Source organism: Xanthomonas prunicola (genome assembly GCF_025266575.1).
Classification (GTDB): Bacteria; Pseudomonadota; Gammaproteobacteria; order Xanthomonadales; family Xanthomonadaceae; genus Xanthomonas; species Xanthomonas prunicola.
Window position 1 is genome coordinate 5,116,394 of the sequence record NZ_CP096142.1, and the last position, 57,671, is coordinate 5,174,064.

36 protein-coding genes and 5 pseudogenes (2 of these 41 running past the window's edge) are annotated in these 57,671 nt (G+C 65.0%); 26 read left to right on the forward strand and 15 right to left on the reverse strand.

What is annotated here, in order from left to right:
- The 4 genes from M0D43_RS21785 to M0D43_RS21800 form a co-directional block, all read right to left on the reverse strand.
- On the reverse strand, positions 1-13 hold the start of the coding sequence (locus M0D43_RS21785) for a two-component system VirA-like sensor kinase (RefSeq protein WP_252163024.1). The gene continues 2,447 nt to the left of window position 1, outside the view; the window shows 13 of its 2,460 coding nt (coding positions 1-13); the start codon lies at positions 11-13; the stop codon falls past the left edge of the window.
- Positions 10-1,002: a cytochrome-c peroxidase gene (locus tag M0D43_RS21790; protein ID WP_252163025.1), complete on the reverse strand. Its 993-nt coding sequence runs from the start codon at positions 1,000-1,002 to the stop codon at positions 10-12. Before M0D43_RS21790 ends, M0D43_RS21785 begins: the two co-directional genes overlap by 4 nt.
- Positions 999-1,787, reverse strand: a complete 789-nt coding sequence (locus M0D43_RS21795) for a response regulator (protein WP_252163026.1) — start codon at positions 1,785-1,787, stop codon at positions 999-1,001. The genes M0D43_RS21790 and M0D43_RS21795 overlap by 4 nt, the downstream gene beginning before the upstream one ends.
- A 401-nt stretch (positions 1,788-2,188) precedes the next feature.
- A complete protein-coding gene (locus M0D43_RS21800; RefSeq protein WP_252163027.1) occupies positions 2,189-2,605 on the reverse strand; it encodes a hypothetical protein in 417 nt (138 codons plus the stop codon).
- 641 nt (positions 2,606-3,246) lie between these two features.
- Here M0D43_RS21800 and M0D43_RS21805 point away from each other — a divergent pair.
- Positions 3,247-4,299: a sensor histidine kinase gene (locus M0D43_RS21805; RefSeq protein ID WP_252163028.1), complete on the forward strand. Its 1,053-nt coding sequence runs from the start codon at positions 3,247-3,249 to the stop codon at positions 4,297-4,299.
- A gap of 54 nt (positions 4,300-4,353) precedes the next feature.
- Here the strand turns inward: M0D43_RS21805 and M0D43_RS21810 are convergent, their stop codons facing one another.
- Positions 4,354-4,932 (reverse strand): TetR/AcrR family transcriptional regulator, encoded by a 579-nt coding sequence (locus tag M0D43_RS21810; protein ID WP_252163029.1) that lies wholly within the window; start codon positions 4,930-4,932, stop codon positions 4,354-4,356.
- Positions 4,933-5,055: 123 nt separating this feature from the next.
- Between M0D43_RS21810 and M0D43_RS21815 the strand changes: the two genes are divergently transcribed.
- Both M0D43_RS21815 and M0D43_RS21820 read left to right on the forward strand, forming a co-directional pair.
- The gene (locus tag M0D43_RS21815) at positions 5,056-6,168 is read left to right on the forward strand and encodes an efflux RND transporter periplasmic adaptor subunit (protein WP_252163030.1); all 1,113 of its coding nucleotides are present in this window, start codon (positions 5,056-5,058) and stop codon (positions 6,166-6,168) included.
- 51 nt (positions 6,169-6,219) lie between these two features.
- Positions 6,220-9,345 carry a multidrug efflux RND transporter permease subunit gene (locus M0D43_RS21820; RefSeq protein WP_252163031.1) on the forward strand — a complete coding sequence of 1,042 codons (3,126 nt, stop codon included), beginning with the start codon at positions 6,220-6,222 and terminating at the stop codon, positions 9,343-9,345.
- Between the two features lie 152 nt (positions 9,346-9,497).
- On the opposite strand, the gene M0D43_RS21825 is transcribed toward M0D43_RS21820, so the two are convergent.
- Positions 9,498-10,139 (reverse strand): TetR/AcrR family transcriptional regulator, encoded by a 642-nt coding sequence (locus M0D43_RS21825; protein ID WP_252163032.1) that lies wholly within the window; start codon positions 10,137-10,139, stop codon positions 9,498-9,500.
- A 180-nt stretch (positions 10,140-10,319) separates the two neighbouring features.
- Between M0D43_RS21825 and M0D43_RS21830 the strand changes: the two genes are divergently transcribed.
- The 17 genes and pseudogenes from M0D43_RS21830 to M0D43_RS21910 all read left to right on the forward strand — a co-directional run bounded on the left by M0D43_RS21830 (position 10,320) and on the right by M0D43_RS21910 (position 21,975).
- Complete coding sequence (locus tag M0D43_RS21830) at positions 10,320-11,234, forward strand: NmrA family NAD(P)-binding protein (RefSeq protein ID WP_252163033.1); 915 nt, start codon at positions 10,320-10,322, stop codon at positions 11,232-11,234.
- A 1-nt stretch (position 11,235) separates the two neighbouring features.
- Complete coding sequence (locus tag M0D43_RS21835; protein ID WP_252163034.1) at positions 11,236-11,469, forward strand: hypothetical protein; 234 nt, start codon at positions 11,236-11,238, stop codon at positions 11,467-11,469.
- Positions 11,470-11,972: 503 nt separating this feature from the next.
- Positions 11,973-13,337 carry an alpha/beta hydrolase gene (locus tag M0D43_RS21840; protein ID WP_252163035.1) on the forward strand — a complete coding sequence of 455 codons (1,365 nt, stop codon included), beginning with the start codon at positions 11,973-11,975 and terminating at the stop codon, positions 13,335-13,337.
- A complete protein-coding gene (locus M0D43_RS21845; protein WP_260807625.1) occupies positions 13,334-14,860 on the forward strand; it encodes a GMC family oxidoreductase in 1,527 nt (508 codons plus the stop codon). Before M0D43_RS21840 ends, M0D43_RS21845 begins: the two co-directional genes overlap by 4 nt.
- A gap of 43 nt (positions 14,861-14,903) precedes the next feature.
- Entirely contained in the window at positions 14,904-15,707 is an 804-nt protein-coding gene (locus M0D43_RS21850) for an SDR family NAD(P)-dependent oxidoreductase (RefSeq protein WP_252163036.1), read from the forward strand.
- Between the two features lie 521 nt (positions 15,708-16,228).
- Positions 16,229-16,576: pseudogene (locus M0D43_RS22225) on the forward strand (helix-turn-helix domain-containing protein); the annotation flags it as partial.
- 247 nt (positions 16,577-16,823) lie between these two features.
- A complete protein-coding gene (locus M0D43_RS21860) occupies positions 16,824-17,147 on the forward strand; it encodes an SEC-C metal-binding domain-containing protein (RefSeq protein WP_252163038.1) in 324 nt (107 codons plus the stop codon).
- A 3-nt stretch (positions 17,148-17,150) separates the two neighbouring features.
- Positions 17,151-17,453, forward strand: coding sequence for a hypothetical protein (locus M0D43_RS21865; RefSeq protein WP_260807627.1), 303 nt, complete (start codon positions 17,151-17,153; stop codon positions 17,451-17,453).
- A gap of 274 nt (positions 17,454-17,727) precedes the next feature.
- Positions 17,728-18,084 (forward strand): annotated as a pseudogene (locus tag M0D43_RS22230) (helix-turn-helix domain-containing protein); the annotation flags it as partial.
- A 247-nt stretch (positions 18,085-18,331) separates the two neighbouring features.
- On the forward strand, positions 18,332-18,655 hold the full coding sequence (locus M0D43_RS21875; RefSeq protein WP_252163038.1) for an SEC-C metal-binding domain-containing protein: 324 nt from the start codon (positions 18,332-18,334) through the stop codon (positions 18,653-18,655).
- 3 nt (positions 18,656-18,658) lie between these two features.
- Positions 18,659-18,961: a hypothetical protein gene (locus tag M0D43_RS21880; RefSeq protein ID WP_260807627.1), complete on the forward strand. Its 303-nt coding sequence runs from the start codon at positions 18,659-18,661 to the stop codon at positions 18,959-18,961.
- 273 nt (positions 18,962-19,234) lie between these two features.
- Positions 19,235-19,591 (forward strand): annotated as a pseudogene (locus M0D43_RS22235) (helix-turn-helix domain-containing protein); the annotation flags it as partial.
- A gap of 247 nt (positions 19,592-19,838) precedes the next feature.
- Entirely contained in the window at positions 19,839-20,162 is a 324-nt protein-coding gene (locus tag M0D43_RS21890; protein ID WP_252163038.1) for an SEC-C metal-binding domain-containing protein, read from the forward strand.
- 3 nt (positions 20,163-20,165) lie between these two features.
- Positions 20,166-20,468 carry a hypothetical protein gene (locus M0D43_RS21895; RefSeq protein WP_260807627.1) on the forward strand — a complete coding sequence of 101 codons (303 nt, stop codon included), beginning with the start codon at positions 20,166-20,168 and terminating at the stop codon, positions 20,466-20,468.
- Positions 20,469-20,741: 273 nt separating this feature from the next.
- Positions 20,742-21,098 (forward strand): annotated as a pseudogene (locus M0D43_RS22240) (helix-turn-helix domain-containing protein); the annotation flags it as partial.
- 247 nt (positions 21,099-21,345) lie between these two features.
- Positions 21,346-21,669: an SEC-C metal-binding domain-containing protein gene (locus M0D43_RS21905; RefSeq protein WP_252163038.1), complete on the forward strand. Its 324-nt coding sequence runs from the start codon at positions 21,346-21,348 to the stop codon at positions 21,667-21,669.
- A gap of 3 nt (positions 21,670-21,672) precedes the next feature.
- A complete protein-coding gene (locus M0D43_RS21910; RefSeq protein WP_260807627.1) occupies positions 21,673-21,975 on the forward strand; it encodes a hypothetical protein in 303 nt (100 codons plus the stop codon).
- Positions 21,976-22,844: 869 nt separating this feature from the next.
- Here the strand turns inward: M0D43_RS21910 and M0D43_RS21915 are convergent.
- The gene (locus tag M0D43_RS21915) at positions 22,845-23,063 is read right to left on the reverse strand and encodes a hypothetical protein (protein WP_252163040.1); all 219 of its coding nucleotides are present in this window, start codon (positions 23,061-23,063) and stop codon (positions 22,845-22,847) included.
- Positions 23,064-23,336: 273 nt separating this feature from the next.
- Positions 23,337-24,290, reverse strand: coding sequence for a TauD/TfdA family dioxygenase (locus M0D43_RS21920; protein ID WP_252163041.1), 954 nt, complete (start codon positions 24,288-24,290; stop codon positions 23,337-23,339).
- A gap of 199 nt (positions 24,291-24,489) precedes the next feature.
- On the opposite strand from M0D43_RS21920, the gene M0D43_RS21925 reads away from it, so the two are divergent.
- From M0D43_RS21925 to M0D43_RS21935, 3 genes are read left to right on the forward strand one after another with little or no spacing between them, the layout of a single operon-like run.
- A complete protein-coding gene (locus tag M0D43_RS21925) occupies positions 24,490-26,073 on the forward strand; it encodes an MBL fold metallo-hydrolase (protein WP_252163042.1) in 1,584 nt (527 codons plus the stop codon).
- Between the two features lie 44 nt (positions 26,074-26,117).
- Positions 26,118-27,662, forward strand: a complete 1,545-nt coding sequence (locus tag M0D43_RS21930) for an MBL fold metallo-hydrolase (protein ID WP_252163043.1) — start codon at positions 26,118-26,120, stop codon at positions 27,660-27,662.
- The gene (locus M0D43_RS21935) at positions 27,640-28,134 is read left to right on the forward strand and encodes a hypothetical protein (RefSeq protein ID WP_252163044.1); all 495 of its coding nucleotides are present in this window, start codon (positions 27,640-27,642) and stop codon (positions 28,132-28,134) included. Before M0D43_RS21930 ends, M0D43_RS21935 begins: the two co-directional genes overlap by 23 nt.
- 103 nt (positions 28,135-28,237) lie before the next feature.
- On the opposite strand, the gene M0D43_RS21940 is transcribed toward M0D43_RS21935, so the two are convergent.
- From M0D43_RS21940 to dpgA, 7 genes are all read right to left on the reverse strand, one after another.
- A complete protein-coding gene (locus M0D43_RS21940) occupies positions 28,238-28,456 on the reverse strand; it encodes an MbtH family protein (RefSeq protein ID WP_003468470.1) in 219 nt (72 codons plus the stop codon).
- Between the two features lie 97 nt (positions 28,457-28,553).
- A complete protein-coding gene (locus M0D43_RS21945) occupies positions 28,554-30,260 on the reverse strand; it encodes a cyclic peptide export ABC transporter (protein ID WP_252163045.1) in 1,707 nt (568 codons plus the stop codon).
- Positions 30,261-30,336: 76 nt separating this feature from the next.
- Positions 30,337-31,134, reverse strand: a complete 798-nt coding sequence (gene dpgD, locus M0D43_RS21950; RefSeq protein WP_252163046.1) for an enoyl-CoA-hydratase DpgD — start codon at positions 31,132-31,134, stop codon at positions 30,337-30,339.
- Positions 31,131-32,477, reverse strand: a complete 1,347-nt coding sequence (locus tag M0D43_RS21955; protein WP_252163047.1) for an aminotransferase-like domain-containing protein — start codon at positions 32,475-32,477, stop codon at positions 31,131-31,133. Before M0D43_RS21955 ends, dpgD begins: the two co-directional genes overlap by 4 nt.
- Entirely contained in the window at positions 32,474-33,751 is a 1,278-nt protein-coding gene (gene dpgC / locus M0D43_RS21960) for a (3,5-dihydroxyphenyl)acetyl-CoA 1,2-dioxygenase DpgC (protein WP_252163048.1), read from the reverse strand. The genes M0D43_RS21955 and dpgC overlap by 4 nt, the downstream gene beginning before the upstream one ends.
- On the reverse strand, positions 33,748-34,491 hold the full coding sequence (gene dpgB / locus M0D43_RS21965) for an enoyl-CoA-hydratase DpgB (RefSeq protein ID WP_252163049.1): 744 nt from the start codon (positions 34,489-34,491) through the stop codon (positions 33,748-33,750). The genes dpgC and dpgB overlap by 4 nt, the downstream gene beginning before the upstream one ends.
- 39 nt (positions 34,492-34,530) lie before the next feature.
- Positions 34,531-35,625 carry a 3,5-dihydroxyphenylacetyl-CoA synthase DpgA gene (gene dpgA / locus M0D43_RS21970; RefSeq protein WP_252163050.1) on the reverse strand — a complete coding sequence of 365 codons (1,095 nt, stop codon included), beginning with the start codon at positions 35,623-35,625 and terminating at the stop codon, positions 34,531-34,533.
- Positions 35,626-36,071: 446 nt separating this feature from the next.
- Here dpgA and M0D43_RS21975 point away from each other — a divergent pair.
- The 3 genes and pseudogenes from M0D43_RS21975 to M0D43_RS21985 form a co-directional block, all read left to right on the forward strand.
- Positions 36,072-41,602 (forward strand): annotated as a pseudogene (locus M0D43_RS21975) (amino acid adenylation domain-containing protein); the annotation flags it as partial.
- A gap of 127 nt (positions 41,603-41,729) precedes the next feature.
- Positions 41,730-50,510 (forward strand): non-ribosomal peptide synthetase, encoded by an 8,781-nt coding sequence (locus M0D43_RS21980; RefSeq protein ID WP_260807629.1) that lies wholly within the window; start codon positions 41,730-41,732, stop codon positions 50,508-50,510.
- On the forward strand, positions 50,507-57,671 hold the 5' portion of the coding sequence (locus M0D43_RS21985; RefSeq protein WP_260807630.1) for a non-ribosomal peptide synthase/polyketide synthase. 15,212 nt of this gene lie beyond the right edge of the window; the window shows 7,165 of its 22,377 coding nt (coding positions 1-7,165); it begins with the start codon at positions 50,507-50,509; its stop codon lies off the right edge, out of view. Before M0D43_RS21980 ends, M0D43_RS21985 begins: the two co-directional genes overlap by 4 nt.

Sequence of the window (57,671 nt, forward strand, 5' to 3'; positions counted from 1 at the left end):
TCGCCCACCTCATGGCTGGGGCGCGGTCAGCTGCCGGCCCTGGTGCTTGCCGGTCAATGTCTGCAGAAACGCAGTGATATCGGCGACATCCGCAGGCCTCAGTGTGACGCCAAGTTGAGCGGTGCCCATGGCCTTGATCGCCTGAGGCAGGGTGCTCGCGCTGCCGTCGTGGAAGTAGGGGGCGGTGGTAGCAACGTTACGCAGGCTGGGAACCCGCAGGATCGGGGTGCCATCCCGTGCGACGGGAGCGAAGATGCCGCTGCGCTGGAACAGATTGCCACCCACGTTGACGCCTTGGTGGCAGGAGATGCAGCCGATCGACTTGAAGGTGCGATAGCCACGTAACTCTTGTGCGCTCAATGCAGTGTCGCTGCCTTGTAACCAGAGATCGAAGCGACTGCCTGGCGTGACCAGGGAGCGTTCGTAACTGGCGATGGCATCGAACAGCGCGGCGCGATCCGGTGGCCTGCCGTAGGCCGCGCGAAAGCGCTGATTGAGCACCGTGTCCTGTTGAAGTCGTCCGACCACCGTCGCGATATCGGCCTGCATGACGCTTGGGTTTTCGAGCAGTGAAGCCGTTTGCGCTTCCAGACTGCGGAAGTTGCCGCGCCAGCCCAGGCGAAAGTTTGCTGTGGCATTGAACACGGTGGGTGTGTTGAACGACGGCACCGCGCGCCCGGGCATCCGCGTCATCGCATCGGCAGCGGCACCGTTGCTGGCCAAGTGATGACAAGACGTGCAGGCAACGCGACTGTCGCCCGACAGCCGGCGATCGTTGAACAGCAGCGCGCCCAGCGCGACCTTGCGGCTATCCAGGCCGGTTGCTGGCTGGATGGCATGGATGGGTTCGCTAGGGCGCGCCGACGCGGCTGCAACACGAGCCGCCGGCACGAACGGCATCGCGAGCAACGCTGTAGAAGCGAGCGCGACCTGCAAGATTGCCGTTGGCGACCAACGCTGTTGGCGATGGTGTGGCCGACCCGGCGCTGGCGGCGGTGTCATCGAGCGTGCTCGACCGACGGCGTGAAGACGTAACCTGCGCCGCGTTGGGTCACGATCAGCGTCGGCTCGCGCGGGTCCTGTTCCAGCTTGCGACGCAGGCGCAGGATCTGCACGTCGATACTGCGGTCGAACACGTCCTCATGTAGACGCGTGGCACGCATCAGGTGCTCGCGGCTCAGCGGTCGTCCGGGTGCATCGACAAAGGCGCGCAGCAGCGCGTACTCGCCCTTGGTCAGCGCAATGGCGGGCGTACCCGCGCGCCCGACTGTACGGGCTTGCAGATCGAATTCCCAGGCATCGAAACGCACCCGTCCTTCGCCCGCATCACGCGCCACCGCCAATTTGGAGGCGATATGGCGACGCAATACGGCGCGGATCCGCGCGGTCAGTTCATGCAGCCCGAAGGGCTTGGGCAGGTAGTCGTCGGCGCCCAGCTCCAACCCCACGACGCGATCGATTTCGTCGCGGCGATGGCCGGTCATGATGATCACCGGGATATCGGATTCCTTGCGCAAGGCGCGCAACAAGTCCAGACCGTCTTCGTGTTTGAGCATCAGATCCAGCAACAAAATATCCGGCTCGCGCCGACGCAGCGCTTCGGCCAGTTCGCTGCTGTTGGTGGCGACAAACGCTTCCATGCCATGGGAACGGATGTGGCCCATGACCACTTGGGCCATGGCCTGGTCGTCATCCACCACCAGCACCTTGGCGACTGGTGCGGGGCGTGGAGCGGATGTGTCGGAGTAGGACGGCGGTGAGGGGGAACGGGAATGCAGCTTGATCATCTACTCTCAATTCCGGCATGACCGCCTTCGCGGACAGATCACCAGTGTCGACCGGTTGGAATGACCGAGGCGATCGTGTGGGGGAATTGCGTCCATGCGCGGGGTGCAACGGTGCGCCGTCGAGGGGACTGCAGCGGTGTGCAAGATGCTAGGAGGTTTTTGTGTCGGCTCGCCACGTCGACAAGCGTGTCGACACGATTTGCACGGTGGCGGACGAGAACTTTTTCTCGATCTTGTGACCAGCCGCTCGCTACGCGTACGCCAGCGAGGTGCCGACCTCCATCACTCACATCGCATCTGACAACGATGTCTTCGGACAATTTTATTGTCGAGCCTGCTTCCGCTGCGGGTAACCGTCACTGAGGGGCGGCGACGGTACCCTTTGGCGACTGCACGTGGCGTCAGCCTGCCTTCGTGCTGGTGTTGGACGTGGACTTGGCTTTCGTCGCAGCGGACCGCGCAGCGCGGTCGATCACGTCGGACACGGTTTGGGACTGCGTGATGAACAGCGCGTGGCTTCCTGGCATGGTGGTGATGTCAGCGCCGATGCGCTTGGCCATGTGCATCAACATGGCCTGATCGAAGGCTTTGGCTTCGGTGGCGATCACGGCCCAGCTCGGCTTGTTGGTTGGCTTTTCGTAGCTGGCTTCACCGGGGCGCTGGTGGTCGTCATTCTTGCCTATGTCGCTGCGCCTGCCGTCAAGCTGCAGACCGCGCTCTGCATGCTGATCCTTGGCGGTGGCATTGCCTGTTGGTTGCTGGAGCCTTCGTTCTATCCAGAAAGCTACCGCGATCGCGGTGCCTACACGCCGACGCATCTACTCCTGGTGGCGACGTATCTGGGCGGACTGCTTGGGCTGTGCGCTGTGCTTGTCGATCACCGGCGACGCCGTGCCGTTCCTCGAAAGCCAGACTGACCGGTGCCATCCGGTCGTCCCCAAGTCGACCGGAGCGAGGGGGGATGTGTGCCCATGGCAGCCCGCTGACTCCCCTAAGTTCTGGTCTGAAATACAGCGCATCGGACAACGCCTCGGCGACGCTGATGCGGTAACGACGACAGGCCAAGCGATGAACGACGCAGCTGGAACCGGTGGACCGTGACGGACCCATTGATTGCACAAGTAGCTCTTTCAATCTCGCAACGCGTTTGTGTCCGCTATCGACAGGCACGCTTTCGGCGATACCAGTAACCCAGCGGCATGAGCTACAGTCACGCAGCCCGTAACGCACCGAAGCGCTTTGGCCAACACCGCGATCGACGCGGAAGGCCAGAACTGCAGAACGCTCTCCGATTCGGAGTGGGCCTGATCTACCCACCCTGAGACAGAAGGAAATGGCGGCGTTGCGTCGTCTGACACCCTTATGGATGCGCCTCATCCTGCACTGCGGCATCGCTGGCGCAGTGTTGTTGTTTGCGGCAAATGCGCATGCGCTCGACCGCGAGCGCAGCCTCGCACAATTGCATCACACCGCCTGGACCGCACGCGACGGCGCGCCCAGCCAGGTGTGGGCGCTTGCTCAGACCAGCGATGGCTATCTGTGGATCGGTGGTGCAACCGGCTTATTCCGCTTCGATGGCGTGACGTTCGAACGCTACGCCACTGTTGGCGGAACTCAACTGCCCTCAACCAATGTCACCGCTCTGCTCGCGACGCCAGAGGGTGGTCTATGGATTGGCTTTCGCAGTGGCGCAGTCGCGCTGCTCAAAGATGAGACGTTGCAGGTTTATTCGCACGAAGATGAGCGGCTACCCGAAATCGTGCTCGGCTTCGCACAAGACCACGACGGGGACATCTGGATCGGCACCACGCGTGGCCTGGCTGTCCGCGAGGACGGCCGCTGGAAGCCGGTAGGTGCGGCGCAGGACTTTCCGGAAGGCGAACGCACGCGGATGCTCGGCGTCGATCGGACGGGCACGTTGTGGGCCTCCAGCGTCGAGAAGCTGCTGTTCCTGCCACGCGGCGAGCACGTCTTTCGCGACACCGGCCAGCGATTGAATGACGCAGTTCAGATCGCTCAGGATGTGGCGGGACGCCACTGGATCGTCGAGACAACACGCTCGGTACGGCCGCTCGCGGTGGCAAGGGGCGGCCGTGTCGGTGAAGACGAGGAAATCCAGATGCGTGTCGAAGGAACGCCGAGACCACTCGATCCGCTGGTCCACGATGAGATGTTCAGCATCGCCCGCGAAGCTCTCATCAATGCGTTCAACCATGCGCAGGCGAGCACGGTCACACTCGAACTTCACTACAGCGCCAAGGCGCTGCGGCTGTGCATCAGCGACGATGGCCGCAGTATCGCGTCCGAAGTGCTGGCCGCGGGGGTCTGGCGTGGTCACTGGGGATTGGCCGGCATGCGCGAACGCGCTGCACGCATCGGTGCCACGCTCGCGTTTCGGAATGGCGTTGCCACCGGTGCCGACGTTGAACTGCAGGTGCCGGCAAAAATTGCCTACCGGCCTGCGTTCACCGGCTGGCGACGTTGGTTCGCCCGCGTGGGCAGGCAGCGCTAGTTCCGCGGCAAAGCGCGATAAATCCCAGGGCGCCGTTGCTGGAAAGGGACCCGATTACGGTACCGATGGCTGCATCCTGGAGCCAGAACGTGCGCCTTCCAGAAACGAGGTCAGGACTGCGCGGACGACCGACGCCTGCGCCAGCCGTCCGGTGGCCACTGCCCAACCGGCTCCAAATAGGCACGAGAGGTAGAAGTCGCTCCACCAGGAAGCCGGCATTTCGATACCGAAGACGCCGTGCTGCTGACCGTGCAAGAAAAAAGCATCCAGACGCGCCTGGAACTGCTCCCATTCCGGTGCGGCGTAATAGGTGTTGCCGCGTTCAGCGCCTTCCATGCCCATCTCATTGACGATGTAGATGACCAGATCCAGATCTTCGACCAACGCGTGCGTCATGCGTCGCAGGCTTGCCATGGGATCGGGCGGGGCGTCTTCTTCGGGCAGAGCCGCTTGCAGGCGCCCCCACGCTTCTGCGGTCACCTTCTCCACGATTGCCGCTCGGGTCGGCGCAAACCGGTACAGCGTTGCGCGACTGATCCCCGCGCCAGCGGCCAGCTCGGTCAGGTTGCTGCGTGGGCGGCGGGTCAGCGTTGCGGCCAGCAGGCGGATCAGGCGTTGGTCGTCCTGGCTCATAAGCTTGAAAAACGGATGAAGCAGGGATGATACAGGTTTTATGAAGATGATCCTTATGAATCAAATTTGATTCATAAGGATCTTTGACGCATCATTCGCGTGTCATCCCTTGGACCTCGCGCCGTGACAGCCCATCGCGCTCATCGCTTCTTCCCGCTGTGCGTCTTCATACCGTTCGCGCTGGCCGCCTGCGGCAACGCGGCTCCGCCTGCGGATTCCTCGGTGGCGCCGGCGGTAGACATCGCCACTGCGCAGGCGCGCAAGGTGTTGCAGACCACGGATCTGCCCGGCCGGGTGGCGCCGATGCGCGTGGCGCAGGTTCGCGCGCGCGTGGCCGGCATCGTGCTGGCACGCCGCTTCGAAGAAGGCTCGGACGTCAAGGCAGGGCAGGTGCTGTTTCAGATCGACCCCGCACCGTTCGAGGCGGCCGTGGCGCGCGCACGTGGGGAGCTGACGCGCAGTGAAGCCGAGCTGGAAAATGCCGCCGCCCAGTTCGAACGCAGCCAGCAACTGGTGCAGCGGCAGGTGATCAGCCGGCAGGATTTCGACACCGCCCGCAGCAACTTCAAGAGCACCCAGGCAGCGGTTGCGTCGGCGCGTGCGGCGCTCAAAACCGCGCAACTGGATCTTGGCTTTGCCACGGTGCGTGCGCCGATCGACGGCCGCATCGGACGGGCGCTGGTCACGGAGGGCGCGCTGGTCGGGCAGGGGGGCGACGCGACGGAAATGGCGCTGGTACAGCAGCTTGATCCGATCTTCGCCGACTTCAATCGCCCGGTCGCCGAAGCGCTGAAGTTGCGCGGGCGTGCCCGCAAAGGCGATGCGCCGCTCAAGGTCGTCATCGACATTCCCGAGCTCGGCGAAACGCGCGAGGGCGACCTGCTGTTCGCAGACATGCAAGTGGACGAAACAACCGACACGGTGTCGCTGCGCGCGCAATTCGACAATCGCGACAACTTGCTGCTGCCGGGGATGTTCGTGCGCGTGCGCACGCCGAACGGCACCGCCAGCGACGCGGTCTATGTGCCGCAGCGAGCGATTCAGCGGCGTCCGGGCGGCAGTGCTGCGGTGATGGTCGTGGCGGCGGACGGCAAGGCCGAACTGCGCGAGGTCCGCACTGGCGCGATGGTCGGCACCGACTGGCAGATTCTCGAGGGCCTGAAGGCCGGCGAGCGCTACGTCGTCTCCGGTGCCGCGCGGATCCAGCCCGGTGCCGTGTTGAACGCCGCGCATTGAATCATCCCTCCATTTCGCTTGTGCGGGCGCGCGGCGCCCCGGTGACCGTCCATGTCCCGATTCTTTATCGATCGCCCCAACTTCGCCTGGGTCGTTGCGATTTTCATCTCGCTCGCCGGCTTGCTGGCCTTGCGCACCTTGCCGGTCGAAAAATATCCGGAAGTTGCGCCGCCGCAGATCAGTCTCCTGGCCACCTATCCCGGGGCATCGGCCCAGGTCGTCAACGACGCCGTGACCAGCGTCATCGAGCAGGAGCTCAACGGCGCGCGCGACATGCTGTATTACGACTCCAGCAGCTCCAACGGCAGTGCACAGATCACCATCACGTTCCAGCCCGGTACCGATCCCAATATCGCCCAGGTGGACGTGCAGAATCGCATTCGTCAATCCGAATCGCGCCTGCCGGCGGCGGTGACGCAACTTGGCCTGCAGGTGGAACAGACGACCGCCGGCTTCCTGATGCTGTATTCGCTGGTCTACAAGGATACGGCTGCCACGCAGGATGTCGTGCGCTTGAACGACTACGCCGCCAGGGTGGTCAACGATGAGATCCGGCGCGTTCCTGGCGTTGGCCGCGTGCAATTCTTCGGTGCCGAAGCGGCGATGCGCGTGTGGGTGGACACCCAGGCATTGCGCGGCTATGGGCTGAGCATCGTCGACGTCAATAACGCGATCCGTGCGCAGAACCTGCAAGTGGCAGCTGGCAGCCTGGGCGAACGGCCAGGCGCGCAAGATCAGGAACTGACCACCACGCTGGTGGTGCGCGGCTTGATGGAATCGCCGCAGGAATTCGGCCAGATCATCCTGCGTGCCCAGGCCAATGGCGCGGTGGTGCATCTGTCGGACGTGGCGAAGCTGGGACTTGGATTGGAGAACTACCAGTTCGACGTGCAGGAAAACGGTGGCCCGGCCGCGGGCGCGGCAGTGCAGCTGGCGCCGGGTGGCAATGCCGTCGCCACCGTGGCGGCGGTGCGCAAGCGCCTGCAAGAACTGTCGCAGAGTTTTCCGGCAGACATCACCTACTCGGTGCCGTTCGATAGTTCGACCTTCGTCAACGTGGCGATCAAGAAGGTGCTTTACACCTTGCTCGAAGCGATGGCGTTGGTGTTCTTGGTGATGTTCGTCTTCTTGCAGAACCTGCGTTACACCGTGATCCCTGCGATCGTGGTGCCTGTGTGTCTGCTGGGCACGTTCGCGATGATGAAGCTGCTGGGCTTCTCGGTGAATATGATGAGCATGTTTGCCATGGTGTTGGCGATCGGCATCCTGGTGGACGATGCGATTGTGGTGGTAGAGAACGTCGAGCGCCTGATGGCCGAGGAAGGCCTGTCGCCGCGCGATGCGTCGATCAAGGCGATGACGCAGGTGGGCGGCGCGATCGTCGGCATTACCCTGGTACTCACCGCGGTGTTTTTGCCACTGGCCTTCATGAGCGGCTCGGTCGGCGTGATCTACCGACAGTTCTCCGCGGTGCTCGCCGTCTCGATCCTGTTTTCCGGCTTCCTGGCGCTGACGATGACACCCGCGCTGTGCGCGACCTTCCTTGTGCCGCCCGACGGCCAGCATCAGAAGAAAGGCTTTTTCGGTTGGTTCGACCGCAACTTCAGCGCGCTGACGTCGCGCTTCGATCGTCTGAACCATCGCCTGCTGCGCCGTGCCGGGCGCTGCATGCTGGTGTACGCCGTGCTGCTCGGTGTCCTTGGGCTGGCATACGTGCGGCTGCCGGAGGCCTTCGTGCCGCAGGAGGACGAGGGCTACATGATCGTGGACATGCAGTTGCCACCCGGCGCCAGCTACAGCCGTACCCGAGCGGCCGGGCAACAGGTCAACGATTACCTCGCCGCGCGGCCGAGCATGCAGGACGTGACGTTGGTCTACGGTTTCAGCTTCTCGGGAAGCGGTGCCAATGCGGCCATGGCATTCCCGTCGTTGAAAGACTGGAGCGAGCGCAGCGACAGCGAATCGGCGGCCCACGAAGTCGCAGCCGCCAACGTCGCACTGGGACGCATCAGCGATGCGACCATCATGGCCGTAATGCCGCCACCGATCGAAGGCCTGGGCAATTCCGGCGGTTTCTCGCTGCGCGTGCAGGACCGCGGCAATCTTGGGCGCGATGCGCTGATGCAGGCGGTGAACCAGTTGCTGCGTGCGGCCAACCAGTCCCCCAAACTGGCGTACGCGATGGTGGAAGGTCTTGCCGATGCGCCGCAGCTACGCCTGGAGGTCGATCGCGGCAAGGCGGAGGCATTAGGTGTGAGCTTTCAGAGCGCGATGGAGGTGTTATCCAGCGCGTTCGGATCGACGATCGTCAACGATTTCGTTAACCGCGGCCGCCTGCAGCGGGTGGTGGTGCAGGGCGCTGCAGGCGATCGCGCCACGCCGCAATCGCTGGACACGCTGCATGTCACCAGCCGCACCGGCAAGCAGGTGCCGTTGACGGCGTTCACCACGCAGCGGTGGGAGCAAGGGCCGGTGCAGATTGCCCGCTACAACGGCTATGCCTCAGTCAATCTCACCGGCCAGGCTGCGTCCGGCATCAGCTCGGGCGACGCCCTGACGGAAATGGAACGCTTGGCAGCTGCGCTTCCCCAGGGCATCGGCTACGAATGGTCTGCGCTGTCCTATCAAGAAAAAGCCGCTGGCACACAGGCACCGATGCTGCTCGGCCTGGCCTTGCTGGTCGTGTTTCTGCTGTTGGTCGCTCTCTATGAAAGTTGGGCGATTCCGTTTTCGGTGATGCTGATCGTGCCGATCGGTGCGGTCGGAGCCACCGCCGCAGTGTGGGTGGCCGGTCTTTCCAACGACGTTTACTTCAAGGTTGGCCTGATTACCATCATTGGCCTGGCCGCCAAGAACGCGATCCTGATCGTGGAATTTGCCAAGGAACTGCATGCGCAAGGCGCACGCGTGCCCGATGCCGCGATGCACGCGGCCAGGCTGCGCTTCCGCCCGATCGTGATGACCTCGCTGGCCTTCATCCTCGGCGTGATTCCGCTGGTGATCGCACGGGGTGCGGGCGCAGCCAGCCAGAATGCGTTGGGCACCGGCGTGATCGGCGGTATGCTCGCGGCCAGCACGCTTGGCGTCGTGTTCACTCCGATCTTTTTCACCTGGGTGATGTCGTATGTCGCTGCGCGCAAGAACGCAGCAGCAAAACCGGCCGAGCCGCGTGCATGAGCATGCGGGGCGACGGTGTGCTGGCATGATCGATGGTGAGATGAGGGCGTCAGGTCAGCGCGAGAGCGTTCGCGTTGACCCGACGCCGCCCGCAACCGATCGGCAGACGCATCAACGAAGCGATGCGTTTTTCGCTAGGCTGAGCGTGTGTGTCAGCCAGGGCGTCTGGTTTTCAGCTGACCAGCCGCGCTGAGCAGTCCAAGCGCCCACTCCAGGCGATCTGCTGCGGAGTCGATCAGGCTGCCTGGGTGTTCTCCCAACAGCGCGCGAAGTTGATGCGGGGCAAACACCAGGTCGACGAAGTTGCTCGCCAACGCGGATGGATCGGCAGGTTGATCTGGGCCATCGAGGATCGCCATGCGCACGCGTTGCAGCCCGCCTTCCCAGCCAATGCGGTTGACCTCCGCAGCAAGCTCCGGCGCCCGGATGGAAGTGCCAACGACCAGGCGCATCATCGCCACGGTTTGCGGCTGCAACGCATGCGCAAGTATTCCTCGCCCTGCCTGCCTGAGCCGGTCTTCAAGATTCATCGGAGCGCCGGTAGCAGCGGGCAGGGGTTGCGTTTGGACATCGCGACGAACGACTGCCTCGAAGATGGCGTCTTTATTGGCATAGCGCGCGTAAAGGCTGGCCTTGCCTGCGCCTGCCAATCGCGCAATGTCATCACACGAGGTGTGCTCGAAGCCGCGCTCCAGGAAGAGCTGTAATGCTGCATCGAGGAGGCGCCGATCGACATCCCCGGCTTTCGTGAGTGGCGGCCTGCCGCCTTTGGATTTTTGCTTGCCTGCTTTCATCGGGGAAAGTTACACGCCACTTGTGTTTCCAACAACTGAACGATATCGTTCAGTTGTTCGCTGCATGATTTCCATCGCCAGCACGACGCCCAACAGCTGATGTGGCAGGACGCTGGTGCCTTCTGTTGCGTTGACCGCCCGCCGCTTTCGGCATACGAAGACTCAAGTGAGAAGCATGTGGTGACCACAGATGTGAGTTCGCAGATCGTTGTTGCAGGAGCCACCGGCGATCTGGGTTATCGGATCGCAGTTGCCCTGAAAGATCAGGACGCCTCAGTAATTGCGCTGGTGCGGCGCGGGGCAAACACGCGCCGTGTTGCGGCATTGGAAGAGCAGGGCATCCAGATTCAGCGTGTCGAGCTTGACGACGCCGAACGGCTGCGCGAAGCGATCAAGGGTGCGGCCTGTGTTGTTTCCGCGCTCAACGGCTTGGAAGACGTCATGCTGGGTCAACAGGGAAAGCTGTTGCATGCAGCAGTTGCTGCGGGTGTCCCTCGTTTCATCCCGTCCGATTTCTCGCTTGACTACACGACGACGCAGCCAGGCCACAATCGCAATCTGGACCTCCGGCGCCGGTTCAGAAACCAGCTGGATGCCACGCCAATCGCGGCCACATCGGTTCTGTGTGGGGGCTTTCTGGAACTGCTTGAGGGCAGTGCACGACTGGTCGTACCAGGCCGCCGCGTACTGCATTTTGGCGATGCGAATCAGAAGCTCGACTTCACTGCCAAAGATGATGTCGCCGGCTACACGGCCGCTGCGGCGCTGGATCCCGATTCCCCGCGTGATCTCCGGATTGCCGGCAACAGCATTTCGCCGAACGACATTGCGCACCTGCTTACCCAGGTCACCGGCGAGCGGTATCGCACGCTCAGGCCGGGCGGACTCAAGACGATGTCGGCGATCATCCGCATCGTGCGGGCACTGACGCCGGTCAGCGATGACCCATTCCCTCCCTGGCAGGGCATGCAATATCTGCGCGACATGATGAGTGGGCGCGGCACGTTGATCCAACTGGATAACGATCGTTACGGTGCGCGCGCGTGGCAGACCGCCCGCCAGACGTTGGCGAAAACCTATGCACCGGAGGTGTGAGATGACTGAGGTTATTGCACCGTTTCAGGTCCACGTCGCGCAGGCCGAACTGGATGACCTGGCCAATCGCCACCACGCGGAATTTTCTGGCTTTATGCCGCTTCAAAGCACCAAGCCACGATCTGTGGGCTTCTCACAACGCGACGGCGAGCGGGAAAAAGTGAGCGCGATACGGGAAGAAGGTAGCGATCTAGCGCCATGCTGCCCGGTCTGTTTGGAAGGCGTGGGCACATAGTCGATGGCATGAGGAGTCCGGCTCTTACGAGACGCAAGCGCAGGTCGTACCAAGGCCGATCGATGACATCTTGAATTGAATGTTGATGGCCTTGCAACACTGCAGGCCTGTGCCGACGTCTTCCAGATGATAGGGCAGGCCACGTCGTCGAGCAGTCGATGGTTTGTATCAACACGTTTACACCGCTGCTTTAAAAACGGTTGAGTCCGGTTTCGCCATCTAAACAAACATCGCGCTGTCTTCACTGTGTGCCTGTCTCGCTGGTGGCGTAGCCAGGGCGCATCATCTTTGAAGATGATGTCGGCGCCAATGCCGCACGTTTCTGATGCGCTAGCGGATGTCCTTCAACCGACGCGTGTTTGCTGCGTTCTGCATAGCTGCCATTGAACGACGGCATCCCATGAAACACCATTTACCACCACGTGACCGGCTATCGACCTGATCTGCACGAGGCGTGGACGAAGCGTGCGCCACCATGCCTCGCTGACAGCCCAAGGTATGACATGGCCAAGCCAACGTTGTTTTTCCTGCATGCCCTCGGGGGCAGCCGGCATGAGTGGAGCCATGTGATCGCGCAGTTCGGTGAACGCTTCGACTGTGTTGCGCTGGACATCCCAGGATTCGGCGATGCGTCTGCGCTGGAGCAGTGCGACACGCATGCGCTCGTTGACTGGTTCAGCGCTGAAGTCATCCAGCGGCAACCGGCCTGCTGGTTCGCGGTGGGGCACAGCATGGGAGGAAAGATCGCCACGCTGACCGCAGCGCGGGCGCGCGATGGTGTGGCAGGCCTTGCCGGTCTGGCGGGGGTGGTGCTCGTTGCCGCATCGCCCCCGGCTGTTGAACCCATGGACGAATCGCGACGGCGCACGATGCTTGCCTGGTTCGAAACAGGGCGGCCGACGCGCGCCGAGGCAGGCCAATTCGTGGATGCCAACTGCGCTTCCAGGTTGCCGGACCAACTCAGGGATGCGGCGATCAACGACGTCCTGCGCACCGCGCCCAGTGCATGGATTGCATGGCTCACACGGGGCAGTTGCGAAGACTGTACCGCGCAGGCCGGATGCATCGGCGTGCCGGCATTGATCGTCGCCGGTGGCCAGGATGGCGATCTGGGTGAGGCCGCGCAGCGGCGCTTGAATGCGCCGCACTATGCACATGCGCAGCTTGCCATCGTGGCCGACGCTGCGCATCTGATTCCCTATGAGCAGCCGCGGGCGCTGGCACAGTTGATCGCCGCGCATGTGGACCGCTGCATGGAGCACTGCCTGCCCGGGGACTTCATTGCCTTGCTGAACTCCGAGCGCGTGGCGCCGCGCATGCGGATGACGTTACTCGCGCGGCACATGGATCCGCCTGCCACGGGCAAGTGCGTGTTGAACCTTCGCCAGCTGGACGTGCTCGCAGCGGTGACCGCACGCGTTCTGGATGGTGCGGGCGATGCGCGGCAGATTGCGCGGCGGATCGACATGCAGCTTGCAGAAGGCGCGGGAGATGGCTGGCGGCACGCAGACTTGCCAGAAGATCGCCTGGCACTACCGCTGGGGCTGGACACGCTCGACGCGCTGGCCGGCGGCTTTGTCGAACACTCGACGCAGAGCCAGGACCGTTGGCTGCAGGATGTTGCGCACGCGTCGGTACGCGACACGTCGGGTCATGGCCTGGATGCCACACAGCTGGCGCATTGGTTCGAGGATGTCCGCGCCGACGTGGTGCGCACCTGGACCAGCCTTCCTGCCACCATGGCCGCGTTGGGCTATGACGGTTTTGCAGTCGGCAACGACACCGGCAACGGTCGGCTAGGCTATGCAGAAACGGCAGCAGATCGGCATGAACGCTGGCAGCTGCATGCCCCCGGAGCTGCGCGATGAGCGCAGCCGGCAACCAGGACAGCGTCGATGTGGTGGTGGTCGGCAGCGGAGCGGGCGGCGGCCCACTGGCGGCACGGCTTGCGCAGGCCGGCGTCTCGGTGGTCGTGCTGGAAGCCGGCGCGGCAGTGATGCCGGAATCCCACATCCCCGATGAGCTGACCACCGGCATCTACTGGATGGACGAACGTCTGAGCGGTGGGCAGACGCCCACTGCGTTCGGACCGAACAATTCGGGTTCCGGACTTGGCGGTTCCACCCTGCATTGGGGTGCCTTCTGCCCGCGGCCGGACAAGCGCGATCTGAGCCTTCTGACCCAGACCGGCCATGGCGCCGATTGGCCCATCCCGCACGAGGAGGTGCTGTCTTATATTCGTCGTGTGGAGACCTTTATCGGCGTCTGCGGCCCCGCGCATTATCCATGGGACACCGAGCGCAGCTATGCGTATCCGCCACCGCAACGCAATGCGTCGGCCGCAGCCATGGAGCGCGGTTGCGGCGCCCTCGGCATTCGCACAGCCGATGCCCCCGCTGCGTTGGTCACCAGGCCTCACCAGCAGCCGCATTGGGGTCAGCGTGCGGCATGCAACAACTGTGGTGCCTGTCACCAGGGGTGCAGTAACGCCGCCAAGGTGAGCGTGGATACTACATGGCTTCCGCTGGCCAGGGCGCATGGTGCGCAGCTGCGTCCCGACAGCCGGGTGATCGATCTCGAGCGCGATGCCAGCGGCAAGGTCATCGCCGTCATCTACCACCAGCATGGGCAGGAGTATCGCCAGCGTTGCAGCACTGTCTTCCTGTGCGCGGGCGGGGTGGAGACGCCGCGCTTGTTGCTCAATCTGGGGCTGGCCAACTCCAGCGGCCAAGTGGGCCGCAATTTCATGGCGCATGTGGCGACCCAGGTGTGGGGGGAGTTCGACGCGGACATGCGCATGAACCGCGGCTACCCATCCTCGCTCATTACCGAGGACATGCTACGTCCGGCCGATGCCGACTTCGTCGGCGGCTATCTGGTGCAAAGCCTGGGCGTGCAGCCGATTACGCTGGCCAACACGCTGGCGCGCGGTGCCGGCCTGTGGGGCAGGGAACTGGTCGACACCATGCTGCGCTACAACCGTTTGGCCGGTATCGGCATCAATGGCGAATGCCTGCCGCACGACGCCAATCGTCTGGTCTTGTCGGACGAACGGGATGCCTTCGGGCAGCGCAAGGCGCGCATCGATTTCAGCTACGGGCCGAACGAGCAGGCCATCGATGCCCATGCGCGCGCACGGCTTCAGGCGATCTGGCAAGCCGCTGGCGCCCGCAACATCTTTGCGGCTGCACGTTCGGCGCACACGCTCGGCACCTGCCGAATGGGTACCGATCCCCCACAGGCCGTGGTCGATCCCGATGGCCGCGCCTTCGATGTGCCGAATCTCTACATCTGCGACAACTCGGTATTCCCCAGTGCATTGGCGGCCAATCCGGCGCTGACCCAAATGGCCCTCGCGCTGCGCACCGCAGAACGTTTTCTCGCGCGCTAGCGGTACCTGCGCTGCCACGTTATTCAACGACCAGGAGCTCAACATGGATCTCGGAATCAAACAACGTATTGCCCTCATCAGCGGCGGCGACTCAGGCATGGGCAAGGAGACCGCACGCCAGCTGCTCGAAGCAGGCGTCCGTGTGGCGATCACCGATCTTCCCAACGGCACGCTCGATCAGGCGTTGGCCGAGTTGTCTGGCTTGGGAGAGATCATCGCCATCGAAGGCGATGTGACGCAGGAACAAGACGTCACTCACATCTGGAGCCAGGTGCGTGCGCAGCTGGGTGAACCGGATATCTATATCAATGCCGCTGGCGTTACCGGCGCCACCGGCGATTTCCTGGAGGTCAGCGATGCCGGCTGGCTCGAAACCTTGGATATCAACCTGATGGGCGCGGTGCGCATGTGCCGCCAGGCCATTCCCGCCATGCGTCGCAAGCAGTGGGGGCGGATTGTGTTGTTCGCGTCCGAAGATGCAGTACAGCCGTACGTGGATGAGTTGGCCTATTGCGCGTCCAAGGCAGGCATCCTGAGCCTGGCCAAGGGGCTGTCCAAGGCCTATGGCGCCGACAATGTATTGGTCAACACGGTGTCGCCTGCGTTCATTGCAACGCCGATGACCGACAAGATGATGCAAAAACGCGCACAGGAGAACGGAACCAGTGTCGAAGAAGCGATCTCCTCGTTCCTGGACGAAGAGCGCCCCGGCATGGTGCTCAAACGGCGCGGACGGCCAGAAGAAGTGGCCTCGGTCGTCGCGTTCCTGTGCTCGGAGCGCGCCAGCTTCATCAACGGAGCCGGCGTGCGCGTGGATTCGGGCTCGGTGTTTACGATCGCTGGCTGAGGCGGGCGGCGCTGGATTGCAGCAAGCGTGCGTATCGCCTGAGGGTGTCGCCGCGCGCCTGATCCCAGCAAAAACCCCGGGTATTCGGAGGCATTAGCGGGGGCAGGTCGATGAGGTTATGCAGCGCCTTGATAGATAAGATCGAGCCAGGAGTCAGATACCAGCGCCGCCGATTGGGGAGTGTGACCGTGCGCAACGCATATCCGCGTCCGAACCAGGATCAGGAATTGTCAGGACTTTCGTTGTTGCTGCGAGGTCCAAATGGTGAGCCTGAGCTTAGAGACTTCATTGGAAGCTAGCCAAGGCTGTAGCTCTAAGCGTTCAGCAAGCGCGGCCGATAGGAACACCTGGATAGCGAGGCGATATGCCTTTGTCGAGCTGTTGCAAGTTCCAGAAAGCAACTTGGCCTGGAAAGTGCTCAATGAAGGCACGCACGACGAAGAGGTCGAATACCCGGAGATAGTAGCCGTCCAGTTGATCGTATAGGCAGTCGACAACTCAGCGGGGTTTGTCGCTAACATTTGCGCGTATCTGGACATAATATACAGAGCGCAGCAAAGGCTTCCCGCAAAGGGTCGTTATACAAATCTGCGCATCGTTCCATAATCAGCAACACACAGTTCCGCGACGCTCGGGTCTTCAGTGGATTCACTCGCGAAGAGGCTGCGCGCTTCCTCAGCGTCAGCCTGCGCACCATCGGCCATTGGGAGACGGGTAGGGCCAGGCCCAGCTACGCCGCCTTCAAGCTCCTCCGGGTGTACCGCCATGGCGATCTGATTCACCCGGATTGGCGAAGCTGCTTCATCAACCATCGTGGCCACTTGGTGACCGCTGAAGGGCGTGAGATTAAAGCCACGGATCTTGACTGGCTGTCTCTGTTGTTCCGCCGCGCCGAGATGATGGGGCCGTTGCTTCGCCAGCGCGATCAGTTGCAACGCCAGCTGCAGGACATCGAACAGGCATCGACGGCGAAGCCGGCGATGCCTTGGGCTTGTCCTTTATTAAACAAAGCATACGCGCCTTCTGAAATTCAGCCTCAGAATCAGTCGTATCAAGGGTTTTCGCTGGTGTCTGCACTTTCTTGCGATGGGGCCATAATGGGGCCACAATGGGGCCATGAACGATGCCATCCACAAGCTCAATCTCAGGTTGCCGATGCACGTAGTCGAAGAAGCCAAGGCTCACGCGCAGCTTCTGGGCGTCAGCCTGAACGCGTACATCCTGTTTTGCATTTCGGAACAGGTGAAGCGCACACGCAGGGAGCTGTCGGCTCCATTCAACGCAGCGCCTCCAAAACAAGGGTCCAGGTCACCGGCTCGATCAGCGGCAAATCCCGTGGTGACTCCGGTGAAGCGTCCTCAGGCCAAGGTTGGGCGGAACGAGGATTGCCCATGTGGCAGTGGTCGCAAGGCCAAGCACTGCCATCCGGAGTGGACCTAAATCGTGACGCGTCACGAAATGCCGGGGTGTGCTGTGAAACGCCAATCGGATCCGGAATACCTGCGGTCGGCGTTGGCTCGGGCTTATGAGATGCGCGACGTTATTGAGCAAATGCGCTCCGAACGTCCTACAACTGTTGAGGAAAAGGTCCATTTCGCCTCAATGCTTGAGACCGCTGACACCTTCATCGCTTACTACCGGCGTGAGCTATCGCTGATCGCGCGGCGTGGCGGTCACGGTCATCGTGTACAGGGCGCGGCGCTTGGGCATGCGGGTGCGCGCCTGCGGCGCGCAGAGCAAGCCTGAGCGCGGCGCCCGTGTCTGTTGATCAGTTCCGAATTGCAGCGGCCTCGGCGATAGTCGCGGTGTGGCTGCTTGTGGGGTGCAGGGGCTGCGCCCCTGCGGGTATGGCGCATGGATGCGCCGCTCTGCACTTAGCGGCTGGAGCCGCGCAAGAGTGCGGGTCAGGGCCGGGCGGTAACCCGACTGCTGACCCGTTTTTTACTGCCTATCAGGGCAATTCTTGCCGGTGGCAGCAACCACCGGCAACACTCAGGGCCGCGTTGGAGGCGGCACGCGTATGAAGCCACAGAACCGAGTTGGACATAATATACAGAGCGCAGCAAAGGCTTCCCGCAAAGGGTCGTTATACAAATCTGCGCATCGTTCCATAATCAGCAACACACAGTTCCGCGACGCTCGGGTCTTCAGTGGATTCACTCGCGAAGAGGCTGCGCGCTTCCTCAGCGTCAGCCTGCGCACCATCGGCCATTGGGAGACGGGTAGGGCCAGGCCCAGCTACGCCGCCTTCAAGCTCCTCCGGGTGTACCGCCATGGCGATCTGATTCACCCGGATTGGCGAAGCTGCTTCATCAACCATCGTGGCCACTTGGTGACCGCTGAAGGGCGTGAGATTAAAGCCACGGATCTTGACTGGCTGTCTCTGTTGTTCCGCCGCGCCGAGATGATGGGGCCGTTGCTTCGCCAGCGCGATCAGTTGCAACGCCAGCTGCAGGACATCGAACAGGCATCGACGGCGAAGCCGGCGATGCCTTGGGCTTGTCCTTTATTAAACAAAGCATACGCGCCTTCTGAAATTCAGCCTCAGAATCAGTCGTATCAAGGGTTTTCGCTGGTGTCTGCACTTTCTTGCGATGGGGCCATAATGGGGCCACAATGGGGCCATGAACGATGCCATCCACAAGCTCAATCTCAGGTTGCCGATGCACGTAGTCGAAGAAGCCAAGGCTCACGCGCAGCTTCTGGGCGTCAGCCTGAACGCGTACATCCTGTTTTGCATTTCGGAACAGGTGAAGCGCACACGCAGGGAGCTGTCGGCTCCATTCAACGCAGCGCCTCCAAAACAAGGGTCCAGGTCACCGGCTCGATCAGCGGCAAATCCCGTGGTGACTCCGGTGAAGCGTCCTCAGGCCAAGGTTGGGCGGAACGAGGATTGCCCATGTGGCAGTGGTCGCAAGGCCAAGCACTGCCATCCGGAGTGGACCTAAATCGTGACGCGTCACGAAATGCCGGGGTGTGCTGTGAAACGCCAATCGGATCCGGAATACCTGCGGTCGGCGTTGGCTCGGGCTTATGAGATGCGCGACGTTATTGAGCAAATGCGCTCCGAACGTCCTACAACTGTTGAGGAAAAGGTCCATTTCGCCTCAATGCTTGAGACCGCTGACACCTTCATCGCTTACTACCGGCGTGAGCTATCGCTGATCGCGCGGCGTGGCGGTCACGGTCATCGTGTACAGGGCGCGGCGCTTGGGCATGCGGGTGCGCGCCTGCGGCGCGCAGAGCAAGCCTGAGCGCGGCGCCCGTGTCTGTTGATCAGTTCCGAATTGCAGCGGCCTCGGCGATAGTCGCGGTGTGGCTGCTTAGGGGTGCAGGGGCTGCGCCCCTGCGGGTATGGCGCATGGATGCGCCGCTCTGCACTTAGCGGCTGGAGCCGCGCAAGAGTGCGGGTCAGGGCCGGGCGGTAACCCGACTGCTGACCCGTTTTTTACTGCCTATCAGGGCAATTCTTGCCGGTGGCAGCAACCACCGGCAACACTCAGGGCCGCGTTGGAGGCGGCACGCGTATGAAGCCACAGAACCGAGTTGGACATAATATACAGAGCGCAGCAAAGGCTTCCCGCAAAGGGTCGTTATACAAATCTGCGCATCGTTCCATAATCAGCAACACACAGTTCCGCGACGCTCGGGTCTTCAGTGGATTCACTCGCGAAGAGGCTGCGCGCTTCCTCAGCGTCAGCCTGCGCACCATCGGCCATTGGGAGACGGGTAGGGCCAGGCCCAGCTACGCCGCCTTCAAGCTCCTCCGGGTGTACCGCCATGGCGATCTGATTCACCCGGATTGGCGAAGCTGCTTCATCAACCATCGTGGCCACTTGGTGACCGCTGAAGGGCGTGAGATTAAAGCCACGGATCTTGACTGGCTGTCTCTGTTGTTCCGCCGCGCCGAGATGATGGGGCCGTTGCTTCGCCAGCGCGATCAGTTGCAACGCCAGCTGCAGGACATCGAACAGGCATCGACGGCGAAGCCGGCGATGCCTTGGGCTTGTCCTTTATTAAACAAAGCATACGCGCCTTCTGAAATTCAGCCTCAGAATCAGTCGTATCAAGGGTTTTCGCTGGTGTCTGCACTTTCTTGCGATGGGGCCATAATGGGGCCACAATGGGGCCATGAACGATGCCATCCACAAGCTCAATCTCAGGTTGCCGATGCACGTAGTCGAAGAAGCCAAGGCTCACGCGCAGCTTCTGGGCGTCAGCCTGAACGCGTACATCCTGTTTTGCATTTCGGAACAGGTGAAGCGCACACGCAGGGAGCTGTCGGCTCCATTCAACGCAGCGCCTCCAAAACAAGGGTCCAGGTCACCGGCTCGATCAGCGGCAAATCCCGTGGTGACTCCGGTGAAGCGTCCTCAGGCCAAGGTTGGGCGGAACGAGGATTGCCCATGTGGCAGTGGTCGCAAGGCCAAGCACTGCCATCCGGAGTGGACCTAAATCGTGACGCGTCACGAAATGCCGGGGTGTGCTGTGAAACGCCAATCGGATCCGGAATACCTGCGGTCGGCGTTGGCTCGGGCTTATGAGATGCGCGACGTTATTGAGCAAATGCGCTCCGAACGTCCTACAACTGTTGAGGAAAAGGTCCATTTCGCCTCAATGCTTGAGACCGCTGACACCTTCATCGCTTACTACCGGCGTGAGCTATCGCTGATCGCGCGGCGTGGCGGTCACGGTCATCGTGTACAGGGCGCGGCGCTTGGGCATGCGGGTGCGCGCCTGCGGCGCGCAGAGCAAGCCTGAGCGCGGCGCCCGTGTCTGTTGATCAGTTCCGAATTGCAGCGGCCTCGGCGATAGTCGCGGTGTGGCTGCTTAGGGGTGCAGGGGCTGCGCCCCTGCGGGTATGGCGCATGGATGCGCCGCTCTGCACTTAGCGGCTGGAGCCGCGCAAGAGTGCGGGTCAGGGCCGGGCGGTAACCCGACTGCTGACCCGTTTTTTACTGCCTATCAGGGCAATTCTTGCCGGTGGCAGCAACCACCGGCAACACTCAGGGCCGCGTTGGAGGCGGCACGCGTATGAAGCCACAGAACCGAGTTGGACATAATATACAGAGCGCAGCAAAGGCTTCCCGCAAAGGGTCGTTATACAAATCTGCGCATCGTTCCATAATCAGCAACACACAGTTCCGCGACGCTCGGGTCTTCAGTGGATTCACTCGCGAAGAGGCTGCGCGCTTCCTCAGCGTCAGCCTGCGCACCATCGGCCATTGGGAGACGGGTAGGGCCAGGCCCAGCTACGCCGCCTTCAAGCTCCTCCGGGTGTACCGCCATGGCGATCTGATTCACCCGGATTGGCGAAGCTGCTTCATCAACCATCGTGGCCACTTGGTGACCGCTGAAGGGCGTGAGATTAAAGCCACGGATCTTGACTGGCTGTCTCTGTTGTTCCGCCGCGCCGAGATGATGGGGCCGTTGCTTCGCCAGCGCGATCAGTTGCAACGCCAGCTGCAGGACATCGAACAGGCATCGACGGCGAAGCCGGCGATGCCTTGGGCTTGTCCTTTATTAAACAAAGCATACGCGCCTTCTGAAATTCAGCCTCAGAATCAGTCGTATCAAGGGTTTTCGCTGGTGTCTGCACTTTCTTGCGATGGGGCCATAATGGGGCCACAATGGGGCCATGAACGATGCCATCCACAAGCTCAATCTCAGGTTGCCGATGCACGTAGTCGAAGAAGCCAAGGCTCACGCGCAGCTTCTGGGCGTCAGCCTGAACGCGTACATCCTGTTTTGCATTTCGGAACAGGTGAAGCGCACACGCAGGGAGCTGTCGGCTCCATTCAACGCAGCGCCTCCAAAACAAGGGTCCAGGTCACCGGCTCGATCAGCGGCAAATCCCGTGGTGACTCCGGTGAAGCGTCCTCAGGCCAAGGTTGGGCGGAACGAGGATTGCCCATGTGGCAGTGGTCGCAAGGCCAAGCACTGCCATCCGGAGTGGACCTAAATCGTGACGCGTCACGAAATGCCGGGGTGTGCTGTGAAACGCCAATCGGATCCGGAATACCTGCGGTCGGCGTTGGCTCGGGCTTATGAGATGCGCGACGTTATTGAGCAAATGCGCTCCGAACGTCCTACAACTGTTGAGGAAAAGGTCCATTTCGCCTCAATGCTTGAGACCGCTGACACCTTCATCGCTTACTACCGGCGTGAGCTATCGCTGATCGCGCGGCGTGGCGGTCACGGTCATCGTGTACAGGGCGCGGCGCTTGGGCATGCGGGTGCGCGCCTGCGGCGCGCAGAGCAAGCCTGAGCGCGGCGCCCGTGTCTGTTGATCAGTTCCGAATTGCAGCGGCCTCGGCGATAGTCGCGGTGTGGCTGCTTGTGGGGTGCAGGGGCTGCGCCCCTGCGGGTATGGCGCATGGATGCGCCGCTCTGCACTTAGCGGCTGGAGCCGCGCAAGAGTGCGGGTCAGGGCCGGGCGGTAACCCGACTGCTGACCCGTTTTTTACTGCCTATCAGGGCAATTCTTGCCGGTGGCAGCAACCACCGGCAACACTCAGGGCCGCGTTGGAGGCGGCACGCGTATGAAGCCACAGAACCGAGTTGGACATAATATACATTATGCGAAATAAGATCTTGGGGAGGCACGGGCGCGGCTCCGCTGGATCTGGCTCTGGATCAGATCTTGCCTGCCCAACCGTTCCCCTCGCGAAACGGAACTCGCCGCATGACTGATACCTACGACATTGACCGCCGCCCACCATGCTGGCCCGTTGGCGAGCAACGCCCAAACAGCTGCGCGGCAGATATGCATCGGCGCGTCGTCACCAACCATGTGGAACTCACGGGGCCGTGGGCTGGCTGGCGCTCGGATTGGTGTTGCATGCCAATGCCAGCGACATCCGGGATTCGGTCCGCAAGCGGAACGCCAAACGAAAGGCGGTTCAGCAGTCGATGGTCAGCGCCAGACTTTCGGGAATATGACCCCCAACGGCCATTAAGCGACGGCGAGCGTTGCTTACAAGGTCGCCGCTTCAAGCGCGTGTCAAATGCTGGGTGCAGCTGCCGCACGATCCCTGCTGATGCTCTACAGATCAGCGGTGGTCGACGGAACGCTAGTAGCAGTAGCGTAAGGTTTCGACTCGGGGAAGCTGCCTGCTTCACGTGTGCCTCTAGCAATCACAGATCCAGCTGGAGCGGCTGATTCTGATGGGCCACCTGCCCGTTTTGCACCTGCTGCTGTTGCTGCTGGCGCACGTCCTTGTAAGGGTTGTAAGGAGCGCCATTGCGCGCAAGCGTGCGGCACATAGGCTGCGGCAGATCGTAGCGCGTGCCCTGCTCTGTCATGCAAGTGCAAGAAGCCTCGCGCGGATCTGAGGCGGTCGGCGTGCTGGACATCTCAAACCACGCTTCCGGAACCGCCCAAACACCACCTTCGATGCAATCTGTCGGCAGGGGCAGTGGCTCGCTCGTCGCAGGGGGAGGGCTGTGTATGCGAGTTGGTAGTCTGCCGACCCTGCCCAGCTGCGAACATCGGCTTGGAAGCAGCCCTGCCCTTGCACTTCCTCAATCCATCGTTGGCATAGACATGGATACAAACGCACCACTTTTCCGCTGCAACCAGCACGCGAGGCGACAGCGTGGCACGCACCCGTGCGTAGGTCAGTGGATTCAGCGACTAGGCTCCATCAGCGCTGCGAACACGGCGCGCGATCCCTTGTATGGTTTGCGGCCGTGCGCGAATGTCATGTTGTCGAGCAGCAGGACATCGCCTGGTTGCCAATGAAACACGAGCGCCTCGCTGGAGAACGCCTGTTGGATTCTCTGCAGATCATGCTCGGAGATTTCCGTGCCGTCGCCGAAGCGTGCATGCCTTGGTAGCTTGTCGGCGCCGAACATGTTCATCATGGCTTGGGCCTGCGCGCGCCCCAGGCTGGAAACATGGAACAGGTGCGCCTGGTTGAAGAATATTTTCTCTGACGTGACCGGATGCAACGCAGTGCCCTGCGCTCGGTTCGCGGTGCGAAGCAAACCGTCGGCGCCCCAGTGGGAAGCGATGCCACTGCTAGCGCAGTACTCGTCGACCTGCGATCGATCTTCGGTCTGGAATACGGTTTGCCAGGGAAGGTCGATATTCGGGTGGTAATGACGGATGTATTCAACCCCCTTTTCTTCCAGTCGCTCAAGCAGGCCGGGGCCAATATTGCGGGTGATCTCGCGCATGGGGGCGATCGGTGTCTGCCCTCCTTCGGCGGGTGCTTCGATGCAGCAGAACGCCACCAACAGTGGCCAGGTCGTGTGGTATGCGCTCTCGTTGTGCATCGGAATTTCAAGGCGCGCCGGATAGTTCGTTGCCGTCGATACCCGGTTGGTGATCTCGGTCCGCGGCGTGGATCGATAGACGTATCGATACTGCTGTTGCGATACACCTTCGACAAATGCATCGAAGTGCTTGACTTCCGAGACATCGAAACCACGTAACAGGATGGCGCCACGTTCGTTGAGTTCCTGCCGGTAATGCGGCATCTCCGGGACGATGACATCGAGCAGGGAGTGCCGTCCGCTCGCTGGCGAGATGATCGTCGGACCCTTCCTGTTTTCAAATAACGGGGAATATTTGAGCATATGTCCTCATTGATCATGAAACGTGGGGTTGCCGTAGCCGCTGCGATTGCCATTGTCCGGGACGTGTTTCGCCTTGAATAGAGAGCCGCGGTGCATTGGCGCGCTGCGGCAAGTGCCTGCCACGATGAAGCAAGCAGCAGCGCCAGCTGAAAAACAGACTGCGACGCATCATGGCTATGCTCTGCGCGGTTGCTACCGTATGACATCCCCCCGTTTGCGACTCTCCGAACACGTCCGTCTGCTTCCGCGTATCAATGGTTGGTTCGCGCATCCGTATCTCATTTCGCCACTGACCTTCGGGCTGTACACCGAACATTCGCATCTGGCGATGATGGAGTCGTTTCTGGAGGATCCGGAACAGCACCGCGCAGCCCTGCGTGAGCCTGACATGCGTGGCGGTCCCTTTATCGACCATGCCGGCGATGTTGCCGATATCCGCAAGCTGCGCGATCACACCCTGCAACGTTGTGCGCCCCAACTGCGCTACGCCGAGGCGATAGCCGCGCTGTATGAGCTGCTGCACAACGAAGCCAAGGGTGCCGGCCTGGCCGGTCTGTACACCAAGATCGATCCGCTGATCCGTGCCAAGCTGGAGATCTTCTACGATGTCAGCAAGCAGCCTGGCGTGCGTTTCATGGAGCGCCAGTTCTATGCCAGCGACGCCTACGACACCGGCCTGCAGACGGCGGTGCTGGAACCTGTCAGCGAACAGGAACGCGCGTTCGCGTTGAGCACCCCGCAGCTACCGTCGGCGGCCGGTTCGCTGGAGTTGAGCGTGCCTTTTGCCGATCCGTTCTGGGACCAGTTGTGCGGCGGGATGTCCGATGCAGATGCCCTGCTCGATCTGATCCTGCGCCATGCGCCTGCCGGCACCACGCGCGCGCAGGCACTGGCGCTGCTGACCGATGCACCGCTGCCCGAACACCCCGCACCTGAAGGCGTGCGCGTGCGTTACTTCGGCCATGCATGCGTGCTGATCGAAGGCGCGGGGGTCAGCATCCTGATCGATCCGCTGATCAGTTATTCGGGCGAATGCGCCATCGACCATTTCACCTTTGACGATCTGCCCGCCAAGATCGACTACCTGCTGATCACCCATCCGCATCAGGATCATGTGGTGATGGAAGCACTGCTACGCATCCGTCACCGCGTCGGTACCGTGGTGGTCGGGCGTGCCGGCGGCGGTGATTTGCAGGATATTTCGTTGAAGCTGTGCCTGGAGCACTGCGGCTTTACCAATGTGGTGGAACTGGCCGACTACGAGGAACTGCGCTTTCCGCAGGGAAGAATTGTCGGCGCGCCGTTCTACGGCGAGCATGCCGATCTGGATATCCGCGCCAAGCTGGTCCATGCAGTCGAGCTGGACGGCAAGGTGTGCGTGCTGTTCGCCGATTCGCGTCCGCCGCTGGTGGAGTGCTACGCGCAACTCAAGGCACTGTTCCCGAAGATCGATTGCATGTTCCTTGGCATGGAATGCGTCGGTGCGCCGGCGACGTGGCTGTACGGCCCGCTGCTGCAGAAGATGCTGACCCGGGGCGAAGACCAATCGCGCCGCCTGGACGGCTGCGACTGCGCGCTGGCCAGCGCACTGCAGGACTTCTTCCTGCCCGAACGGCTGTATGTCTACGCCATGGGTGCCGAACCCTGGGTCACGCACATCACCAGCATTCTGTACTCCGAAGACTTGCCGCAGTTCCGCGAGGCGCGCGCGTTGGAAGCGAGTGCGCGTGCGAAAGGACGCCATGCCGAGCTGTTGTTCGGCCGCTGCGAGATCGTGCTCTAAGAGATATCGCTCTAACCGATATCGCTTTAACCCAGGCATCCCCCATGTCCGATACACAAGGTTACCTGCGCGTCAATGCGGTGGCGCGCCCGCTGCTGAACCACTGGATCTTGTGGGACATGTTGATCCCTCCGGTGCAGTCCGCGCTGGTAGTAGCAAAGCAGCAGCTGCCGATCCTGGAATCCTACCTGCGCGCGCCCGAACAGCATGCACAGGCGGCACGTGACCCGGCCTTGATGGGCGGCCCGTGGATCAATTATCCGTCGCCAAAGACTGCCGAGATCGCGCAGTTGCTCGAGCGCACCCGCGTCGCGCAAGGCGATGCACTGGCACTGGCGGCCGCGTTGCAGGCGCTGGAGGATCTGTTGCGCCAGCAGGCGAGCGGACAGTCGCTGGAATCGCTGTATGCGCAGATTCCTGGCGAATTGGCCGGCCTGGTCGAGCTGGTCTACGACCTCAACGATCATCCCGGCCTGCGCTTGCTCGAAGGCCTGCTGTATCGCAGCCGTTTCTATCGACGCGACCTGCAACAGTTCGCCTTCGGCCTGGTCGAACGCGACTGGCTGCCGTACGAACGCAGTACGCCGGTACTGGAGTCGCCGCAAACTCCGGTACTCGCCCTACCCTGGAACGATGCGCGGCTGGATACGTTGTTCCGCGCGGAGCGCGCGCAGGTGGTGATCGACGAAGTGGCCGAACGGCTCGGCGTCGCCGCGTCGCAGCGGGCGGGATTTGCGGCGTTGTTCGACGCTGCGCCGCCACCGCAGCGCCACCGCCCGCCTGCCGCAGGGGTGCGCATCCGCTATTTGGGCCATGCTTGCCTGCTGGTCGAATCGGATCAGGTCAGCATCCTCACCGATCCGTTCGTGGCCTACGACTATCCGACGGATCTGCCCCGCTACACCCTGGCCGATCTGCCCGAGCGAATCGACTACGTGCTGATTACCCACGGCCACAGCGATCACATCCGACCGGAAACCTTGCTGCGGCTACGCCACCGCATCGGGACCGTGGTGGTGCCGCATAGTGCCGGCCGTCGCCTGCAGGACCCTTCGTTGAAGCTCATGCTGCAGGCGCTCGGATTCGAGCGGGTGATCGAGCTGCACGAGTTCGAACGTCTTGCGTTGCCCGATGGGGCGATTACCGCATTGCCCTTCCTTGGCGAGCATAGCGATCTGGATATCCAGGGCAAGGCTGGCTATCACGTGCGCCTCAAGGGCTGCAGTGCAGCATGCCTGGCCGATTCCTGCAATCTGGATCCCAGCCTGTACCGGCATATTGCCGCGGAACTGGGTGCTGTCGATGCCTTGTTTTTGGGCATGGAATGCGAAGGGTCGCCGCTGAGCTGGGGCTATGGGCATCTGTTGACTCGACGCATCGATCCCAAGCTGGATCGCAGCCGGCGCGACCGCGGCTCGCATGCGGACGAGGCCATCGCGCTGATCGAACGCTGGCCGGCGCGCCGTGCCTATGTGTACGCGATGGGCCAGGAGCCCTGGTTGAATCATGTCCTGGCGATCAACCAGTCCGGCGAACACCTGGGCCTGCGCGAGGCCGATCGCTTCATTGCCCTTCCTTGGCGAGCATAGCGATCTGGATATCCAGGGCAAGGCTGGCTATCACGTGCGCCTCAAGGGCTGCAGTGCAGCATGCCTGGCCGATTCCTGCAATCTGGATCCCAGCCTGTACCGGCATATTGCCGCGGAACTGGGTGCTGTCGATGCCTTGTTTTTGGGCATGGAATGCGAAGGGTCGCCGCTGAGCTGGGGCTATGGGCATCTGTTGACTCGACGCATCGATCCCAAGCTGGATCGCAGCCGGCGCGACCGCGGCTCGCATGCGGACGAGGCCATCGCGCTGATCGAACGCTGGCCGGCGCGCCGTGCCTATGTGTACGCGATGGGCCAGGAGCCCTGGTTGAATCATGTCCTGGCGATCAACCAGTCCGGCGAACACCTGGGCCTGCGCGAGGCCGATCGCTTCCTTGCCCATTGCCGCGCGCGCGGCATCGACGGCGAGCGTCTGTTCGCGATGAAGGAACTGAATCTGCCTGCCGTCTGAGCTTCGACACGCGTTTGCGTGTCCTTGTCGTGTGGGTTGCTTAGGTTCCCAGCCGCCCTGCCCTCCCGACGACGTAGCGTCAGGAGGGAGGACGAGGCGACACTCAATGTCCCGCCGCTGCCATCGCGTCGCGCAGGCTCTTCGGACGCATGTCGGTCCAGTGTTCGTTGACGTAGTCCAGGCAGGCCTGCTTTGGGTTCGGGCCAAACACCACCGACCAGCCATTCGGTACGTCGGCGTAGTCCGGCCACAATGCATATTGTTCTTCGTGGTTGATGACCACCACATAGATCTGGTCTTGCTCGTCGTCTTGGATCGACATCTGTACGTCTCCGGTGGGAATGAATCGCGGCGTGTTGCACGCATCGGGCGATGCGCCGGGCGCCGGCCGCAGGTTCGACGCGCCCGTGTTCTCTCGCTCAGGCTCCCGACGACATGCCGGGCACCTGCAGTTTTTCCAGCGCCAGCCCGCGCTCATCCGCAGGCAACGGCGCGTTACGCGCGGGCGCTGGTTCGACCACGTGACCATAGTCCAGCGACAGCACGCGGTCGGCCAGATGCCGGTAACCCGCATCGTGGGTCACCAACACCAGCGTCTTGCCGCGTGCGCGCAACTCGGGCAACAGCACGGTGTAGAAACGTTCCCGGAACGCCTGGTCCTGATCGGCGGTGAATTCGTCGAAGAGCATGATCTGGCGATCGTCCAGGCAGGCCTGCACCAAGGCCAGGCGTTTGCGCTGCCCCTGCGACAGATTCACGCTGGCGAACACGCCGTCGGCCTGGTCGAACGCGACCTTCGCGGCAAGGTCGACGCGCTCCAGCCAGTCCTGCACCTGCGCCGGATCGGCAGGCGCAGCGTCAGAGCCGATCACATGCGAAAACAGCATGAAGTCGAAGAACACCGCACTGAACATCGCCCGGTAGCTGGCCAGCGTCAGGCTGGTTTCCAGCGCCTGGCCGTCGAGGAGGATGCGTCCTTCGCTGGGGCGCAGCAGACCGCTGAGCAGCAGCAGCAAGGTCGATTTGCCGCTGCCGTTGCCGCCGGTGACGAACACCGTTTCGCCGCGCCGCAGAGTGAAGTCCACCGGGCCGAACTGAAAGTGATCGCCGTTGTCGCCGGCATAGCGATAGATCACCTGTTCCAGGCGCAGCGTCGTCCACGCCGGCATCTCGTCGGTGGCCGCCGCTGCCGAGGACGGCGCCGATGGCGCATCGTCGAGTCCCATCTCGCGCAGGTGGCGCACGCTCGCCGATGCACTGCCGACCTGGGCACCGAGATCGAACAGCGCGTTGAGCGGGCCGCTGATAAACAGCCCGGTGATGACGAATTGCAGGATCGTGGCCGACGGCAGGTCGAACAGATAGCGGCCGGCCAGGATCGCGGCCAGCACCCAGCCATAACCGATCAACTCGGCGCAGGCATCGCTGATGCCCCAGTGCATGCTGGTGTCGAATTGCGTACTGCGGGCGCGCTCGATCGCTGGGCACAGCTCGGCCCTTGCGAAGTGATTGGCACGGGTCGGCGACAGGGTCAGTTCCTTCTTGCCCTCCACCAGCGTGCGCAGCAGGCCGTTGAGGGTTTCCTCGGCCTTGCGCATGCGGTCGTAGGCGGGGCCGGTGAAGCGCCGGGTCACGTAGAACAGTGCACCGGACAAACCGATGAAAGGCACTACCACTGCGAACAGCGGCAGCGACACCCAGGCCAGGTACAGCAGCCCGCCCAGCGACAACAGGCTGTTGGTCAACAGCACCGGGCCCATCTGGATCATCTGCGCCAGGCGTCCGACATCGCCGATCAGCGCGCCGAACACCGCATGCTTGCGGTGCATCAGCCGTTCCAGCGGCAACTCCAGAAAGCGCGCCGACAACTCCGTACGCAAATCGGCCATTAATCCGCTGCTGACGCGCGCGGCCAGACGTGCCGACAACAGGCGCACGACAAGTGCGGCAACCAGCAGCAGCGCACCACGGAGCAGCGCCTCGCGCGTATCGATCTGTAGCGCATCGGTGGCGGTGCTGTTGAGATAATCCAGCAGCAACATCGAGGTGCCGGCGCTGGCTGCCGACAGCAACGACATGCCGGCCAGGATGCGCGCATGACGGCGCAGATAGCGCTGGATCAGCATGGCCGCGCTCCAGTGGTCGTGAGGGGGCGTCTTGCATCAACCAACACGCGGCCAAGCGACTGCAGCAGCCCCGCGCTCATTGGCCACACCAGTGCGGCGCACGTTTCTCCACGAATGCCAGCGGCCCTTCGCGGCTGTCCTGGCTGTGGCGCCGACGTTCTTCCCAGGGATAGCGGGCCGCAAAGGCATCGGCCAACGGCAGGCTCGCCGACATGGCTGCCGCTTGTTTGATCGCGCGCAGCGAGAGCGGCGCACAGGCCAGCAGATCGGCCAGCCAACCGTCCACGCACGTATCCAGCTGCGCGGCCGGCACGACCTCGTTGACCAGGCCCAATGCCAGCGCCCGCGCCGCGCCGATGCGTCGGCCGCTGAGCAGATAGCCCATGGCGCTGCGGTACGGCAATTGCCGGGTCAGACGGAACACGCCGCCGGCGCCGGGGATCAGGCCAAGCCGCGCTTCGGGCAATGCGAATTCGGCGGTATCGCAGGCAACGATGATGTCGCAGGCCAGCGCCAGTTCGAAGCCGCCGCCCAGGGCCAGACCATTGACCCTGGCGATCACCGGTTTGCACAGGTCGAACCGCTCGGTCAGGCGCGGCCAACCGGCCGAACCCTGGCTGCCGAACGACGACGACGGTACGCCATCAGCCAGCCGTGCGGCGAGTTCCTTCAAATCCTGACCGGCCGAGAACGCGCGCTCCCCGCTGCCGCTGAGCACGGCGACCCACAACGTATCGTCGGCCTCGAAGGCGTCCCAGATCTCAGCGAGCGCGGCATGGGTGGCAAGATCGAGCGCATTGAGCACCGCCGGGCGGTTCAAGGTGATGCGGGCGACATGGCCGTCGCGTTCGAACAGCACCGGCGCGTTGTTCATCCGAGCACCCGTGGGTCGCACAGGAAGCGGCGCAGGCGTTTGACCCCGTCGTCGATCTGCGCGTCGGTGAGATAGCTGCACGACAGGCGCAGGCTGTGCTGGCCGCCGTCGTCCAGGTAGAACATGCGCATCGGTGTCCACAGCACGCCATGGTCGCGCGCGGACAATTCCAGCAAGTCCGCATCGACCTGCACACCGAGCTGCAGACAGACGAAAAAGCCGCCCGTTGGACGATTCCAGCGCACGCCCGGATGTGCGGCAGCCAGATCGCCCAGTTCGCGCTGCAAGGCAGCCAGCAGGCGGGCGAGCTTGCCTTGGTAGAAGGCCGCTCGCTCCGAGCCCAGGGCCGCGAGCGAGCCACCGCTGCTCAACAGCATGCCGGCAGCGATCGCTTGGCAGACCGGCGAAGTATTGACCGTCAGCATGCTCTTCAGCGTGGCCAGCGCATCGGCCAGCAGGCGTGGCGGTCGACCGTCCACGCACTGATCGGCGATCACAAAACCGACGCGGATGCCCGGCAAGGCGATCTTGGCGAAGGTGCCCATGTGGATCACCCGGCCCGTGCGGTCCATTGCCTTCAGCGATGGCAGGCTCTGCGCCTGGGGGACAGTGAAACCGTAGGTACTGTCTTCAAGCAGCCAGAAGTCGTGCGCGTCGGCCGCATCGAGCAAGGCCTGGCGCTGTTGGCGATCGAGCAGACTCCCGGAGGGATTGGAGGCATCCGGAGCCACGTACAGCGCACGCACGCGGCGGCCCTGCGCGCGCAGCGCGGCACAGGCGCGATGCAACTGCTCCACATCGACGCGGCCATCGTGCTCGTCGATGCCCAGCAGCGGGATATCGAGCACGCGCGCCGCGCCCATTGCGCCGACGAAACACGGCTGCACTACCGCCAGGACATCGCCGGGTGCGGCGAACAACGCCCGCAGCACCAGAAACATCGCTTCCTGAAAACCCACCGTGACCACGATGCTCGACGGCGCGATGTCCAGGCCCTGATCCTGGCGCCACGCCTGCGCCAGCAGCGCATTGATGATGCCGCGGCTGGGGCCGTACTGGAACAGACGGCGGCGTACCTGCAACGCACTCAGGCCCTCGGTCTGTGCCAGGTGGGCGAGATAGGTGTGCAGATGCGCGCTTAGATCCAGCGGTTCCAGCAAGGTCGGCGCCGGTGCACCCGGCGCGAACGAAATGGCATCCGGGTAGCGGTCGATCGCCTCGTTGAGAAAATCGATCGCCCCCATGACCGGCTCACCCAGACAGGGATGCAATTGCGTCGGGTCCAGCATCGCCATCGCTGACGGCTGCAGATCGGCCGATACGGCGTTGGCGTGGGCGCTCATGCCGCCCACCGCTGGCGCAGGCGCGCAAGCACGTCATCGGCATAGATGCGGCTGGACTGTACCAGGGCGAATTCGGCCATGTAGCGGCGGAAATCCTCGTGCGATTCTTGCGCGATGCACAGCATGCGCCGATTCGGCGCCACCGCTTCGCTGCGCATCTGCTCGACCGCCCGGGCGATTGCCGCATCCATGTCGCCGGCGTCGACAACGTCGTCGACCAAGCCTGCGGCATCTGGCTCCTCGGCGCGGATGATGCGACCGCGCAGGATCATGTCACGGCTGACCCGCTGCCCGGCTCGCAGACCCAGACGCAGATTGGCCGAGCCCGGGACGATGCCCTCCTTGGCGGCAGGCAAGACGAAATACGCGTCGCGCTCGGCCACCACATGGTCGAATACCAGCAACAACTGCAGGCCCCCGCCGATGGCGAAGGTGTCCACCGCAGCCACCCAGGGTTTTTCGATGCTGTGCTCGAGCGCATCGGCGCCCGGCCAGCACAGGCCGCGTCGAAGTTTGTTGAGATAGGTGAACTCGCGACGCAGCAGGAAGTCGACGAAGGAAATCTTGCCTTGGTGCAGATGCTGCAGGTTGATGCCGGAACAGAACACCCGTCGCCCGCTGTATTTGGGGTGTTGCATCGGGCCGCCACGGACCACGCCGACCGTGACCTGGTCATCTAACAAGGCCAGATCCACCGCCACTTCCATCGCCTCGACCAAGGCGTTGTCCTCGGCGTTGAGGCCGGTCTGGTTGGCGACGGTCAACCAGGCAACGCCATCGCGGCGCTGCAGATGGATCGGGCCGATCTGCAAGTGGCCCTGACTGCGGAATTCTGGTAGCAGATCGAGCGCGCGCGCAGTCGGCCGCAGAAGGCTCTCGATCAGATGGTGCCCGCACTCCGGCTGGCGCAGCACGCCCCATAACACGATGCCCTGTTCGATCTCCCAGCCTTCCTTTTCCGACTGGATGCACGCGCCGTCCTGCGCCCATTGCGCCTGGCTCGGCAACAGCCCGGGCACGAGCTTGGCGGCAGCGTGCAAGACCTCGTCCAGGCGTAGCGCCAGAGTCCGGTGCTGGGTCAGCGTCCCGTACAGCCAGTCGCCATGACGGCGCATGAAATCCATCCGTGCGGACCGGCATCGCGCGTGGATCGCTGCTGCCCGCTGTGCCTGCAGCGCATCGCGCTGCACACGCGGCGGCAAAGCGGCAAGCGCCTGCTCGGACCAGTCCGCCAGTGCATGCAACTGCGCCATGTCATCGGCCAGCGGATTCATGCGGAAACCGCCTGCGCAAGAACATCCTGTGCCCCGTCGGCAGGTGCAGGATGCAGGGCGCGCAGCCGCCGACGTCGCAGTTCCACATCGCAGGCGGCCAGATGCTGTCCCAGGGCTTGTTCGTAGGAATGGGCGGCGCCTTCGAGCAGCAGCAAACGTCGACTCGGCAACACCTGCACATCGACGCCGGCCAGCGTCGCCAGCCATGTGGCGATTGCGCCCTGCGCATCGTCGCTGAGCTGATCGACCACACCCAGCTGCGCCATACGCGCGCTACAGAGCTGCGTTTCGAACAGGAACACCGAACGCGCCGCGCCCATCCCCAGGCGCGTGCTCATGCGCCGCATCGCCATGCCTGGCCATGCGGCTTCGCCGCTGTGCAGGCAGACGCTGGCCGTGGGCGTGGCGATACGCTGATCCGTCGCCAGCAGCAGATCCAGCATGCCGGCCGAGCAGGTGTTCTCGATCCAGGCCAGCGACAGCCCTTGCAGGCGTTCGAAGCGGCGCATCGCCTTTTCCCAGCGGCTCACCAAGTCCAGACTCACCGCGCCCGGCCAGCACGCCGCCGCAGACGGTGCGGTGGTGCCGTGCAAGTGCAGGATCAGAATCGCTGGTGAGCTGGCGTCTTCGACCGCATCGCAGGCGCGGGTGAGCCGTTGGATCTGGTCGTCGCTCAGCGCGCTGGCGGCGTCGATCTTCAAGTGGACGAGATGCAACACAGGATTTGCGGGATCGCTCATGAAAATTCCACTGGAACGAAGATGGGAATCAGGCGTGGTTTACCAGCACAGCAGCGCGGTCTCGATCGACGAACCCGGCCCCATCGTCATCATCACGCCCCAGTCGCCGGGACGAACGTGCCCTTCGTCGAGCAGGCGTGCATAAGAGAACAGGAACGAACCGCTGGACATGTTGCCGTGTTCGCGCAGCACCTCGATGGTGTGGCGCATATCGTGGCTGGTGAGCATGAGGTTGGCCGAAATCGCGTCGATGACCTTGCGCCCGCCCGAGTGCACCAGCCAGTGCGCGATGTCGCGGCGGCGCAGACCGGTTCCCTCGAGCAGACGGTCGATCACGGTCGGCGCATTGGCGCCGACCACGTATGGCACGTCCTTGTGCAGACGGAAATGGAACTTGCCATGCGTCTCATCCCAGACGAAGCGCATCGCATCCAGCGCCTCGGGAATGACCTGACTGGCGAACTTGCATACGCGTGGCCCGTTGTGGGTATCGGCGTTGTCGGCGATCACTGCCAGTGCTGCGGCGCCGTCGCCGAACAAACTGTTGACCACCGCCGTCTCGATGCCCTCATCGTCGACGTAAGCCGCCGAGCACACCTCGATGCACAGCAGGATCGCGAGCTTCCCTGCATTGGCATTGGCCCAGTTGACTGCTGCGTTGAAGCCATTCAAGCCGGCGTTGCACCCCATCCCGACCACATCCAGCCGCAGGCAGTCCTGACGCAATCCCAGGCGTTGAATCAACAACGAACTGAAGCCGGGCGTGAGCAGTCCGGTGGTGGTGACGCAGCAAAGATACTGCACATCATTGAGCTGCGCACCGATCGAGTGTAGACAGCGCAGGAGTGCACGTTCGCCGATTTCCAGGCCGATCTCGCGGTGCTTGTCGAGCAACTGCGCTTGCGTTTCACTCGGTGCCGTCGCTGTCTCTTCGCGCCGTGGCAGGACCAGGCTGCGGGAGTCAATGCCGTTGCGCAGAAATACCAGGCGCCGGCGCTGATCTTCGATGCCGAAACGCCTCAGCACATCGGGCTGCGAGTAGCGGCTATCAGGCGTGGCGGTACCGACGCCACGAATGCGCGGCGACGTAGATGGCAGCGCGTCCGTCGATGCAATAGCCGCATTGAAATTCATGCGCGTCTCAGATTCCAGCGTAGCCCAGGATGGATCGCCAAACGATGAGGGCGACAGCGATGCAGGGCATGGTCGTCCAGGCCCTTCCGGGGTACTTGCTCATGTGCGCCGATGAGTTGCCTGTCAGCGTCACCCGACATGATGCGCACGCAACACCCTGTATCGGTGCATCGGGTGGCCAATACCAGTCTGGCGGCAAGACGCAGCCATTGTACTTTTACTGCAGACACGACCGCCAAAGACAATCTGCAGTCACTGCCAGTCAAGCGCGCACTTGCCAGAAGAACTAAAAAACCGCTCTACGCCGCAAGGTCGAGTCAGGTACGTGCAACGCCCGATGTCGATGATCCTGCTCCGACGCGATCGCCCAGCGCCGCGTCTTCCGCCATGTACTGCCAGGCCAACGTTCCGGTGCCGGTCACGCCTGCTCGAGGATCACACCCATCATGGATAAGTCTGCAAAGACCCTTCCTGCCTCATTCGTGCAAAAACGCATGTGGCTGCTCGCCAGGCTGGATCCGCAAGCGTCCATCACCTATCACATCGCCAACGGCGTACGCTTGATCGGCGAGCTGGACATCGACGCTTTGCAAGCTGCGCTGGATCGCATCGTGGCGCGGCACGAAATACTGCGCACCAGTCTGGTCGAAGTGAACGGCCAGCTCCGCCAGCGCATCCATACGGCAACGGGCTTTCCGCTTGTGCATGAGGATGCGAGCGCTTGCGATACGGCTGCGATCGCACGCCTCGCACAGCAGGAGGCCGCGCTTGCCTTCGACTTCGAGCTCGGCGCTCCGGTGCGAGGACGCCTGCTGCGCCTTGGGGCGCAGGAACACGTGCTGCTGCTGACCTTTCATCACATCGCCTGCGATGGCTGGTCGATCGGGATTCTCTTGCGCGAGATGGAAGCCTTGTACGCGGCCTGCGCCCGGCGCCTGCCCGATCCGCTGCCGCCATTACCGATCCAGTACGCGGACTATGCGATCTGGCAGAGCGAGCAGTTGCGAGGCGACACTCTTGCTGCGCAACTGAATTTTTGGACAGAGCAACTGGCCGGCGCCCCGCCGCTACTTCCGTTGCCGACCGACCGCGCTCGCCCAGCCGTCCAGGACTATCGCGGCGCGGCGGTCGAACTGCTGCTGCCGCCGGAACTGGGGCAACGGTTGAATGCGCTGGCACGCCGCCATGGTTGCTCGCTGTTCGTCACCGTGCTTGCCAGCTGGGCCCTGCTGCTGGCACGGATCGGCGCGACCGATGACGTCGTGATCGGCACGCCGGTCGCCGGACGGACGCATCCGGATCTGGAAGGGCTGATCGGTTGCTTCATCAACACGCTGGCGCTGCGTCTCAAGGTGTCCGGCGCACCCACGGTGGCGCAGTGGCTGGCGCATGTGCGCAATGTGGTTCTGAACGCGCAGGATCACCAGGAGCTGCCGTTCGAGCGCGTCGTCGAAGCACTGCAACCGAGTCGCAACCTGAGCCATACGCCCGTGTTCCAGACATTGTTCAGTCTGGATGGCTTTCGCGGCAGCCCGTCGCAGCACACCCACGGCCTGCGACTGGAATCGTTGCCCGATAGGTCTGACAGGTGCGCGTTCGACCTGATATTGACGATGAAGGAGTCCGAGGCTGGGCTGGATGGCTTCATCAGATATCCAACATCCCTGTTCGATCACGCCACCATCCAAGCATATGCTGCGCAGTTCCTGCACCTGCTGCAGGCCATCACCGAAAACGACGGCGCCCTCGTAGAGCAACTTCCCTGGATACCAGAGGCGCAACGCGATCAGGTGCTGTATGGCTTCAACGCCACGACGGTTGTCCCGCCCGCCCTCACGACGCTCGTGGAAGCCCTGCACGCTCATGTCCGGCGCAGTCCAGACGCGACAGCGATAATCGACGGCACGCGCACGCTTAGCTATTGCGAACTGTGGAGCCGCGCTGCCGGCCTTGCCGAAAGACTTCGGCGCAACGGCGTACAACCGGGCCAGCCCGTAGCGTTGCTGTTGCCGCGCTCGGCGCTGTTGATCGTGGCCGAACTGGCGGTGCTGATGTGCGGCGCTGCGTATGTCGTCCTGGACCAGGCGCAGCCGGAAGCGCGCCTGCGCGTACTGCTGCACGATTGCGCCGCCGCCGCACTGCTGTGTCTGCCGGATTGCCCGCTCGATGTCCCGGCCGTTCCCCGCCTGGAACTGGAGTTTGCGACGCTCGCTACGGAAACCAGTGCGCCGCAGGTCGGCGTCGTGCCCAGCAGCATCGCCTATGTCGTCTACACCTCCGGCTCCACCGGCACTCCGAAAGGCGTGGCGGTGTCGCATGCGGCCGTGCTGGCCTTCGCGCTCAACCAGCAACATGCGCCGTTGCAGCCGCAGGACCGCGTTGCCTTCCTCGCCAATCCCGCCTTCGATGCCAGCACCTTCGAAGTGTGGGCCACGCTGCTGCACGGCGCGGCCATCGTCATCGTCGACCAGCAGACCCTGCTCGACCCGACCGCACTGGCGCAGCACCTGAGCGCCACCGAGGTCAGCATCCTGCATCTGACCGCCGGGCTGTTGCCCGGCTACTGGCATGCCCTGCGCGATCTCCTGCCGACGCTGCGCTGCCTGCTCACCGGCGGCGACAGTGTCGATGCCGGCAGCGTCGCCGCGCTGCTGGCCCAGGCCGCGCCGCAACGGCTACTGCATTGCTATGGCCCGACCGAGACCACCACCTTCAGTGTGGTTCACCCTGTCGCGACAGTGGCCGCGGCCGCGGCGCGGATTCCGCTCGGCCGGCCGTTGCCGGGCAGCCGTGCCTATGTGCTCGACCGCTATGGCCATCCGCTTCCGATCGGCGTGGCCGGTGAGCTGCACATCGCCGGTGCGCAGCTCGCGCAGGGCTATCTGCACCGGCCCGGCCTGACCGCCGAACGCTTCGTGCCCGATCCGTTCGCCGAACAAGCCGGCGAGCGCATGTACAGAACCGGAGATCTGGCGCGCTGGCTGGCCGATGGCGGCCTGGATTTCCTCGGCCGCAACGACGATCAGATCAAGCTGCGTGGCTTCCGCATCGAGCCGGGCGAGATCGAGGCGGCCTTACGCGGCTGCGACGGTGTGCGCGAGGCGGTTGTCGTGGCGTGCAACGACACCGGCGACAAGCGCCTGGTCGCCTACCTCGTTGGCGACATGTCGTCGGTGGACCCGGCCACACTGCGCGCCGACCTTGCCGCGCGTCTGCCCGACCATATGCTGCCGGCCGCTTATGTGCGTTTGGACGCCCTTCCGCTGACCCCCAACGGCAAGCTCGATCGCGCCGCCTTGCCGGCGCCCGATGCTCAGGCACTCGATCTGCACGCCTATGTCGCCCCGCTCGGCGAGCTCGAACAGGTCCTGGCGGCGCTGTGGAGCGAGCTGCTCGGCGTCGAGCAGGTCGGCCGCCACGACGACTTCTTCGCCCTCGGCGGCCACTCGCTGCTGGCGGTCCGATTGATCTCGCGCCTGCGCGAACGGCTTGGGGTGGCGCCGGCGCTGACCGACGTCTTCGCCCATCCTCGGCTGGCGGCGCTGGCGACCGTACTCGCCCATGCCACGCCGCACACGCTGCGACCGATCGTCCCGGTCCCGCACACCGCTCCGCTACCGCTGTCCTTCGCCCAGCAACGGCTGTGGTTCCTGGCCCAGCTCGATCCCCGCGCCGATCTCGCCTACCTGATGACCAACGGGCTGCGCCTGCACGGCCGGCTGGATCGCCAGGCCCTGCGCCATGCACTGGATCGCCTTGTCGCCCGCCATGCCACCTTGCGCACCCGCATCGCCCTGCACCAGGGCGAACCGGTGCAGCTCATCGATGATGACAGCGTCGGCTTCCGGCTTGACGAACACGATCTCAGTACCGCAGCCGATCCCGAACGCCAGGCGCAACACCATGCCGAACGGGAAACCCAGACCCCCTTCGATCTGGCCCACGACACCCTGGCACGCGGGCGACTGCTGCGCCTGGGCGAGGACGACCATGTCCTGCTCGTCACCCTGCACCATCTGATCTGCGATGGTTGGTCGATGGGTCTGCTGGTCCGCGAACTGAGCACCCTGTACACCGCCTTCGCCCACGGCCAGTCCGATCCCTTGCCGCCGCTGCCGCTGCAGTACGCCGACATCGCCATGTGGCAACGCCGCTGGATCAGCGGCGAGATCCTGCAACGCCAGCGCGAGTTCTGGATTGAGCAGCTGCACGATGCCCCGCCGCTGCTGGAACTGCCGACCGACCGCCCCCGTCCTGCGCTGCAGGACTACCGTGGCGACACGGTCGCCATCGCCGTGGATGCCGATCTCACCGCTGCGCTGCGCGGCTTGAGCCAGCGCCACGGCACCACGTTGTTCATGACCCTGCTCGCCGGCTGGGCGGTGCTGTTGTCGCGGTTGTCCGGTCAGGACCAGGTGGTGATCGGCACCCCGATCGCTGGACGCGATCGCGCCGAACTGGAGCCGGTGATCGGCCTGTTCGTCAATTCGCTTGCCTTGCAGATCGACCTGCGCCAGGCACCGGATACCGCCCGTTTGCTGAGCCAGGTGCGCGCGAGCACGCTCGCGGCGCAGGCGCACCAGCACCTGCCGTTCGAACAGATCGTCGAGGCGCTCAAGCCGGTGCGCAGTACCGCGCATAGCCCGCTGTTCCAGGTCATGTTCGCCTGGCAGAACGCACCGGAAGGCCACCTGGCACTGCCCGGCCTGACCCTGCGGCCAGTGGCGCTGCCGATGCAGACCGTGCAGTTCGACCTGGAAATCGCCATGGCCGAGCACGACGCTGTGCTGGTCGGCAGCATTGGCTACGCCACGGCGCTGTTCGAGCGCGGCAGCATCGAACGCCATGTCGCCCTGTTCATCGCCACGCTGCGGGCGATGGTGGCCGACGCGCACGCACCGGTCGCGCGCCTGCCGTTGCTGAGCGCGGCGGACCATGCGCAGTTGCGCGAGTGCAACGACACCGCTGGCGTCGTCGACGCGATGCCCGTGCACCGCCTGCTGGAACGACAGGCCGTCCAGCGGCCCGATGCGCTCGCCGTGCAGGACGGAATGCACCACCTCAGCTACGCCGAGCTGAACCTGCGCGCCAACCGCCTGGCCCACCATCTGATCGCGCTCGGGGTGGCAGCAGACGTGCGCGTGGCGCTGTGCATGGAACGTAGCGTGGACGCCATCGTCGCGATCCTGGCGGTGCTCAAGGCCGGCGGCGCCTACGTGCCGCTGGACCCGGCCTATCCGCGCGAGCGTCTGCAGTGCATGCTCGCCGACAGCGCCCCGCGCGTGCTGATCGCCGACGCGGCGTGCCTGGCCCGCCTGCCCGACCCCCTCGACGCGGTGCTGCTACGCATCGATGCCGACGCCGCTGCGTGGTCCGCGGCACCGGCGGACACCCCGTTCGTGCAGGGGCTGCAGGACGAGCGCCTGGCCTATGTGATCTACACCTCCGGCTCCAGCGGCCGGCCCAAGGGGTGATGGTCTCGCACCGGGGCCTGGCCACGCGCCTGCAGGCCTTGATCGACACCTATGGGCTGAGTGCGCAGGACCGCGTGCTGCAATTCGCCACGCTGGCCTTCGATGCCTCGGTCGAGGAAATCTTCGGCGCCCTGTGCAGCGGCGCCACCCTGGTGCTGCGCGACGATACCTGGCTCGATACCGACAGGTTCTGGCAACACTGCGCGCAGGCCGGCATCACGGTCGTCGATCTGCCGACCCGCTTCTGGGCACAGCTCTGCGCGCAGTCGCTGCAGATCCCCGCCTGCGTGCGCCTGGTCATCGTCGGTGGTGAAGCGCTCACGCCAGCCATGCGGCAACGCTGGCTGCAGGGCACCCGCACGCCGCTGCTGGACACCTACGGCCCGACCGAAGCCATCGTGGTGGCCACCACCCAGGCCATCGCCGCCGACACGCCGACCGGTATCGGCCGTCCGCTCGCCGATACCCGGGCGCATGTGCTGGATCGCCACGCGCAACCGCTGCCGATCGGCGCGCGCGGCGAGCTGTATCTGGCCGGCGCGGCGCTGGCGCGCGGCTATCTGGGCCGTCCCGACCTGACCGCCGAACGCTTCGTCCCCGACCCGTTCGCCCACACCCCCCGGCCAGCGCATGTACAGGACCGGCGATCTGGCCTGCTGGCGCGCCGACGGCACCCTGGACTTCCTCGGCCGCACCGACCGCCAACTCAAACTGCGCGGCTTCCGCATCGAACTGGGCGAGATCGAAGCGGCGTTGCTGGCCTGCGCCGGCATCGACGATGCGCTGGTGCTGGCACGCGAGGATCAGCCGGGCGAACCGCGTCTGGTGGCCTACGTCGTGGCCGAACGGATCGACACCGAGGCAGTGCGCGAACAACTGCGTGCGCGCTTACCGGACTACATGCTGCCAGCGGCCTACGTGCAGCTCGAGGCCCTGCCGTTGACCGTCAACGGCAAGCTCGACCGTCGTGCCTTGCCGATGCCGGCGCTCTCCATCGCCGATGCGGTCGGTGACGCAGAGCGCCCGCAGGGCGCGATCGAACAGGCCTTGGCCACGGTGTGGGGCGACCTGCTCGGCCTGCCGTCGCTGCGGCGCCACGACGACTTCTTCGCTCTGGGCGGCCACTCGTTGCTGGCCGTGCAACTGATCTCGCGGGTACGCACCGCTCTAGGTGTGGAACTTCAGATCGGGGACGTGTTCAACCATCCGCAACTGCATGCCCTGGCCCGCTGCGTGGCCAGCGCCGCGGCCAGCACGCTGCCGGCCATCGTGCCGGCCGACCGTAGCGCACCGCTGCCGCTGTCCTTCGCCCAGCAGCGCCTGTGGTTCCTGGCCCGGCTCGATACCCAGGCCGCGCTGGCCTACCTGATGCCCAACGGCCTGCGCCTGCGCGGTCGGCTGAATCGCGACGCCCTGCGCCAGGCACTGGACCGCATCGTCGCCCGCCACGAGACCTTGCGTACCCGCATCGGCCTGCACAACGACGAACCGGTACAGCGCATCGATGCCGACAGCATTGGTTTCCCGCTGTCCGAACACGATCTCAGCGCCTGCTCCGATCCGGACGCCCAGGCCCGGTCGCTGGCCGACCAGGAAGCCGACACCCCCTTCGATCTGGACCACGACACCCTGGTCCGCGGGCAACTGCTGCGCCTGGGCGACGACGACCATGTCCTGCTCGTCACCCTGCATCACCTGATCTGCGATGGCTGGTCGATGGGCCTGCTGGTGCGCGAGCTGAGCACGCTCTATGCCGCCTTCGCGCAAGGCCTGCCCGATCCCTTGCCGCCGCTGCAATTGCAGTACGCCGACGTCGCCGTGTGGCAGCGCCGCTGGATCGAGGGCGAGGTGCTGCAACGTCAGCGCGAGGTCTGGGTCGAACACCTGCACGACGCCCCGGCCCTGCTGGAGCTGCCGACCGATCGGCCCCGGCCGCCACAGCAGGACCATCGCGGCGATGCAGTGGGGTTCACCTTCGATGCCGCGCTGACGGCGGCGCTGAAGTCCCTGAGCCAGCGTCACGGCACCACCGTGTTCATGACCTTGCTCGCCGCCTGGGGCGTGCTGCTGGCGCGCCTGTCCGGGCAGGATCGGGTGGTCATCGGCACCCCGGTCGCCAACCGCACCCGCAGCGAACTGGAGCCGCTGATCGGCCTGTTCGTCAACACCCAGGCGCTGTGCATCGATCTGCGTGCCGATCCTTCCGTCGCCGGGTTGCTCGCCCAGGTGCGCGCCACCGCATTGGCGGCCCAGCAGCATCAGGACCTGCCCTTCGAGCAGCTGATCGCCGCGCTCAACCCCGCACGCAACCTGGCCCATCACCCGGTGTTCCAGGCCATGTTCACCTGGCAGAACGCCACCGCCGGCGAGAACGCCCTCGATCTGCCCGGCCTGCAGTTGCAGGCGCTGCCGCAGACGCTGGCCATGCGCAAGTTCGATCTGGACCTGACCCTGGAAGAGCGCGATGCCTGCATCGTCGGCACGCTGGGCTATGCCACGGCGCTGTTCGATGCGACGACGATCCAACGCTGGTGCCGCGGCTTCGAGCAGTTGCTGCATGCGCTGAACCGCGACGACGCTAGCCGCGTCTCGCAGCTGCCCTGGCTCGATGCGCCACAGCGGCAGCAACTGCTGGCCGACTTCGGCACCGGCGCGAGCGCCGCGCTACCCGGGCACGCGTTGCATCAGCTGGTCCAGGCGCAGGCACGGCGCACCCCGGATGCCATGGCGGTGGTGTCGGACCAACGCTGCCTGAGTTACGCCGCCCTCGATGCGCAGGCCAACCGGCTGGCGCAGCGCTTGCTCGGCATGGGCCTGCGCGCTGGCGAGCACGTGGCCATCGCCCTGCCGCGCTCGACCGACCTGATCGTCGCGCAACTGGCCGTGCTCAAGTGTGGGGCGGCCTATGTGCCGCTGGACGAGGCGCACCCCATCGAACGCCTGCTTGCGCTGATCGCCGAGGCACAGGCGGCGGTGTTGATCCACGCTGCCGACAGCGCCCTGGCGCCTGCGCAGGTGGCGTGCCTGACGATCGACGGCCTCGACGACACGGCAGGCATCGCGACCGCACCGACGATCAGCGTGCCCGCCACGACCACGGCCTACGTGATCTACACCTCCGGTTCCACCGGCATGCCCAAGGGCGTGGTGGTGTCGCATGCCGCGGTGCGCAACCTCGTCCTGCAGGACGGACCGGCGCGCTTGCAGGCCGACGACCGCGTCGCCTTCGCCTCCAACCCCGCCTTCGACTCGGCCACGCTGGAGGTCTGGGGCAGTCTGCTCAATGGCGCCACCGTGGTCGTGGTGCCTGCGCCGGTCATGCGCGATCCGCAGGCGCTGGGCGCGTTGCTGGCACGCGAACGCCTGTCGGTGCTGATCCTGGTCGCCGGCGTGTTGCGCGCCTACGCGCCAATGATCGCGCCACAGTTGGCCGCACTGCGGCTGCTGCTCACCGGCGGCGATGTCGCCGATCCGCATGCCCTGGCCCAGGTGTTGGACGCCGACGGACACGCCACCGTGCTGCAGACCTATGGCCCGACCGAGAGCACCCAGTTCGTCACCGCGCTGGCGTTGCAGCATGCGCCCGATCCAACGCAGCGCGTACCGATCGGCCGGCCGCTGGCCAATACCCGGCTCTGTGTGCTCGACCGCCACGGCCAGCCGACGCCGATCGGCGTGGCCGGCGAACTGCACATCGCCGGTGCGCAACTGGCGCAGGGCTATCTGCACCGGCCCGACCTGACCGCCGAACGCTTCGTGCCCGATCCGTTCGCCGAACAAGCCGGCGAGCGCATGTACCGCACCGGCGACCTGGCGCGCTGGCGCGACGACGGGCTGCTGGACTTCCTCGGCCGCAACGACGCGCAGGTCAAGATCCGTGGCTTCCGCATCGAGCCGGGCGAGATCGAGGCGGCTTTGCGCAACTGCGCGGGCGTGCAAGAAGCGCTGGTCCTCGCGCGCGAAGACACCGGCGACAAACGCCTGGTTGCCTATCTCGTCGGCGACAGCTCGGCGCTGGAGCCGGCCGCACTGCGCGCCCAGCTCGCCGCGCGTCTGCCCGACCATATGCTGCCGGCCGCCTACGTGCAGTTGGACGCCCTGCCGCTGACCGCCAACGGCAAACTGGATCGCGCCGCCCTGCCGGCACCCGACGCGCAGGCGCTGGATCTGCCGGCCTATTTCGCGCCTCAGGGCGACCTCGAGCACGTCCTGGCCACGCTGTGGAGCGAGCTGCTCGGCGTCGAGCAGGTCGGACGCACCGACGACTTCTTCGCCCTCGGCGGCCACTCACTGCTGGCGGTGAAACTGATCGAACGCCTGCGCCGGCTAGGCTGGCAGATCGATGTACGGGCGCTATTTGCCCAGCCCACGCTTGCTGGACTGGCAGCCAATCTGCAGACCGCGTCCACCCTCGTGGTGCCGCCCAACCGCATCGGCGCGGACTGCACCCACATCACCCCGGACCTGCTGCCGCTGGTCGCGCTGACCCAGCCGGAGATCGATGCGGTCGTCGCCAGCGTCGACGGCGGTGCGGCCAATGTGCAGGACCTCTATCCGCTGGCGCCGTTGCAGGAAGGCCTGCTGTTCCACCACCTGGCCGATCCGCTCGCCGATCCGTATCTGCATTCGTCCGTGCTCGGCTTCCCGTCGCGCGAGTCGCTCGATGGCTTCCTCGACGCGCTCGACCAGGTCATCGCCCGCCACGACAGCTTGCGCACCGGCTTCGTCTGGCAAGGCCTGAACGCGCCGCTGCAAGTCGTCTGGCGCAAGGCCACGCTCGCCCGCCGTGTGCATCGCTTCGACGGAGCCGATCCGGCCGCCGACTTGCAGGCCTGGATGCACACGCCCACCGCCGCACCTAGCCCGCAGCGGGCGCCGCTGATCCACGCCCATCTGGCCCACGACCCGGATGCCGGACGCTGGCTGCTCGGCCTACAACACCATCACCTGGTGATGGACCACACCACGCTGGAGCTGGTCATCGAGGAGGTACAGGCGCATCTGAGCGGACAGCAGCGGCAGCTGCCAGCGCCCCTTCCGTTCCGCGACTTTATCGCCCATGCCCACGGCGGAATTTCCGAGCAGGACCACCAGGCCTTCTTCACCGAAATGCTCGCCGGCATCGACATGCCCACCACTGCGTTCGGGGTCTTCGCTCCGGTAAAGGAGCCAGCCTCGCTGCAACAGGTCTACTTGCCGCTGCCCGCAGCACTTGCCCAGGCGCTGCGCAGCCAAGCGCGCCGCCGCGGTGTCAGCGCCGCCAGTCTGTTCCATCTGGCCTACGCCTTGCTGCTGGCGCGGACCAGCGGCAGCGACGAGGCCGTGTTCGCCACCTTGCTGTTCGGACGCATGCATGCCAGCGCCGGCGTGGACCGCGTGCTCGGCATGTTCCTCAATACCTTGCCGATCCGCCTGGGCGGTCGCGGCCACAGCGTGCTGCAGGCGCTGCGCCACACCCAGCTGTGCCTGGCCCAGCTGCTGCACCACGAACATGCACCGCTGGCATTGGCCCAGCGTTGCAGCCCGCTGGACCCGTCCACACCGCTGCTCAACGCCTTGCTCAACTACCGCTACGCCGGCGGCAGCAACGTCCTGAGCGCGGTCCACGATGACCGCTTGCAGGACGTGCAGCAGCTCGGGGGCCAGGAGCGCACCCACTATCCGCTGGTGGTGTCGGTCAACGACCATACCGAGGACGGTGGCTTCTCGTTGGGCGTGCATTGCGTAGAGCAGATCGGCGCCGAACGTATCGCGGCGATGCTGTTGCAGACCGTGCAGGCCCTGGTCCAGGCACTGGAGCAGGCACCGGATACCGCACTGCATGCCCTGGAACTGCTGCCCGAGGACGAACTTGCCCGGTTGCAGCACGTCAATGCCACCGCCGTCGATCTGGGTGGCACCGGCTACCTGCACCGCCAGATCGAAGTGCATGCGCAACGCACGCCACACGCCATCGCCTTGGTGGAAGGCCAGCAGGAGCTCAGCTACGCTGCGCTCGAGGCCCGCGCCAACCAGCTCGCTCAGCACCTGATCGCGCTGGGCGTGGCGCCCGAACACTGCGTGGCCGTCTGCCTGCCGCGCGGCATCGACCTGGTCGTGGCGCTGCTGGCCACGCTAAAAGCCGGCGGTGCCTATCTGCCGCTGGACCCGGACTTGCCGCCCGCACGCCTGACCGGCATGCTCATCGATGCACAGCCGTGCGTGCTGCTTGCGCACTGCGACACCGCCGCGCTGTTGGGCCAGCGCGATGACCTGCACTGCGTGCTGCTGGACGCGGACCAGCCTGCATGGCGCGCCGCTGCCACGCAGGCGCCGGCGGTGCCGACTTTGTTGCCGCAACATCCGGCCTACGTGCTCTACACCTCCGGCTCCACCGGACAGCCGAAGGGCGCCGTCAACACCCATGCCGGTATCGACAACCGACTGGGATGGATGCAGCAGACACTGGGGCTGCGCCCAGAGCACAGCTTGTTGCAGAAAACCCCGATCAGCTTCGACGTGTCGGTGTGGGAGATCTTCTGGACGCTGCGCGTGGGCGCGCGCCTGGTCCTGGCCCGACCCGGTGGTCACAGGGATCCGGCCTACCTGATCGATCTGATCGAGCAGGCCGGCATCGACACCGTGCAGTTCGTGCCGTCGATGCTACGGGTCTTTCTCGAGGCCCTGCCCGACCAGCGTTGCTCCGGCCTGCAGCGGATCTTCTGTGGCGGCGAAGCGCTCACGGTGGATCTGGCTCACGCGGTGCGTGCGCGCTTTCCGCAAGCCCGGCTGTACAACCTCTACGGCCCGACCGAAGCGGCGGTAGGCGTCAGCGCCTGGGAGTGCACCGGTGCCGACGATGCCAGCATGCCGATCGGCCGCCCCATCGCCAATACCCGCCTGCATGTGCTCGATGCGCAGGGCCGCCAGGCTCCAATCGGCGTGGCCGGCGAACTGCAGATCGCTGGCGTACAACTGGCACGCGGCTATCTGGGCCGCCCGGACCTGACCGCCGAACGCTTCGTCCCCGATCCATTCGCCGACCAGCCCGGCCAGCGCATGTACCGCACCGGCGATCTGGCGCGCTGGCGCCCCGAGGACGTGCTGGACTATCTCGGTCGCAACGACGATCAGGTCAAGCTGCGTGGCGTGCGCATCGAACTGGGCGAGATCGAAATCGCCTTGCGCGGCTGCGCTGGCGTGCGCGCGGCGGCGGTCGTGGCATGCGACGGGCTGCCCGGCGATACCCGCCTGGTCGCCTATGTGGTGGGCGACGCTGATGCCGTCACTGCCGATGCCTTGCGTACCCAGCTGGCCGCACGCCTGCCCGATGTGATGGTTCCAGTGACCTACATGCAACTGGACAGCCTGCCGCTGACATCCAACGGCAAACTCGATCGTCGCGCCTTGCCGGTTCCCGACACCGCAATGACGGTGTGCCACGGCTACATTGCGCCGGCCAATGCCATCGAACGCAACCTGGCCAAGCTGTGGGCCAGCGTACTGGGGCCGCAGCGCATCGGCCGCGACGACCATTTCTTCGAACTGGGCGGTCACTCGTTATCGGCGATGCGGCTGATGACCGCCGCCAATCGCCTCGGTCTGCCATTGACGCTGAATCTGCTGTACGCGCATCCCACCTTGCGCATGCAGGCCGAATGTCTGCTCGGCGGCACGCATGCCCTGGGCAGCCGCGCCGTCGCTGTCCGTCGGCAGGGCACACGCCCGCCGTTGTTCGTGGTACCGACCGGCACCGGCGATATCGCCTATGCCTTCGAGCTGGCGGCACACATCGATCCGGACATCCCGGTCTATGCCCTGCCCTGGCCCGATCCGCTACCGGTCACGCTGGAGGCGCTGGCCGCGCACATGGCCGAGCTGATCCAGGCGGTGCAACCGCAGGGCCCCTATCACCTGCTCGGCTATTCCTCCGGCGGCCTGCTCGCCTATGCCATCGCCCAACACTTCGGCATGCATGACCAGCCCGTCGCCTTCCTGGGCCTGCTCGATTGCGATCTGCCCTCGGCACCACCGCAGACCGACCCGCTCGAACAGGCCATCGGCAAAGCCCTGGTCCGCCAGATTGAAGCATCGATGCGCCATCGCTCCTATCGCGCGCGTAGTGACGTCCAGGCCGGGTTGAGTGCACTGCTGGATCGCATCCGCGACAGCACCTATCAGGACATGCTCCTCGCCTGCGAAAGCGATCCGATGCTGGCGCAATTGGCGAGCGAAGAGCAAACCACGATCGAGGACCTGCTACGCACCTCGGTCACTAGCACCGTCTTCAACCGACTGTGGCCGACATTCCTGTCCCAACCACTGCCGACGACGTGCCGACTGCATCTGTTCCAGGCCGTGGAGCCTGAACCGGCAACCGATGCCTATGGTTGGCAACGGCTGGTGCCAGCGGCGCAACTCGAGCGGATCCCGGTTGGAGGCAGCCACATCACGCTGATCGAAGCCGAGCATATCGCCGCACTCGGCCAATCCGTTGCGTGCGCGCTTGGTACCGAGTCTGCCAAGCCCGTCTCGGTGATCTACCAGCCCGCTTTACCGCTCTGCACCGCCAGGACACGACGGCAGCATTCCGTGGTTTGCGTTCCAGGTGCAGGCGATAGCGTGACCGGCTTCATCGATCTGAGCAGTGACTTTGGCGATAGCTGCAACGTCATCGGCATGCAGCCGCGCGGCACCGATGGCAGCTGCCCGCCGTTCGGCTCGGTCGAGCTGGCCGCACAGCACTATCTCGACGCCTTGCCCGCAATCACGGCCAACGCGCCGGCGCTGCATCTGATAGGCCATTCGTTTGGCGGCTGGGTGGCGTACGAGATGGCGCTGCATCTGCACGCGCTCGGCCGACCGGCCACCAGCCTGACCCTGATCGACACCTGTCCCCCCAGCCAGGCCGGCCGCCCCCTGGACGGCAGCCGCGATACCGTCGTGGACGACTTTCTCGATGCCTTGCAGCTGCGCCTGCACGCACCCTTGGGCATCGACCGCCAGACGCTGCACCGGCTAGACCAGGAGGCGCTGCTCCAGGCTTTGCATCGACTCATGGTCGAGCACCGCCTGATGCCGTCACGCTCGCAGCCCGACGCGGTGCGCGGCAGTCTGACCACCTTCGCGCAGTGCTGCCGTACCGCCTACGTCCCCGCCAGGCCTTACCCCGGCACCTTGCATCTGGTCCTGGTCGCCGACACCCGGCTGCAGCCCGAGCAACAGGCCGCCGAACGCCTGCGGCTACGCCAGGCCTGGGCGGCCCACGCCGCCGACCTGCATCCCTGGCACGGGCCCGGCAACCACATGACCGTGCTCGCCAAACCGCATAGCCAGACCTTGGCGCGGTGGTGGATTTCCAGCGTGCGCGACAGCACTCCTCCATCGACTGCCACTGCGCCGGCTCGCCCTGGCACCACGGTGATTGCATGACCCCGTTCGACATGATCCCTGCCATTACCAATCCAGTGCGTCCGCTCAGCTCTGCCCAGCAAGGCGTCTGGCTCGGGCAACTGCTCGCACCGGACCAGCCCAGCTACACGATCGGCTGCGTGATGCACTTCGAAGGCAATCTGCGCCGCGATGTATGGGAACAGGCGGTCGCTGCGGTCATCGCACGCCATGACGCCCTGCGCACCGTGCTGGTCGAAGGCACGCCGCTGCCGGGCCAACGCGTGCTGGAGACGCTCTCCTTTTGCCTGCCCTGGCACGACTACTCCGCCGGCCCCGATGGCGAGCAACGCGCCCTGGCCCACATCCGGCAAGCCACGACGCGCTCGTTCGTGGGCTACGGCCAACCGCTGTGGGACATCCAGTGGCTGCAGGCCACTGCCACCCGCGGCTATTGCCTGTACCTGTGCCATCACCTCATCGTTGACGGCATTTCCATGGGGATGCTGGCCCGGCAGGTCGTCGATTGCTACAACCGGCGCCTGCGCGGCGAGCCCGACCAGACGCCTGCTCCGTCCTACCTGCAAGCGCTCGATGCCGACGCGGCGTATGTCGGTTCCAGTCGCTATCAGCGCGATCTGGCGTACTGGCACACATGCCTGAAACGGCGACCGGAGCCGCTATTCCCCGGTGCGACGGTTGCGCTCGGCCATCAGCCGAGCGTGCAGTTGAACGGCGTGCTGGACACCCCGGTCTTCCTGGGCCTGAGCGCGCTGGCCGAGCGTCTGGGCGGCTCGTTCACCAGCCTGATCGTCGCCTGCGTGGCCAACTGCCTGGCGCGCCTGGGCAACCATCAAGCGCCGATCGCCATCGGCCTGGCCATCCACAATCGCCACAACCGCATCGAACGCGACATGGTCGGCATGCTGTCCACGCAGCTGCCGCTCTATCTCGCCACCTCGCCACGGGCGGACATCGCCACCGCCATGCGTGGCGTGGCCAGCGCGCTGCGCCCGGCCATGCGCCATGCGCGCCTGCCCCTGCAACATGCGCTGCACCAGCTGGGCGAGGCCGGACAGCTGGCGCCGCGGCCATTCGATGTCAGCGTATCGGTCGAGGACTTCAGCGCATTGGGCGATGCGCCCATCGCGGGCGGAGGCTGGCACATGCTGCCGCTGCACGCCGGCTACGAAGACACTGCGCTGGGCGTGTTCGTCCGGCGCTACAGCACGCAGCATCCGATCGTGCTGGAGTTCAACGTCAACCCGGACCGTTTGCCCGTGCCGCTGGCCGAACAGGCCCTGGTCGCGTTGCAGCAGATGCTGCCAGCGCTGCTCGGGAATCCGCACCCCCCCCTCTCGCGCCTTCCGTTGCTGACGCCCTCGCAGCGCCAGCAGATGCTGCATGCGTTCAACGACCGCCCCGGACGCGTTCCCCGCGACCGCCAGGTCCATCGCGCGTTCGAACGCCAGGCCGCCGCCTGCCCGGACGCCATTGCGCTGGTGGGCGATGAAGCCCACCTCAGCTACGCCGCCCTGGAGGCGCAGGCCAACCAGCTCGCGCACCACCTGCGCGCGTTGGGCGTGGCGCCCGACGAGCGCGTGGCGATCTGCCTGCCGCGCGGTATCGCCATGGTGGTCGCGGTGTTGGCCACACTCAAGGCTGGCGCGGCCTACGTGCCGCTGGACCCGGCCTATCCGGCCGAGCGCCAGGCCTACATGCTGCAGGACTGCCAGGCACGGGTGCTGCTGACGACCGCGGCGGCGGCGCTGGCCGTGCCGGCCGACCTGCTAGTGGTGTACGCCGATGCTGCGCCAGCGGCGTGGCATGGCCTGCCGACCACGCCACCGGCGCACGCCGGCTCGCCGCTGCACGCGGCCTACGTGATCTACACGTCCGGCTCCACCGGGCGGCCCAAGGGCGTGGTGATGCCGCACGGCCCGCTGCTCAATCTGTTGCAGTGGGAAGCCGAGCATTGCGCCGGCGCCGACCTGCACGCCTTGCGCACCCTGCAGTTCTCTGCGCTGGGCTTCGATGCCAGCTTCCAGGAACTCTTCAGCACTCTCGGCACCGGCGGCACCCTGGTACTGATCGGTGACACGCAGCGGCGCGACGCGCATGTCCTTTACCGCCATGTCTGCGCCCAGCGCATCGAGCGCCTGTACATGCCTTACATCGCCCTGCAGTCGCTGGCCGAGACGGTGCTGGCCGATCCGGCGCTCGATGCGCTGGACTGTCCGCTGCGACAGGTGCTCACCGCCGGCGAACAACTGCGCATCACTCCGGCGATCCGCGCCTTCTTCGCCCGGCGCCCGGCCTGCCGGCTGCACAACTACTACGGTCCCACCGAAACCCATGTCGCGTCCGCCTACCTGCTGTCGACGGACACCGCGACATGGCCGCTATTGCCGTCGATCGGCAGCGCCCTGCCGGACACGCCGATGTGCGTGCTCGATGCGGGCCGCCAACCGTTGCCGGTGGGCGCCACAGGCGAGTTGTATATCGCCGGCGTGCAGGTCGCACGCGGCTATCTGCACCGCCCGGCATTGACCGCCGAGCGCTTCGTCCCCGATCCGTTCGCTATTCAACCCGGCCAGCGCATGTATCGCACCGGCGATCTGGCCCGCTGGCGCGCCGACGGTGAGATGGACTTCCTCGGCCGCAACGACGATCAGGTCAAGCTGCGCGGCTTTCGCATCGAACCGGGCGAGATCGAAGCGGCATTACAGGACTGCCCGGGCGTGCGCGAGGCGGCAGTGCTGCTGCGCGAGGATCGCCCTGGCGACAAGCGCCTGGTCGCCTATCTGGTCGGCGCAGGACTGCAGGTGGAGCAGCTGCGCGACCGGCTCGCCGCGCACTTGCCCGAGTACATGGTGCCGACGGCGTATGTCGTGCTGCCGGCCATTCCGACCACCAGCCACGGCAAACTGGATCGCCAGGCCCTGCCTGCGCCCGATGCCACCGCCCTGGCCGTGCCGGACTACGCCGCGCCCGAAGGCGAACTGGAAACCCAGCTCGCCACGCTGTGGCGCGACCTGCTCGGCGTGGAGCGCGTCGGCCGTCGCGACAGTTTCTTCGCCCTCGGCGGGCATTCGCTGCTCGGCGTGCAGTTGATCGCGCGCATCCGCAGCACGCTGGGCCTGGAACTGCCGTTGGCCACCCTGTTCGCCCAGCCGCGCCTGGCCGAGCTGGCCCGTGCCCTCGCCCACGCCGCGCCCAGCGCCCTGCCGGCCATCGTGCCGGTGCCGCATCCTGCGCCGTTGCCGCTCTCCTTCGCCCAGCAGCGGCTGTGGGTGCTGGCCCAGTTCGATGCGCGTGCCGACCTGGCGTATCTGATGCCCGGCACCGTGGCCTTGCGCGGTGCACTGGATGTGGCCGCGCTGCAGCGGGCGTTGGATCGCATCCTCGCCCGCCATGAGGCCTTGCGCACCCGCTTCGTCGCCACCGAGGACGGGGCCGTCCAGGTCATCGACCCTGTCGAGATGGGCGTGCCGCTGGAGTACATCGACCTGCGGCACGCGTCCGATCCCCAGGCCGCCGCCCAGCGCCATGCCGAGCAGGAGACCACCCTCGCCTTCGACCTGGCGCGTGCTCCGCTGCTGCGCGCCCGCTTGTTGCAGCGCGCCGAGGACGATCATCTGCTGCTGGTGACGCTGCACCATCTGGTCGCCGATGGCTGGTCGATCGGCGTGCTGTTGCACGAGCTGGGCGCGCTGTACAGCGCCTTCGTCCGCGGCCAGCCTGACCCGCTGCCGCCGCTGCCGATCCAGTACGCCGACTACACTCTGTGGCAGCGCCGCTGGATCGAGGCGACGTTGTTGCAGCGCCAGCGCCAGTTCTGGCTCGATCACTTGTGCGATGCGCCGGCGCGTCTGGCCCTGCCCACCGACCGCCCACGTCCGCCCGAGCAGGACTATGCCGGCGCCGCCATCGCGGTGACGCTGGATGCCGCACGCACCCAGGCGCTGATCGCGCTGAGCCAGCGACATGGCGTCACGTTGTTCATGACCCTGCTCGCTGCCTGGGGCGCGCTGCTGGCACGCCTGGCCGGCCAGGACCAGGTGGTCATCGGCACGCCCATCGCCCAACGCACGCGTGCAGAGACCGCCTCGCTGATCGGCCTGTTCGTCAACACCCAGGCCCTGCATATCGACCTGCGCGGCGACCTCTCCGTCGCCGCGTTGTTGGCCCAGGTCCGCGCCACCGCGCTGGCCGCGCAGGACCATCAGGACCTGCCCTTCGAGCAACTGATCGAGGCGCTCAATCCAGTGCGCAGCCTGGCCCATTCATCGGTGTTCCAAGTGATGTTCACTTGGCAGAACACGCCGCACGTCGCGTTGGCGATGTCCGGTCTGCGCAGCGACGTCCTGCCCGGCCCGGCCCGCGATGCCAAGTACGACCTGGACCTGGATTTGCGGCTCGAAGGCGGCTGCATCGTCGGCAGCCTGCGTTTCGCCACGGCGCTGTTCGATGCCGACACGATCCAGCGGCAGTGGGACAGCTTCGATGTCCTGCTCGATGGCATCCTCGGCGACGCGCAGGCGCGGGTAAGTCGCTTGCCGCTGCTCACCCCTGCACAGCAGCAACACCTGCAAGCCGTCCATGCTGGCGATCGTGCCGGCGACCCATCTACGTCCGATCCGGACAACGTAGCGCAGTGGTTCGCTCAGCAGGCCTTGGCCATACCGCAAGCCATCGCCTTGGTCTGTGGCGATGCCACGCTCAGCTACCAGCAACTGGACTGTCGATCCAGCCAGTTGGCGCACCGGCTGATCGCGCTGGGCGCGCGCCCCGACAGCTGCGTGGCGCTGTGCCTGCCACGCGGCATCGCCCAGATCGTGGCCGTGCTGGCCGTGCTCAAGGCCGGCGCCGCGTATCTGCCGCTGGAGCCCAGCCAGCCCGACGAACGCCTCGCCGCGGTGCTGGCCGACGCTCGCCCGTCTCTGCTGATCGTCCACGACGCCGGCAACGCTGGCTGGGCAGTGAATCCGGCGACACCGGTGCTGGCCATCGACGCAGAGCAGGCCGCCGCCGCGGCCTATCCGGACCACTCACCGGTCCTGCCCCAGCACCCGCAGCAACTGGCCTACGTGATCTACACCTCCGGCTCCAGCGGCCGGCCCAAGGGCGTGATGGTCGCGCACCAGGGCCTGAGCGTGCGCCTGCGGGACCTGATCCACACCTACCGGCTAGGCCCACAGGATCGCGTGCTGCAATTCGCCACGCTGGCCTTCGATGCCTCGGTCGAGGAAATCTTCGGCGCCCTGTGCAGCGGCGCCACCCTGGTGCTGCGCGACGACACCTGGCTCGATACCGACAGGTTCTGGCAACACTGCGCGCAGGCCGGCATCACGGCTGTCGATCTGCCGACCCGCTTCTGGGCGCAACTGTGCGCACAGTCGCTGCAGATCCCCGCCTGCGTGCGCCAGGTCATCGTCGGTGGTGAAGCGCTGACGCCAGCCATGCGGCAACGCTGGCTGCAGGGCACCCGCACGCCGCTGCTGGACACCTACGGCCCGACCGAAGCCATCGTGGTGGCCACCGTCCAGGCCGTGGCCGCCGACGCCCCCATCGGCATCGGCCGTCCGCTCAGCGCCACGCGCGCGTATGTGCTGGATCGTGCCGGCCACGCACTGCCGATCGGCGCGTGCGGCGAACTGCATCTGGGCGGCCTGGCGCTGGCGCGCGGCTATCTCGATCGTCCCGACCTGACCGCCGAACGCTTCGTCCCCGACCCGTTCGCCCGCCGCTCCGGCCAGCGCATGTACAGGACCGGCGATCTGGCCTGCTGGCGCGCCGACGGCACCCTGGACTTCCTCGGCCGCACCGACCGCCAACTCAAACTGCGCGGCTTCCGCATCGAACTGGGCGAGATCGAAGCGGCGTTGCTGGCCTGCGCCGGCATCGACGATGCGCTGGTACTGGCGCGCGAGGATCGGCACGACGACCAGCAGTTGGTCGCCTATCTGATCGGCCAGGACATCGCCGTGTCCACCGTGCACGCGACCCTGCGCGACCGCCTGCCGGACTACATGCTGCCGGCCGCCTATGCGGTGCTGGCGTCCTGGCCGCTCACCGCCAGCGGCAAGCTCGATCGCGCCGCATTGCCGGACCCGCATGCGCAGGCCCTGGACGCGCAGGCCTATGCCGCTCCCGAGGGCGAACAGGAAGTGTTGCTTGCCGCGCTGTGGCGCGAGGTGCTGGGCGTCGAACGCATTGGCCGCCGCGACAGTTTCTTCGCCCTGGGCGGGCATTCGTTGCTGGCCGTGCGCCTGGTCTCGCGCATCCGCAGCACCCTCGGCCTGGAACTGCCCTTGGCCACGCTGTTCGCCCAGCCACGCCTGGCTGCTATGGCACAGGCGCTGGTCAGCGCCACAGCCAGTACCCTGCCGGCCATCGGGGCGCTGCCGCGTCCCGACACGCTGCCGCTGTCGTTCGCGCAGCAACGGCTGTGGTTCCTGTCCCAGCTCGACGCGCGTGCCGCACAGGCCTATCTGCTGGCCGGTGGGGTCGACCTGCACGGTGAACTGGATCTGCCCGCCCTGCAACGGGCGTTGGATCGCATCGTCGCCCGCCACGAAGCCTTACGCACCAGTTTCGTCTCCATCGACGACGGCGCGACTCAGATCATCGCACCGCCGGAAATCGGCTTTGCGCTGCATTGCATCGATCTGCGGCAGTCAGCAGATCCTTGCGCCGAGGCCCAACGCCACGCCGAACAGGAGGCCAGCACCGCCTTCGATCTGCAACATGGGCCGCTGATCCGCGGCCGCCTGTTGCGCCTGGCCGAACACGAACATCGCCTGCTGGTGACGATGCACCACATCGTCACCGATGGCTGGTCGATCGACCTGTTGTTGCGAGAACTCAGCGCCCTGTATGCCGCCTTCACCCAGGGCCAGCCCGATCCGCTGCCGCCGCTACCGATCCAGTACGCCGACTACGCCCTGTGGCAGCGCCGCTGGCTCGACGGGCCGGTGCTGCAGCGCCAGCGCGAGGTCTGGGTCGAGCACCTGCACGATGCCCCGGCCCTGCTGGAGCTGCCGACCGATCGGCCGCGTCCGCCGCTGCAGGACTACCGTGGCTATAGCCTCGACATTGCACTCGATGCCGAACTGACGGCGGCCGTGCGCGCATTGAGCCAGCGTCACGGCACCACCGTGTTCATGACCGTACTGGCCGCCTGGGGTGTGCTGCTGGCGC

Excerpts from the sequence above, each read along its gene's own strand:
- M0D43_RS21790 (WP_252163025.1), bottom strand. The coding sequence starts at position 1,002 with ATGACACCGCCGCCAGCGCCGGGTCGGCCACACCATCGCCAACAGCGT.
- M0D43_RS21795 (WP_252163026.1), bottom strand. The coding sequence starts at position 1,787 with ATGATCAAGCTGCATTCCCGTTCCCCCTCACCGCCGTCCTACTCCGAC.
- M0D43_RS21800 (WP_252163027.1), bottom strand. The coding sequence starts at position 2,605 with ATGCGTCGGCGTGTAGGCACCGCGATCGCGGTAGCTTTCTGGATAGAA.
- M0D43_RS21810 (WP_252163029.1), bottom strand. The coding sequence starts at position 4,932 with ATGAGCCAGGACGACCAACGCCTGATCCGCCTGCTGGCCGCAACGCTG.
- M0D43_RS21820 (WP_252163031.1), top strand. The coding sequence starts at position 6,220 with ATGTCCCGATTCTTTATCGATCGCCCCAACTTCGCCTGGGTCGTTGCG.
- M0D43_RS21825 (WP_252163032.1), bottom strand. The coding sequence starts at position 10,139 with ATGAAAGCAGGCAAGCAAAAATCCAAAGGCGGCAGGCCGCCACTCACG.
- M0D43_RS21835 (WP_252163034.1), top strand. The coding sequence starts at position 11,236 with ATGACTGAGGTTATTGCACCGTTTCAGGTCCACGTCGCGCAGGCCGAA.
- M0D43_RS21840 (WP_252163035.1), top strand. The coding sequence starts at position 11,973 with ATGGCCAAGCCAACGTTGTTTTTCCTGCATGCCCTCGGGGGCAGCCGG.
- M0D43_RS21845 (WP_260807625.1), top strand. The coding sequence starts at position 13,334 with ATGAGCGCAGCCGGCAACCAGGACAGCGTCGATGTGGTGGTGGTCGGC.
- M0D43_RS21850 (WP_252163036.1), top strand. The coding sequence starts at position 14,904 with ATGGATCTCGGAATCAAACAACGTATTGCCCTCATCAGCGGCGGCGAC.
- M0D43_RS21860 (WP_252163038.1), top strand. The coding sequence starts at position 16,824 with ATGAACGATGCCATCCACAAGCTCAATCTCAGGTTGCCGATGCACGTA.
- M0D43_RS21875 (WP_252163038.1), top strand. The coding sequence starts at position 18,332 with ATGAACGATGCCATCCACAAGCTCAATCTCAGGTTGCCGATGCACGTA.
- M0D43_RS21890 (WP_252163038.1), top strand. The coding sequence starts at position 19,839 with ATGAACGATGCCATCCACAAGCTCAATCTCAGGTTGCCGATGCACGTA.
- M0D43_RS21905 (WP_252163038.1), top strand. The coding sequence starts at position 21,346 with ATGAACGATGCCATCCACAAGCTCAATCTCAGGTTGCCGATGCACGTA.
- M0D43_RS21915 (WP_252163040.1), bottom strand. The coding sequence starts at position 23,063 with ATGTCCAGCACGCCGACCGCCTCAGATCCGCGCGAGGCTTCTTGCACT.
- M0D43_RS21920 (WP_252163041.1), bottom strand. The coding sequence starts at position 24,290 with ATGCTCAAATATTCCCCGTTATTTGAAAACAGGAAGGGTCCGACGATC.
- M0D43_RS21925 (WP_252163042.1), top strand. The coding sequence starts at position 24,490 with ATGACATCCCCCCGTTTGCGACTCTCCGAACACGTCCGTCTGCTTCCG.
- M0D43_RS21930 (WP_252163043.1), top strand. The coding sequence starts at position 26,118 with ATGTCCGATACACAAGGTTACCTGCGCGTCAATGCGGTGGCGCGCCCG.
- M0D43_RS21940 (WP_003468470.1), bottom strand. The coding sequence starts at position 28,456 with ATGTCGATCCAAGACGACGAGCAAGACCAGATCTATGTGGTGGTCATC.
- M0D43_RS21945 (WP_252163045.1), bottom strand. The coding sequence starts at position 30,260 with ATGCTGATCCAGCGCTATCTGCGCCGTCATGCGCGCATCCTGGCCGGC.
- dpgD (WP_252163046.1), bottom strand. The coding sequence starts at position 31,134 with ATGAACAACGCGCCGGTGCTGTTCGAACGCGACGGCCATGTCGCCCGC.
- M0D43_RS21955 (WP_252163047.1), bottom strand. The coding sequence starts at position 32,477 with ATGAGCGCCCACGCCAACGCCGTATCGGCCGATCTGCAGCCGTCAGCG.
- dpgC (WP_252163048.1), bottom strand. The coding sequence starts at position 33,751 with ATGAATCCGCTGGCCGATGACATGGCGCAGTTGCATGCACTGGCGGAC.
- dpgB (WP_252163049.1), bottom strand. The coding sequence starts at position 34,491 with ATGAGCGATCCCGCAAATCCTGTGTTGCATCTCGTCCACTTGAAGATC.
- dpgA (WP_252163050.1), bottom strand. The coding sequence starts at position 35,625 with ATGAATTTCAATGCGGCTATTGCATCGACGGACGCGCTGCCATCTACG.
- M0D43_RS21980 (WP_260807629.1), top strand. The coding sequence starts at position 41,730 with ATGTACAGGACCGGCGATCTGGCCTGCTGGCGCGCCGACGGCACCCTG.